Genomic DNA, 57,671 nt, shown 5'->3' with positions numbered 1-57,671 from the left:
TACAATTAAAAGTATCAGTTTTAACATATTTTATGGTATCAGTTATAGGAGATATAAAAATGATGGAAATTACGCCTATTTTGGATTACTCAAAAAACATCTCACTCTATGTTCAATTATATGAATATATCAAAAAAGAAATACAAATTGGGACCTTTGAACCAGAAACAAAATTACCATCAAAAAGAAAATTAGCAAGTCATCTAGGGATTAGCCAAAACACTATTCAAACTGCTTACGAACAATTATGTGCAGAAGGATATGTAGAAAGTAAACCTCGCAAAGGTATATTTGTAAAAAAACTAGAAGATAACTTGTTATGTAGTCTACCACTTATGGGTAACCCTAATGAAAATATAAAATTGAAGAATACCCTTGAATACCTAATTGATTTTCGTTCAGGCTCTGTGGATACGAATAATTTTCCACACCCCCTATGGAAGAAATTGGCAGTACAATCTTTGTATTCAGACCAAAGCGACCTCTTATTAATAGGTAACCCTCAAGGAGAGGAATGTTTACGTAAAGAGATATCTAAATATCTTTTCCAATCAAGAAGTGTTAGATGTGTTCCAGAACAAATTATTATTGGAGCAGGTATTCAATATCTGATGATATTATTGTCTATGCTGTTAGGTAAAGAGTATACATATGCAATTGAAAACCCTGGCTACAATAGCGTAAGAAATGTTCTTGAAGACCAAGGAGTAGATGTCTACCCTATTCCAATAGATGAAGATGGTATTTGTATAGAAGATTTAAGAAAAAGTCCTGCTAGAGTTGTCTATGTTACACCTTCTCACCAATTTCCTTATGGAATGATTATGCCAGTTTCTCGAAGATTAGAGTTATTGAAATGGTGTGAAGAAAAAGATGGCTATATAATCGAAGATGATTATGATAGTGAATTTAGATATAAGGGAAAGCCAATTCCTTCTTTGCAAGGATTAGATAGCAATGAAAATGTTATTTATGTGGGCACATTTTCAAAATCTTTAATTCCTTCAATTAGAGTCAGTTATTTAGTTTTACCCTCAAAATTGGTGGGGAAATATCAAAAACATTTTAAAATATATGAGCACACTGTATCTAGGCTTCATCAGAATACACTATATAGATTTATGAAGGACGGTCACTTGTTAAGACACATAAGTAAGATGAGAAAATTATATCGTAAGAAACAATCAATACTACTTTCCTCAATTGATAAGCACATGAAAGAAAAAGTTGAAATCATTGGTGAAAAATCTGGACTGCATGTTTTGTTGAAAATTAAAAACGGAATGACAGAAGAAGAATTAATTCAATCTGCTGGTAAGATGAAAATAAAGGTCTATCCAACCTCAATTTATTATGCTGAAGGTGTATCCAATGAATTTCCTATGATTTTACTGGGTTTTGGCAGTTTAACCGAAATGCAGATTGAAGAAGGTATTGGGATATTGAAAAAGGCATGGTGTATTTAGTAAGTATATAAAAAAAGACTTTTATCAATGGGTAATGCTACGGCTCAATATATAGCACAAAAATGTAAGATAACTAAAATTGGTGTGATGCCTATTGTTAGGTTATTTTGAAAAAAAGAGCATTAAAAGTCCCCTTATACTACTAATTCATAATAGTATAAGGGGAAAGAACCATTTGCTTGTAAGAATAGTAAAGAAATCACAAATCTTACTATCATAAACATCAGTCTCTTTAATCTTCTTTATGTATATGTACGTCCATTTGAGGATAAGGAATGTTAATTCCTTCTCTGTCAAATTCAATTTTAACTATTTCCATTATATCAAAATGAACTTTCCAATAATCTTCAGTTTTTACCCAAACTCTAAAGAAAAAATTTATTGAACTTGCATCATGCTTTCCTAAAACTATTTGTGGTTCTGGATCCTTGAAAATTAAAGGATGCTCATTGGCAATCTTCTGCAAAGTTTCTTTTACTTTAAAAATATCATCTTCATATCCAACTCCGAAAATAAAATCTACTCTTCTAGTCGGATTCGCAGAATAATTTATAGTACCGCTATTTGATAAATTAGAATTAGGTATTATTACTTTCTTATTGTCTGGAGTATTTAATATAGTATAAAATACTTGAATTTCCTCTACTGTCCCTGAATAGCCAGCTGCTTCAATATAATCTCCAGCCTTAAATGGTTTTAGTACTAAAATAAGAACTCCACCTGCAAAATTTGACAAGCTGCCTTGCAGTGCTAGACCTATAGCTAACCCTGCGGAGCCTATAATAGCTACAAAAGATGTCATCTCAGCCCCTAACATTGATGCTATAGTTATTATCAGCAATATCTGAAAACATACTTTTATTATAGATAATAGAAATGATTTCAAGGACTTGTCTAAATTAATCCTTTCAAATGTGATTTGTATCAATTTTATGACTCTCTTAATAACATTTAATCCTACGACAAGGATTGTTATTGAAATCAAAATTCTGCTAGCAAAAGTAATTATCAATTGATTTAAACTTTGAAGATTTAAATTACTTAGGTTCATCATATCGCTCCATTCTTTCTAATGTAGTATTGTGCTGTTGATTTAAACGAGAAGGGTCTGAGTGATTATTGAATTTATGAATTTTAATATTGACTTTTGCTTTTAAATCATCTAACTCAGCTTCTAAATCTTCTAGTTCCTGAAGCATCCTTGGTTGTAGTGAATGGGCCGGCATTCTAGATTTAAGTTCGATAATTTGCTCCTCTATTTCTCTAATTCGATTTTTCATTTCTACCCTCTCCTCAAAAGATGATATTGTCAAAAATTTCAATATGATTTCTGACATAACCCTTTTATTTTCAAGATTTTTATATAAATAACTTGCTCCCCCAACTTTTTAGGGTAAATTAAGATTTTTTACATCACAATTTCCAGCAAAGAAGAAAGGAGTGAGCTATAGGCATGATTAATATTTCTACATAATCTACCACAATACTATTTTATTCTTTATTGGAATTGTATTCAAGAGTCACTACAATATAAACATAATAAAAAGCACTCACCTCTAGATTCAGTACTCTTTATTATACCTCAATATTATATTCCCCTAAACTCTCCTAACAGTTCTATATCTGTTTTAATCATTAAATGAACATGATTATCCATTAAACAATAGCAAATAACTTTATAATTTAGCACCTCTTCAAATTCAGAATCTGTAGGCATTGAACCGGTCTATAAAACTCTCTCGAAAAATCCGCGTCATACATTGGTATGCTTTCGAAGTAAGGACACGCATAGGTGTAATAATCATAATACGTGTTGTCTTGGTTATAGCTTGAATCAGTATAATAAGGACACGGCATCCTATAAGTATTATACATATTATCCCTTCTTTATAATAGTGCTACAATATTATAATATGATTTATTACCTAGAAATGTGATATTACGTCAATACTACCTTCCTCAAAGTTTTTACTTAGTTTTTCAATTACGTGAATAGCCACCCCATCGTCACCCATGAGCCTGTTTCCTATTGCTATTATTTTTATTGACATATTATTATTTCTACCGGCTTAAACCTATCACTAACAATATGTGTAGCGCATGATATGCATGGGTCATAAGATCTTACAATTCTTCCTATTTCAACAGGCTGCTCTGGATTTTGAATGTCAGTACCTATAAGTGCCTGTTCTATTACTCCCCTTACTCCCTTTGAATCTGTTGGAGAGCAGTTCCAGCCACTTGGCGTAATAATGTTGTAATGATTTATTACCTTATTTTCAATAGAAACCCAATGAGCCAAAGAGCCCCTTGTAGTATCCATAAGCCCACTGCCTATTGAATTGTCTGGAATCTCATATTGTCTTTGTCCTACTGGTTCAAAGCTGGCTCTTTCAAGCAGTCCTTCAATTATATCTATCACCTTTTTAGCCTCTAAAACTCTTGCAATCGTCCTGTCCATCATGGATATCTTGTTTGGATAGTTACCGCTTAGAATCATTCTGGCAAGAGGTCCTACTTCCATGGCATTACCTTCATAGCGAGGTGCTTTAACAAAGCTGTAAGCCTGAGCTTTGTCCATATCATCTTCTGTAAAGCCACCAAATGGATTACTTTGAACTGTTTCGCCCTTGTACCAGGAGTTATATATATTTTCTGTTATCTTCATTTGATCAAAGGGTTTCACATTGCCATTAATCAAAACTGCTGGCTTTACGTAGCTTACTTCCTTATCCTTATAGGTGTCAAATACTCCATAAGTCATCAGATTCCCATATCCCTGACCCATCTTAAAATAGTCCTTATAGTACTCTGCAATAATGTTGACATCTTCCAGCATCCTGTTATTTATAAAAGCTTTTATTTCGGAAACTAAATACTTTAAATTAATGAGATTAGAAGCATCTAAACTTTCTGTTACCCCTCCAACGAAAATTCCATGATTATGTGGAGCCTTCCCTCCAAGCACTGCCAAACCTTGATGAGCTAATCTGCTGAACTTTATTGCCTCCAAATAATCCTCTGATATTTTCTTGTTTAGAGCTTCCGGAAGCCTTAAATCATATCCTCCCGCTGATGACACCGGCTGAATATCTGGAGTAACTACAAAATCCGGCAAAGTATAAAGATAGAAATGTCTTATATGATTTTGAATAAACTCCCACCCATGAATAATATCTCTCAGCATTTTGTCATTTTCATTTGGATGTACTTTGAGCGCATCTTCAAGTGCAAGAGTTGATGTAACTGAGTGGGCTGTGGAACAAATTCCGCATATTCTCTCAGTAAAATAGATAGCATCAAAAGGCGACCTTCCTAGAAGCATCTTTTCAAAGCCTCTAAATAACAGTCCGCTGCTTTTAGCATCAACTACTTTATTATTTTGGAGTTTCACTTCTATCTCCATAAAACCGCTTATACGGGTTAATGGATTTACTTTTATTGTTCTACTCATATATTCACCTTCACCTCAATTCAAAGTTGGCCTTTTAATATCTCACAAAAGGTTCCATACCGTCTGGAAAAGCAAAATTAGCACAGCCTATGCAGGGTGTATTGTCTCCAATAGGCCAGTTAACACGACCATTCCACTTTCTCGTTGGGCAGTCAGTTCTGGTAATTGGTCCCCTGCAGCCTAATTTAAACATGCAAGTCTCTTCCCCAAGCTTTTTTGCAAAGATTCCATTATTAAAGAATGACCTTCTAGGACATCTGTCATGAATTGTAACTCCGTAGAATAAAATTGGCCTATTTCTATTGTCAACTTCCGGTTTTCCCTTAGTAATTATATGGGCTAAAGTTCCTATAACCCAGGCTGGGTTGCAAGGACAGCCTGGAAGATTAATTACTTCTCTTTTTAGTACATTACTTAAACTAACGCATTCTGAAGGATTTGGTCTTGCAGCTGAAATTCCCCCGCTAGATGCGCAAGTTCCTACTGCCAAAACATATTTAGCCTTCTCTCCTGCCATTTTAACTGCATCCAAAGCAGTTATGTCCTGGCCTTTATATTTAGCTACAATATTATAATTTCCGTTCTTTTTTAATGCAACAGCTCCATCAACCAGCAAAATAAATTCAGTTTTCAAGGTCCTTAAAAACTCTTCAAAGGCGCTTTCTCCTTCTTCTGCCATTATGCTGTTGTTATAAGTTAGATTTACCATTTCCCTCAGAAAAAAAATCACATCAGGATCTGTTGCATTTAGAAGAGAAATGATATTGCCAGAACATCCTGTAGCCTCCAGCCATATAGCATTTATCTTCCGATTTTCTCCGGCTCTGATGCTTCGGATAGCTTCATTAACTATACTTAATGCTGACAATTCCTTATGAGCTGATAAAGGACAGCTTGCCTTACTATTCAACTTATTACCTCCATAAAAAATTAATAAGGAACATCTTAAAAAGTTCTATCTAATTTTATGGATTTCACTCCATATTTCTATGTTCTGCATCATATATTTATATGAAAATAAACGCAAACTTATTACTATTTTGCTTTATATTACACAAATTCTTTATTGAAACATGTAGCACACCATAAAACCTATCATAATAATAATGCTGTAATCACATTTTATTAGGAGGATACTAATGTATTATTCTATACCCAATTTTGTTCCCCAAAATTATTTTAGAATTCACGAAATGAAGAAATCATATAAAACCCTAGAAGAAGCATTAGCTCTAATAAAAGAAGCCATTCAGGGGGAAAGAGAGGATGAGCTTTTTTATGATTACTTACTTTCTTTAGCTCCCACTAAAGAAGAAAAAGATATCATTGCTAGCATCAGAGATGATGAAAAATTTACTGCACCAGGTATTCCATCTATAGATATAATTAAAATGGTACAGTTTTTACCTAAAACATTTTTGTTTAAACCATAATTCCTATTTTTATAATAAATCCATTTAATAAGATACTGCAAATATACAAAATAGTAGTAAGCAGAATTTGTTCACTTCGTTACCAAGTTCTACAAGAGGGCCAGACCCTCTTGCAAAAACTGGAAGTGTAACGAACGGTTTTTGCTTTCTATAATTTTATTCTTTTCTCAAAGTTTCTTTAGGTGGCTCAATTTCATTTGCAATTGTATGTTCAGTAAGTTCAGATAATATTTTTATTTTTTTATTTATTAATGGTCTCATGCAATTTGGTACATGTTCCTGATGTGCTCTGTGAATTGCCACACATTCTTTACAATTTCCATGATAACGACATGCTTTTTTACATGAACAATGGTCCTTATCTTTATATTCTTCACGAAATTCCGAAGCAAACTCTTCCTGCAATCGCAATCCTTCTTTTCTGTCACCACGATGAAATGCCTCCATTGCTTCTATTTCCTTTGGATTATTGTCAATAATCATAATAAAATATTCTCCCTTCAAATTACTATTTACACTAATTTTAATTAACCTTAAATTTGAATTTAAAAATTACTTTTTCTTTTTTACTTTTGGATTTGGAAGTTCTTCATACATCTCCGTAATTAATTGATATAAGAAATCTTTATTATCAACATCACCAACCAAAAGCATTGGTTTTGCACCATCATAAGGCAACTCCTCAATTGCTTCTAGCATCAACTCTCTACTCGACTTGGTTATCTTAACCAAAAGGCGATCATCATATATTCCCCCAAAAACCTTTCCTCGAAAATATAAAATATATTCTCCCATCATTTTTCTGAAAGAAATATCGTCCAGTGTATCTAATTGTCCAATAATAAAATCTAAATATTCTTGACTAGAAGCCATATCTTATCCCCCTCTTCAAATTACTATTTATAATTTTCAACCTTAAATTAAAATTTATCGAATTCCAGATTCAATAAAAGATATTAAATCCTCAACATTATCAAAATCATCATAATCTCCACCAAAAAGTTTCTCCACTTTTATCCTTTTTGAATCCACAACGCTCTAAAATCTTTTGAGAAGCCAAACCTTCTAACTCAGTTTCAGCAATTACACTTGTAACACCATTTTGTTTTAATGCCCACTCACACATTGCTTTTACAGCTTCTGTCATATATCCGTTGTGCTCAAACTCTTTACCTAAACCATAGCCAATCTCAACCTCACCATTTTCATTAGGAATATCTTCAATCCATAGTTTTAATTGATTAGGAGTTAACGGAATAAGCTCTAAACGTTCAGTTTGTATTATCATTTTATTACCTTCCCTAAATAAAATCATGTGCAGATTTTATTAAAACTTTAAAATCATATCATACCATTCAGAAGCACCATGTTCGGATTTTGAAACACCTTTATTTTCAAACCCAAACTTTGAATAGTAATGAATGAGCTTCTCTTTACACGTTAAAATAACACCTTTGCGACCAGCTAATCTTGATACTTCTATCAAATGCTTCATTAATTGTGCCGCAATTCCTAGATTGCGATAATTAAAAATCACATCAAGTCCAAAAATAGTCTGGTAATCTCCATTTGGAATGTGTAGAGTAGCATCGCTAAATAGTTCATCATAGATAGTCGTTTCATTGATTATACACCCATTGATAAACCCAATTATTTTTCCATCAATTTCTGCTACAAAAAAACTTTCTGGAAATGTCTTAATTCGTTGTTCGAATGATGCCTTCGTAGCAGCTTCTGCCTCTGGAAAACATCTTGCTTCCACTTCTGTTACCGCATCTAAGTCTTCTATAGCTACTCTTCTAATTTTAATATCCATTACATCAATCTCCTTTTGTACGAAAATCATTAATCTGCAGAACCATCTCTATAAATAACTTCAAACACTAACTTTCTTGGTATTACTATTCGACATTAATTTCCATATCCCTTTATAGAAAGCATCTTTTCTTAATTATAAATACTCATGTATTGTTTCCAATATAAAATTGCAATTCAATAGCCCAGCAACCTAAATAATATCAGCCACATTAATTAAAACTACTAAATTTTAAATAATATCCATTTACAGGTTTGTAACTCATATTTAATTTCAAACTGTTTCTGTACATTACCAATTAGACTTTGACATCTGAATACAAGCATAGGGTTACCTGCTAGTTTTTCAGTTTCTTTTGTAATAACTTTATCTATTTTTACTACCTTTACTGAATCATCTTCAGCTTGAATCCTAAATCTTAAAGGTCTTATCTCACCTTTATTGCTAGTGTAAGAAACTACTTCAATTGGTTTAACTATAATTTTCATTATAACAACACACCTTTCCCTTACAACATGGAACTCATTAGAGGATACTCTTCCTCTCCTACCCCTCCACACATAGAGCTTAAACCTGATTGTAAAAAACATGACCTAAAAATAGCCTTATAACCATACTTTAGTCTAATTTCATCTACTACTTTATTTAATTTACTATCCTTATAATAATTAAAGGAATCTAATAAGGTATACTGATAAAAATCATTGTTACAAAAATCTGTTATATGTACCCCTAGATGCCTTATTGGGTTACCTTTCCATACATTATCAAACAGAATACAGGTCTCGTCATATATTTTTCTTGTAGAATCTGTAGCTGTACTAAGTTTCTTTTGGCGTGAATAAGAGATTAAATCTGAACCTCTTATACTTACCGCAACTACATTGCAGCAGTTATGAGAATCCCTTAATCTCATTCCAACTGTTTCGCATAAAGATAACAGAACCTTATGTGCAGTATCCTTATCCTCAACATCAAAAGCTATAGTTGTTGAATTTCCTATTCCCTTCATTTCAATATAATTGCTCTTTCTAACTTCTAAATTATCTATACCATTAGCATAGTTCCAAATTAGCTGTCCATGACTCTTAAATATATTTCTTAGTATTTCAACATCATAGTTTGCTAAATCTCCTATAGTGTTAATATTTATCTTATGTAGTTTGGGTGCTGTAGCTCTACCTACCATAAATAGATCCTCCACCGGCAGTGGCCACATCTTTTCCTCAATCTCATGCGGAAATAAAGTATGGATTCTATCTGGCTTTTTTAAGTCAGATGCAACTTTTGCAAGTAGCTTATTGTTTGATATACCTATGTTTACAGTGAAACCTAGCACTCGCTTAATTCTTTCTCTTATGGTTTCAGCCAACTCCATATAATCTGGGTATAAATGCTTCATGTTAGAAAAATCTAAAAAGCTCTCATCTATACTAAATCTTTGGATTTGTGGTGTATACTCCTGTAACATTTGATGCATTGCTGAACTACATTGCATATATAACCAATATCTTGGTGGTACTATTATAACCCCTGGACACTTCAATCTAGCATTAAATAGTGTTTCTCCTGTTTGAATACTATACCTTTTTGCAGAGATTGATTTTGCGAGTACAATACCATGTCTACTAGATTCATCTCCACCTACTACAGATGGTATTTCTCTTAAATCTATTGAATCTCCTTGCTGAAGCCTATACGTTGCCTCCCACGATAAGTACGCTGAATTTACATCTATATGAAATATCAATCTACCCATGTAACATCATCCGTTACATAAAATCTACTAAATTCTAATATTTAGAGATTTATTCCTTATTCGACGCAACCTGTTTTGTCATAAGGCTACTCCAGTTTGATGTGTTGCTCCAAAGGCTTAAATTCCTGCGTAACGAGCAGTACATATCAGCATTATCTTGAATGTGATACTATGCTGATTGTTTATATCTTGAAAGATTTATTGACGCATTTTTATCCCTATCAATTTTATAATTACATGATGGACAAATAAATACTCTATCTTTAAGTTTTAAATCTTTCTTGATTTCACCACAACAAGAACAAGTTTTGCTCAAAGGATAAAACCTATCTGCTTTTACAAATTCAATACCATTAAATCTACTTTTGTATTCTAAAATACTAATAAATTTATGAAAACATTGTTCTTGTATAGCCTTTGATAAGTGTTTATTTTTAAGCATACCTTTTACATTTAAATCTTCAACAACTATTCTGCAATAGGAATAGGTAAGTCTTTGATGTTATCTCCAACTTTTCCCCTCCTCCGCACCGTACGTGAGACTTTCGAACTCATACGGCGTTCCATCAACATTTACTTATTTACTTATATTACACAAATTCCAACTAACAACCGAAGTTTATTAAGCTTTTTCAATTCATTTACATCTAATTTTACTGAATCTTTGTACTTTTTAATTGTTTCCTCTACTGTAGCATGAATCAATTCATGAACACTTTTTGTAACAAAAGTCAGGTTGCTATATTCGTCTTTTCCACCTAGTTCTCTAGGTTTCTTATGGTGACATTCCATATTACCTATTTCTAATACTTTCCCAGTTATGCTACACTTACCATTCTGTCCTACATATAAGGATATTCTATTATCGTTATATTCGGCACTTTGTCCCTGTACGGGATTTTTCATGATATATTGTAGTGTTTTGGGATTTATTTGTTTTAGGTTATCATGGATTAGGTTTCTTCCTTTTGTTGTATAATTGCATATTTCTTGAGTAAAGTTCATTGGATTGAACATTTTAACTCCAGCTATAGGAAATAAAGCTACATTTGATATATACCATTTTTTAAATTTATAGTTACCATAAAATTTGGTATATGTTTTAGATGTAAATCCTGTATCGCTTCGTATTTTGTTAAGTCTTGCATTTAGGCTTTTTCTTACTAAGAAATCTATTCTGTTAAAATCTATACTTACATGAGTTGCTACTTTATAATAGTTGTGCATACCCAATATCGTAGCATTGTACTTTGATATAGTGTCTATCTTTCGTTTCTTTTGTATAGATTTTATTTTTTCCTTTATTTCTTTTATTACATTCTTTATAGCCTTGTCACTCATGTGTGATTTGACTACTGCCTTTCGACCTTTGTTATATACTTTTAATTTAAACCCTAAGAAATTTGAATAATTCTTTCTCAGATTTATAACTCTAGATTTTTCTGGACTTATTTCTAACCCTAATCTTTCTTTTAGCCATGATTTAACTGCAATAAAAGCTTTTTGTGCCGTTTTGTGATTTCTACAGAATATTTTGAAATCATCAGCGTATCTTACTATATACATTTCTTTTAGATTAGTGTTTTTCAACGCTTTATATTTGTTCCAGAATGTATATGTTTTTTGCGTTTCCAATGTTTCCCACTGATTACTAACCCACCAATCTAATTCATTAAGAACAATATTTGATAGTAAAGGCGAGATAATTCCCCCTTGTGGAGTTCCTTTGGTTGGTATTCCTATATTCTTAATTTCAGCCTTTAGAAGCTTTGATATTATACTTAATAGGTTTTTATCTTGTATTCCCATAGTCCACATCTGCTTTAGCAATTTACTATGGTTCACATTGTAGGGTAGGCACCAAACGCCTTGCTATCTTCCGATAGTAGGTTTTCCTGTGCCCCCCTCCGAACCGAACGTACACCTTTCAATGTATTCGGCTCTCCAGCTATTTCTAAAACAGAGTTAATATTTCCCCGTATGTATGTTTACGTGGCATTTATGACATACAACCAGCGTTTTACGCTTAATTGTACTCATTAGCATAACCCAGTTAGGAATTGCAGTACCACGTTTTTTGTACTTGCGGGTAATATCTTTTAATTTTCTAATATGATGAACTTCTAATTCACTTGTATCAGCTCCACATAGCTCACATTGATTTGCGTTAATTCTTTTTATTAATTGTCCACCGATAAAGTTTTGACCAAAAATGTCATTTATTTTGGTCATTGGTTTATCAATTTTCTTTAGGCTATCGTTAAAGTATGTTATTGTTTTTTCTCCATTTTTAGTTTTATATTTCATGCCTATTATATGAAGAGTTCCCGTTCCAATTTTTCTTGGAACGCTAATTCCATACTTGTTAAACACCTTTTTTACAGAGGACTTTTCTTTTCGAGCTATGGTTTTAATCATGCTATAATAGTGATAGTATTTAAATGTTGCTATTTTTTTACTGACATCAGTTGCTAAACAATAATAGTTATATAATCCTCGTATTTCTGCATTGTAGGAATTGATAATGTCCAATACTGGTAGATTTACTTTTGCTACGAAAGGATATGATACTCCATGTTTTCTGAAGGTTTCTAGCTTTTTATTAATAGCTTTGCTTGGAACTAACAGTTGTATCGTTCCGTTTGCCGACCTTTTCTTTCGACCAATAGAATCTATAACTTGCTTTGTGTTTTCATGAGTTTTTGATACTTCATAACCTAGAAATTTAACCCTTTGGTGACTCAGATTTGTTATCATTGTCTTTTCTTGGCTTAGTTCTAGTTTCAGTTCATTTTCCATGAAGAAGGCTATTTTATTTTTGATTTCTACAGCTAGTGCTTTACTGCCAATAATACAAACAAGAAAGTCATCTGCATATCTAGTGTAATTTATTCGTATAAAATTACTATCCATAGGGTCTAGGGCATTTATCGTCTGCATTTCCTTTAATATTTGATTGGCTTTTTCATAATCCCCATTCTTATTAGCTTTCCATCTCTTGCAATTAAGTCTATGATATTCTGGATTTACTTTCTTTTGTTTTCCTTTTGAAAACTTTTTACATAGTTCCTCCATATACTTATCAAATTCATGCAAGTAGATATTTGCGAGGATGGGACTGATAATTCCACCTTGAGGAGTTCCAGAAAACGAATTATGCATTTTTTCAAATTCAAGGTATCCTGCTTTTAGAAATCTTCTGATTAACTCAAGTAGTCTGCCATCTTTTATTTTTTTTGATAAGATTCTGATTAGCACATCGTGGTCGATGTTATCAAAGCAGGCAGTTATATCACCTTCAATAATCCAGTTTGTACCTCTGCATTTACTTTTTATTTGATATAGTGCGGTGTGACAGCTCTTGTTTGGTCTAAAGCCATGCGATGAATCGCAGAATATTGGTTCATAGATTGCTTCAAGTAGTTGTCTTATTACTTCCTGTATCAGCTTATCTGTAAATGTTGGTATACCTAGAGGTCTCATTTTACCGTTCTTTTTTGGTATATAGGTTCTTCTGACAGGTTGTGGGTAGTATTGTTCGAATTTCAACAATTCTATCACATCAACAATTGTCTGCTTTTTAAAGCCGTCAATTGTTTTTCCATCAATTCCTTGAGTCATATTACCTTGTTTAGCATAGATTTTTTTATATGCTCTGATATAGAATTCTTCGTTAAAAAGATTTCTGTAAATTCTATCAAATACATATTGTTCATCATTTTCAGATTTCTGTTTTAGTATTGATAACACCGTTTCAGCATTTTGCATTTCGCATACCTCCATTTGTTTATCAATTAAATAACCTGTTGCCCTTCGCATAGTGGCGGTAGCCACATTGTACAAGGCTTTCCCTTGCTCCAACTACTATGACAACTCCGTTACCATGTCGGATTTTCAGTGCCATCTTTCTTGGATTTTATCCTTGAAATTTATCACCATTTGGCATTGCACATAGCAATGAATTATGCATTCCGATTTAGGTAATCTCCGTTTAAATATATTGGCACGATTTGGTGTAATTTAGGTTCCCGTTCATTTCTTTTACGTGTTTCTTACACGCTGGGAAAACATAGGAGAGTACAGATGTCTTCGACAAATACATTTGTATATGTTTTCCATGTACGCATCAATCAGTATTTAGTCATGTTTCTATGCCTCCGTACATCTTGGACTTTTAAAGCAAAGAAATTGGGTTTAAAGCAGTTTAGCTTTTACCGTGTTACACATTGGTCTTGCATATCACGCTTATACACTGATTTCAAACGTATATGCTTTTCCGTCATGCTATGTTCCTCTTTACCTTTCGGTTACGAGTAAGACGGCTAACCAATTGGATATCTCTCTAATCCAATACCGCTTTCGGCGGTGCCAATACATCCTTACGGACGCACGTCGAAGAATCCTTTAATATCAATGTCAACCACATAATGTAGATTGTTCTTTTGCATTAAAGCCATACTTCGTGCTATTGCGTGATGTGTATTTCTGTTCGGTCTAAAACCATAACTATGTTTATGAAATTTAGCTTCACAGATGGGTTCAAGGATTTGTTTTATGCATTGTTGTATTAACCTATCTTCTATCGTAGGAATACCTAGAAGTCTTGTTTTACCTTCTCCTTTTGGTATTTCTACTCTCCTAACTGATTGCGGTTTATAGTCATCCAATCTACTTTTTACATACTCTACCAATTTTCGAGGATTATTTTCGCCAACTTCTATAATTGTAGTATTATTACTGCCTTTTGTCTTGCTACCTTTATTCTTTTTAATATTTCTGTATGCTAAAAGTATATTTTGTTCATTTATGATTAGGCTCAGTAAATCATTGAATTTCTCTTTTCTAGAGCTTTTAGTATATAAGTTATCATATAACTCTTGAATGTTATAATATTCATTGTTTCTTAGTAATCTTTTCTTCTTCAATTTCAGTTCATTGGTTGCCATTAGTCGATTAATCACCTCATTAACTAGGTTTTCATCTCTCTTAGTCTTACAAGAACCTAATAATTATTGTGTTTATAAGTTTTATTGTAAATGTTGACTTGTGTCTATCCCTCCACCATTTATTATTACGGTTTCATAGGTACTGTGACACTACTTTCACTGATATTAAAGTAAGTTATAGCAGTTTGCTTTTCCTTACTACCATTTCTTAGGAATTAAGTCCTCCATGTTATCAGCTTTCCACGTTCCAGCAATCTTATCCTTACATATACTTTTAGGTTGTTCCTTTGAGCCTACTTGCTTGATACTGCCTGTAACAGTATAAGGTTTTTCATAAAACCTAGTTTTACTGACCCTCACAAATCCTACATTTTTAGTAGTTAAAGCATTTCTACTTTATAAACCTCTAGACCCTTCCATTCGGAATTTCGTCAGTTACTGATTTATTTGTAACATTCTAACCATGAGTATTTTATGGACTTCCGACCTATAGGCTACGCCATTCACCTCTGAATAGTTTTCGTGTATTTCTACTTACGGTAGCTCTCAGCCGACTTCACCGAGCTTTTAACAAAGATATACTTAATTATACCTATGCTAATCGGATATTAAAGAAAGCCCTTCAAGGCGTTACCCTTTCATTTGACTTTTCAAATTGCTAGTTCTCTTAATCTATTAGATTAATGGCTTAAATTTTCATTAAGCAACGTGTCGCACAGGCTTGGTCTTCACGATTGCAGTTGTTGTTTGATGGATATGGTTTAAACGTATATTTGAAAGCCTTCTTTGAATAAGTTTTATTCCTCTTTCAAGTTTTTTAATATTATTAGTTTTAGTAAATTTATAACGGTTTTCACCTTCCTTTCCTATTTGAATTTTACCTTTTTCATATTTTCTTGAAACTTGTTTTTGTTTTCTTTTTAATTTCTTTCTTAATCTCTTACTCTCTTTAGTTTTATTAATATTTTTAAAGGGTTTTTCTATATTGCTAACTATCGCTAATTTTTTTAGTCCGAGGTCTACTCCGATTGATATATCTGTATTTTTGACTACAGGCTCTTCTTTTTCTATACCAACAGATATATACCAAAACTTCCCGTCAAAACTTACTCTTGGATTTGTATATTTAACATCCATAGGTAATTGCTCTACTGTTTTAACCCATCCTACTTTTTCAATTAATACTGTATTATCTTTAACTTTTAGTTTATCTGTATCGTTGTAGAATGATGGTTTGCTTTTTTTTCTGCTCTTAAATCTTGGCTTATCGGCTAACCCGTTAAAGAATTTTTTATAAGCATTACAAGGGTCTTTTACAGCCTGCTTTGCCACATTATTAGATACCTCATTGAGCCAATTAAGTTCTGATTTCTTTAGAATAGTTAGCTCTTTTCTTAAATCTCTATCATTAATGAATTTACCACTATTTTTATAATTTTCCTCTTGTCTTGCAAGTGTCCAATTATAAATAAACCTTGCTGTACCAACAGATTGCCATAATTTTTGTTCCTGTTCTATATTAGGTATAATTCTAACTTTCTTCGCCAGTATCACTCTCTAACAACTCCTTAATCATGTTTTTAGCCTTATTAGCTCTCTTGCCTTGCAATCTACAACTAAAAACTGTAACGATTTGAATTAAATCCTCAACTAATTCCTGTTCCTCTGTTTTTTCAGTATTATCTATAGTTTCAATAGTAGTATCATTATGATGTGGTTTTAATTCCCATTCATTATCCCATAGTTTTAAAGTTTAGATACTTTTACCTCCTGATTTTTTTTAAAACTGTTATTCTCCTCTATAAAAGTCTTAATTTCTTTATACCAAGAACATATGTTCCTTCATTCTATTATATACCATCTTTTCACATTTTATAAGAGGTTATTTAAAATATTTTTAAACTAGAGAAGTCTACCCCTTAGATATAACTCTGTGCGATAGACTTTTACCTTGTCCCTTATTTTAGCTAGTATAGAATATTAAGCTTATAGTTACTATGACAATTTAAATGAACTGGATGAAAAAGAAACCTTGATAAAAGAATTTTCTAATTTCTTTTATCAAAATGTAGCTTTATGGTGCACTGCTACTGATCTTTTTATAGTAGGGGTACCGCCAACATTTCCGACAAAACCCACTCTAAGAGATAAAATGGAAAAACATCTTATAATTCACTCACTTTAAGAAATAGTAATCTATATTACATAATGGCATAATTTACGTGCTTTATATATTTGCAAAGAAAACTTTGCAAAAAATATTGACAACAAAACTTGTCATGATATAATAAAATTACCAAGTATACTTGTCAATAATTAAAAGGTGGAATATATATGAATAAGGATGAAATTTTAGAAAAAAGCCGAAAAGAAAATAAAGATGAACGTGAACAATACATTGGGAAAGCAGCAAACGAAAACTCTTATCTGGCAGTAATAATAGTATTTTCAACTTTATCCATAATTCTTTTCGTACAAAACCTTCTTACAGGGAAGGCCTTTGCTGATTACAGAGTATTTTCTTTGGCTTTGTTGATTGGCATGAGTGGGCAAACCGGAACGCTTTATTATTATCATCGTGATGATAAAGTGTTTTTAATAAGTACTATTTTAGAAATAATTGGAGCTATTAGCTGTTTAGCTTCGATAATTGGAACTGGTATGGGGTGGTTTTAATTGGCAAGATCTAAAAAAGAGCAGGTTGAAGAACTTGTATTACGTAATAATTTAAAGGAAGTTAGGACAGAACAAAAATTATCTCAATCCCAATTAGCAGAAATGGTAGGTGTATCCAGAAATACAATTAGTTCTATTGAGACAGGGCAATTCAACCCTACCGCAAAATTAGCACTTATTCTTTGCATTGCATTAGATAAAAAATTTGAAGAATTATTTTATTTTGATTCCTAAATTTCAATTTATTAATGTAATGACTAAATGAACTGAATTTTATCATAAAGTATGTTGTATTATCCTTATCTTGTTCATAAACAAGAGTTTAATGCTCTTGTTTAATTTGTGTACCATAAACGGTCGTTTTAGGAACTAAAAGAGTTAGTTACTTTTTTAGTTCCTATTTTCTTTTTTATCTCCATAACTCTCTACTGAATGATTTGACTTAATCTTTTCAGAATGGATTTTCACCATTTAAATTACATAACCTTGCTCAGCCGCACCGGTTCATCGTGAAAACTTTAACGTAGATTATTTTATTTATCATAGATTTCTATAATAAGTATCAGCTACTTTGTTATAATAGTATTATTAAAAAACTTATATTTTTATAAAGGTTATTTATTAGAGTTAGGAGGAGCATTTAGCATGAAATACAAGATATATATTGTTGAAGACGATATATCCATAAGCAGTTTATTAAAGGATTATATAGAGAAATATGACTTTACCGTTAAACTCACCAAAAATTTTGACAGCATAATGGAAGAATTCAATTTTTTTAAGCCTGATCTAGTATTAATGGATGTTAATTTACCTAAGTTTGACGGGTTTTATTGGTGCAGGAGAATAAGAGAATTATCAATAGTTCCTATCATTTTTATATCTGCGAGAGAAAGTGGAATGGATCAAGTGATGGCACTTGAAAACGGTGCAGATGATTACATAACAAAGCCTTTCTATTCTGAAGTTGTACTCGCTAAAATTAAAAGTCATATTAGGAGAGCCTTTGGCAATTACGCTGTTAATACTGATGAGAGAGTTGTAGAACTAGACGACTTAAAGTTTTATCCAGAAAGATTAGAACTTAAGTTTAAGGAGAAAACTTTAGTTATTACAAAGAAGGAAGGAATACTCTTAGAATGTCTTATGAAAAGCTATCCTAGAGTCGTTAGCCGAGATTATCTCTTAGAAAAAATATGGGATGACACAGCTTTTGTTGAGGAAAATACCCTCAATGTAAATGTAACAAGACTGAGAAAGAGACTTCAAGAGTTTAACATTGGAAATGAAATAGAAGCTATAAGAGGTGTTGGCTATAAATTAAATAAGAACTGGTAGGATGTGTTATAAGATGAAACTATTTTTAAAAGATAGCAAAGGATACATACTTATATATTTTTTTAGTATTGCTTTAACCTTATTTTACTGTACTCTTATGAATTATATTGAATTTCCAGAGATTTTATATATAATCTTGTTTAATTCCTTTATACTTCTATGTTTTTTAGCTTTAAGATACTACAAAACTAAGGAAGTTTATGAATTCTTTGAAAAAGGATTAAATTCTATTGAGGAGTCTGCCTTAGAGTTTGGAGACTCTTTAGCTGGCAAAAATATATCAAAGCTTTTAAAGCAACAGTATAAACTATACGAAATTAAAATTCAGCAATACAATAAAAAGCAAAATGAACATTTAACATTTGTTAATCAATGGGTACATCAGATGAAGACTCCTCTTTCTGTAATACAGCTTCAACTTGAAGAATATGCCGGTGATCCTCTTGCAGAAAGTATTAATGAAGAAATTTCTAAAATGAATAAAAACTTAAACTTAGCATTACACTTTGCACGGGTAAATGCTTTTGAAAAAGATTTTGTCATTGAGAAATTTAATTTACAGCAATTAGTTTTAGACACTGTAAATAATGACAAAAAACTCTTTATAAAAAACAAAATATTGCCAAAAGTAGATATTGATAAAACAATTGAAATTTATACTGATGGAAAGTGGATAAAATTTGTATTGGAACAAATCATAACAAATGGTATTAAATATTCAAAAGGAAGAGGTAAAACTTTAACTATACAAGCCTATATTCAAGAGAATAAAATTGTACTGGAAATTATCGATGAAGGAATTGGCATACCAACTAAAGATATAAAAAGAGTTTTTGATCCTTTCTTTACTGGAGAAAACGGAAGAAAATATGGAGAGTCTACAGGTATGGGCCTGTATATTGTAAAGAAGGTATGCGAAAACTTAGAACATAAAGTAGAAATAGAATCTAATGTTAATGATGGTACTAAACTAAAAATAATATTTTCTAGAATTGAGTAATGTCATACCAAAATGTATTGAAAACTCAACTAAAAAGGATATGTATTATAGATGATATATGTCCTTTTTAACTATGCACTTACCTTACATACATGTAATAAAACTGTAAGGAAATTAAATAGCTATAATTAATTAGGCTTATTATAATTTAATATGTAAGCAGAAAAAGAAAGGAGAGAGAAGAATGGAAATTTTAAAGGTTAACAACTTAAGTAAAGTATACGGCAAAAAAGTACTTTTTAATGCTTTAGACAATATAAGCTTTACTATAGAAGGCGGTGAATTTGTTGGAATAATGGGACCCTCCGGCAGCGGTAAAACTACCCTCTTGAATATGGTTTCAACTATAGATAAACCTACTTCAGGAGATATCTTAATTAAAGATAAGAATCCTTTAGTTTTAAGAGGAGATGAACTTGCACTATTTAGAAGAAGAGAGTTAGGTTTTGTTTTTCAAGACTTTAATTTGCTAGATACTTTGACCATAGGTGAAAATATTATCCTGCCTTTAACCTTGGATGGCATTTCTGTAAAAGAACAGGATAAAAAGCTTCAAAGAGCTGCTGAAATATTGAAAATAGAAAAGCTGTTAAACAAGAGAACCTATGAAGTTTCTGGTGGAGAGGCTCAAAGAACTGCTATTGCAAGAGCCTTAATACATGATCCTTCAATCCTTTTAGCAGATGAACCTACCGGTAATTTAGATTCAAAGGCTTCAAAAACTGTTATGGAATTATTTGTAGAAATAAATAAAGTAGCAAAGGTTACTACTATGATGGTAACCCATGACCCCCTAGCCGCTAGTTACTGTCATAGAATATTGTTCATAAAGGATGGAGCTATATACAATGAAATTTATAACGGAGGCAGCAGGCAGCAGTTTTATCAACAAATAATCGATGTACTTTCAATGCTTGGAGGTACAAACTAATGAAATTTACTCAATTTGCTTATAAAAATGTATCAAGAAATATAAAAGCATATTTTGTATATTTTCTTAGCATTTGTATATCCTCAGCCTTATTTTTCTCTTTTACTATGTTCTTGTTTCATCCAAATAAAGGACAGTTCAAATCATATATTGAAACATCGATTTTAGTAACAGAAATTATTGCATATCTCTTTTTATTTTTCTTTGTATTTTACTCTGTAAGCGTATTTTTAAAAAGTAGATATAAAGAATTTGGAATTTTATATATTATAGGTATCTCTAAAAAACAGCTTCTAAATATGATCTTTGCTGAAAATATTATAATAAATTCAGTTGCTACTTTAAGCGGTATAGTAATTGGTCTAGTTTTTTCGAAAATATATTTAGTAGTCATAAAAAAGCTTTTTAGGCTTACCTCCTTAAGTTTTTATTTTCCAGTAAAAGCAATAGTAATTACTCTATTGTCCTTTATACTATTAGGAGTATTAGTGTCACTTTCCACTTCGGTTATTATAAAAGAAAAGGAAGTATTAAAGCTTCTTAAAGCCACAAAAGCACCTAAAGCAGAGTATAAGGCCTCTATATTTCTAGCACTGCTGGGATTTATACTCTTAATGCTCGGATATAATTTGTCCTTAACTTCTAGCAAAGAAAACATTGATAAAATTATTTTACCCATAGTAGCTATGATTATCTTTGCAACCTACTTATTATTTTCTCAGTTTAGCGTTTTCTCCATGGGATTATTAAAAAGAAACCGATTATTTTACTTGAAAAACACAAACCTCCTTTTAATTTCAAACTTGTTTTATAAGGTAAAAGATAATTCGAGAATGTTTTTTTTAGTAGCCATAACCTCTTCAGTTGCTTTTACTTCTATTGGAATCAGCTATGCCTTTTGGAAAAACACTTTAGGAAATATTGAAAAAAGATATCCTTATGATTTTACCTATACTACTTATAGTAATGCAGCTAAAGTTAAAGAAGAGATTTCCTTCCTTGAGGCTACACTAAAAGAGGATAAGTATGATTATAAAAAAGTTATACTTCAAAAAAGCAGCTATACTTCAAAGGACAATGATGTGCTTACCTTGATTAAGGAAAGCACTTATAATCAATTGGCAAATCAATTAAACCTTAAGCCTATATCAGTAAATATAAATGAGGCTATTAAAATTCAAGACTCAAATGCCAATAAAAGAACTGCTATAGAACTTTATGGAAGCTTATTAACTATATCAAATAAAGTTGTAAACAACATAATACCTGAGTCCTATGACAACATATATGTAGTTCATGATATGATCTTCGATATGATTGAAGCTAAAAATAAAGCTTCAACCATGTATACCTTTCAAGTAAAGGATTGGTCTGACACCTATAAAGTGTATGATAAATATGCAGAAAAATACGGTGATGACAAGTATAGCCTATTATTATCAAAATCTCATATATACGAAACTGAAAAGAGAGCTTATGGAGTTGTAATGTTTTTATCAATTTTTGTAGGGGTTATATTCTTTGTTGCTTCTGGAAGCTTTATATACAATAAATTTTATATGGATGAGGAAATCGATAAAAAGAAATATGCTCAGCTTAATAAAATCGGTGTTACCTATAAGGAAATAAAAAGAGTAGTAACCCTTGAAATTGGAGTATTGTTTTTACTCCCTTATTTAGTGGCAGTAATTCATTCCACTTTTGCCCTGACTACATTAAAAAAGCTTTTTAATGTAAATGTTACTGAAGCATCATTTTTAGTCATGGGAAGCATTTTGTTAATTCAAATCCTATACTTCCTAATTATAAGAGGAAAATATTTATTAGAAATTCGAGAACAATTAATAGATTAATTTTTGTGTCATTCATTTAAACATCTTTTTAGTGCAATTATCATACTTAGTTTGAAGGAGTGTATGATAATACCCTCAATCTAATAAAACAGTTATCTCTCATTAGAGAGATAACTAAAGAATAGGTTTATAGGTTTCCCTAATGAAATAACCTAAATATATTATACGAGGAGTTAAATTATGTCTATAATGTTTACAATTAAATCTTGGTACATTCTTATTCCTGCATTTGGTGTGTATTTACTTTACTTATTGTTAACCTCCAAAAGTAAAAAGAATAAATATAATTGGTTTCAGTATACTACATTGGTTACCTCTGCTGGTTACCTTCTTTGTGTTACTGCCTTAACGCTATTTCCAATAGATGTTAATATAGGTAAATACGCAAATCAAACACCTTGGTATAATTCTATAAACTATATACCGTTAATAACAATTGACTTCTTCACATTTATATTAAATATAATTATGTTTCTTCCTCTTGGAGTATACTTATATCTATTTAATAAAAGAAATACTATTGATTGGATTTTTATTGCAAAAAAAAGTTTTTTATTTAGCTTATCTATTGAAGTTATGCAAGTAATTATTGGAATAGTCTTAGGAAGTGCAAGAAGCGCAGATATAAATGACCTTATTGCTAATACCTTAGGTGGAATTATTGGATATTTATTGATTAGATGAATGCTAAAAAATAAATTTTTGGAAAAATTATTAAGTAGATTTAAAATTAGATTTAATAAATGATCGTTTATATTACCTTATTTTTTCTTTTCTAGACTAAGGTGTACGGCAACATAGTTATTAATCTAAAAAAAATCCTATAAAAATAAAGCCCCCCATTTGTAAAAATGTTATCATTTGAAAGATAATAAAAATACATCGTTGGGGGAACTTACAAATGATAAAAGAAGAAAATTTAAGATTGGATGAAGATATAAAGCTTTTTTCAGATGAACTTAAAAGATGTTTTCCAAAAGAGGAGATTAAAGAAATAGCAAGAGAAACTGGGTTTGTGAAAAGAAAAGGTAAAATTGAAGCATGGGAATTCGTTTGTTTATGCTGTTTTATGGATGTAGAAGTTGCAAATAATACACTTGTTACCCTATGCACAAAACTTAGTGCAAAAATAGGAGTACTTATTTCCAATCAAGCATTAGACCAACGTTTAAATGAAAAATGTGTGGAATTTTTAAAGAAAATTTTTGAGAAACTCTTACGACAAACAATAACAAATAATACTTGTATACCAAGTATATGGGATGAACATTTCAACCGAATAAGGATACTTGATTCTACTGCTTTTCAAGTACCAGAAAGCTATAAAAATACTTATCCAGGATCAGGTGGATGCTCTCAACCTTCAGGAGTAAAAATACAACTAGAGTATGAACTAAAATCAGGAAACCTTATTAATGTAGAAGTAGGAGCTGGATCAAGAAGTGACAATACTTTTGGGAGTAAGATAAGAGATACCATCAAAGCTGGCGACCTTATTTTAAGAGATCTTGGATATTTCAGCTTTGAAAATTTTTTAGACGTAGAAAAACGAGAAGCCTTTTATATATCGAGACTCAAACCTAATATCGCAGTGTATATAGAAAATAATGAAATAGAATATTATAAGAATGGAACTCCTAAGAAATCAAGCCTTTTTAAAAGAATCTATATTTCTGACATCATGAAACAGATGAGTGCTGAAGAACGTTATGAAATTAAGGATGTTTATGTAGGTAAGGAAAAGATGCTAAAAACTAGACTTATTTTATATAAACTAACAAAAGAACAATTGGAAAAAGGTCAGAAAAGTGTAAGAAGAATGCTAAAAAGAAGGGTGTAGAAAAGAGTGATAATACAATTGAATTATTAGGTATATCTATTTATATAACTAATATAAAGGAAGAAGTTCTAAGTGCAGAACAAGTTCATGAGTTTTACTCCTTAAGGTGGCAGGTAGAAATAATTTTTAAAACATGGAAATCTGTATTTCATATACATGGCGTTAAGCTAGTTAAAATAAAACGGTTCCAATGTCAGCTTTATGGAAAACTTATTTTGCTACTTTTGAGTTCTGCTGTAATTTTTAAAATGAGGGCTTTAGTTTTAGAAAATAAAGAGCTTGAAGCAAGTGAAATAAAAGTCTCTGAGATAGTCCATGAATATATTGATAGACTATACTTTGACCTTATAAAATTTCCTAGTGAAATCTTTAATACCTTAAAGTTAGTATTTGAAAACGTAGTTAGGAGTGGCCTCAAATCTCATAGAAAGGACAAAAAAACTGTTTTTGATATTCTTGGGGTTTGTTATAAACGGACATTGGGGAGGGTTAAAGTTGCTGCATAAATCAACTTAATAAAATTGTAAAAAAACCATTCTATAAGTGGTTTTTTTGGTGTACCATGAAATTGTTTGAATACTAATGAACACTTACGATACACCATTGAAACTCATGAAAAGAAAGAATCATTGGTAAAATATAGTATTAAAACAGAACTGAATACTATTTAATAGGTATTAGCTTGATGGCTATGTGGCGGTACCCCATATATTGAAAAATGCATTTTTATAAGATGGGGGTATTTTAATGAATTATGATGAATATGATCTTGTACAAATAGGCTATATTGCTTTAATTAATGCAGTAGATAAATATGATATAACTAAGCATTCCTTTTCAAGTTACACATATACTACGATTAAAAATGTCATGAAGTATACAGCAAGATCTAACAATAAACATAAACTTACTTTAAGTATTAATGCTTCTATAGATGGTCAAGGTTCCTTAGACTTTACAGAACTTCTTGAAAGTAATGACAACGTAGAAATTGATTATTTAAAGCATGAAAAAATAGTTGAACTTCAAAAAATAATATCAAATCTTGAACCAGATGAATTTGAGCTAATATTCTTGGTTTACTATAACAATTTCTCTTTAAAAGATTATGCTAGTAAAAAGAATCTCCCATATTCTCAAATTGTAAGAAAAAAGAATGCTATCTTAGATAAAATTAGAGTTCAGCTTCTAGTAAAATAACATAATGCTGTTACTTTAAAAAAGTTTTTAATAACAAGCTTTTGTCTTCTATGTAAAAGTTTAGGGCTAAATGTTATTTTCAATAATAAAATAAAAGTTTAAACTTGTTTTCATAATAAAGTTTAAACTTTTTATTTTTAGTTACTAAAGAACTTTAGTATATAGTCTAATTTCACTGCCTTCTGCTATTGTTAACGCACCTATTTTAGGAACTAATCTTGTGAAATGCTCAGTCGCATTATGTTTATCAATAGCATCTTGATCTTTCCATTCTTCTATAAATGTTAAAACGTTAGAATCATTAATGTCTTCGCATAAGTCATAGGATATATTACCTTCTTCTGCTCGACTTTTGTCTACTAGTTCTTTTATTAGTAATAATAATTCTTCTTTTTTACCTTCTTTTACAGTATTTTTTGCTACAATTTTAATCATAATAAGTCCACTCCTCACCAAAATTAATCAATATTAACATAATTAGGATTGTCTTTTAGGGCTTCTACTAATTGATATGATGGTTCATCTTTAAATACCTTTTGCCAAGACTTTATTAAGTTTTCAGTGGTTACAAAAATTGGCTCTACTCCGATAAATGAAGGTACTTTCTTACCAATTAGTGCATTTACTCCTGCGAGTGCCATTGCCTGACCTTGTTCATATGGACATTGAGCACTAATACTTTTTATCATACCACCTTTGGCCATATTCAAAGCTAATGGATATTCTAAATCAGCTGTTGAAATAGCTACATCAGTACGGTCCATATTAGTTAATGCTGACATAACTTTTATAGCAGGACCTTCCCATGATACATATACTCCCTCAATTTCAGGGTGATGTGTCATAAGTTCTATTGTTTTTTCATATGCTTCATCTTCTGTATCAAATGATGCGAAACCTGCTATTTTCAAATTAGGATATTCTTCACGAAGAATTTGTTCAGCAGCATTATCACGCTGATTAGTAGCGTAGAAAGTTTTGTTATGCTTTATAATTCCTATATTAGTTTTATTATGTTTCGTCATATACTCTCCAAGGCCTCTTCCTGCAAATCTTCCATGAGATCTTTCATTTACAGAAACACAAGTCACATAGTCGTCTACAGAAAATTCGTTTGGAACATTAGTAATCAAAACTAATTTAGTCTTACTATTAGCTATTTTTTTAAATATTTCAGCAGTTTTTACGCTGTCAGTTGGAATTGCAATGATTATATCTGGCTCTAATGTTAATAAGCCTTCTAACTGCTTACATTGCATAACTGGATCAAAATGTGCATCAGTAATTGCAAGCAAAGAAACACCTAATGAGTTAAAGACATCTTTTATAGCTTGCTCATGCAATTGCATCCAAGACTTTCCTGTATAATGAAATGATATTGCAGCTGTGTAATTTCCTGCTTTAATTTGTTTACGATTTGCATTAGTAAGTTGAAGCTCATCAATAGATGAAGCCTTTTCGCCAAAAGGACCTCTTCCTATTCCGGAAGTTGAACCTCTTACAATTAGCTCTGTTGGAATAATAATTTTTTTATATCGTAACTCTGAATCACTATATTGCATTGCATTATCATTATCGTTTTCTCTAATTCTTTCTATAATAATATTTGCTGCATTTTCTGCTATTTTTAAAGTATTTTGAGCTATTGTTGTAATTGGTGGATTATGAAGTGGTGCCCACTCAAAATCATTGAATCCAACTACAGATAAGTCATCGGGACAACTTATATTGTTTTTTTCTATGAATTTAAAAACAGAAAGAGTTGTTGAATAATTTGCTGAAAATATTGCTGTTGGTGGGTTTTTACCTAATAGTATTAATATTAAACTTTTCAGTATATCTTCTTCTGAAACCATATCCGAAATAACATTTGTTGAATTAAAATCAATACTATTATCCTCTAGTGCTTTTTTATATCCGTTTATTCTTTCTATATTAGACTCTAAATCTTTACTAGTACAAATTAATGCAATATTTTCATGACCGCTTTTTAGTAAGTGGTTTGTAGCTTTATATGCTCCACCCATATTATCAGATAGTACTAAATCAGCATTAATTCCTTCAATTGTTCTTCCAACTAATACAATAGGTACCTTAACTAAACTTAAAGTCTTTTTAATAGCTTCATCGTCTATATCTGTCAAAACTATTAACCCTAGATCATTAGGAGAATTTATTAGTAAATTAGAATATATATCTAACTTCTTTTTATCGCTGTCATAGTTGGCTGATACCAATGAAATTCCGTGATTTTTCATTACTTCATCCAGATGCTTTTTCACTTTTAATTGAAAAGGGTTGCATATATCCGAAGAAAGCAAAACAACATACTTGTTAATATTCATATTAATATTTTCATTAGAATTTATTTTACTTTTTTTAATCACAAAATTAGGTGGAGTATCAAGAGTCTTTATTACATCCTCTACTCTTTTAACTAGTTCTGGACTTACATATCTTGTTTTGTTTACAACGTGAGAAACCGTTGCAGCTGAGACTCCTGCTATTTTTGCAATATCCTTAATAGTCGCCATTATATTTCACCAATCCCATATGTTAATTAATTATTAATAAATTATAATTATCAAAATTTTCCATTTAATATTATTTTGATTATATTCTTTGGATTTTTTAGTGTCAAGCAAAACACCACTCCATTGCTTATTTAACTTAATTTTATAATCAAATAAATTTTTACCTTTATAATATTTATTTATTCTAATATATAAATTTCAGATATCTACATATAAGCTACCCCTTATCAGACTGATAAGGGGCCTTTCTAGTCTTACTTAAATAACAAATTGTCTTAAATATTTATAGCTTAGCTCTAAAGACTTCTCAATATCTTCTTTACCACCTTCAAAAGCCTTATCTTCTATTTCAACACAAGTACAGCCCTTATATCCTATGTCTGTTAGTGCTGAGACATATCTTCCCCAATCTACATCGCCAAGTCCAGGTAATTTAGGAGACATAAATTCTAATGGATAAGCCATTATGCCAACATCATCTAACTTATCTTTATATATTTTTATATCTTTGTAATGAACGTGGAAAATTTTATTTTTAAATTCATATAAAGGTTTTATATAGTCAATATGTTGCCAAACAAAGTGAGATGGATCGTAATTTAATCCTAAATACTCACTATCTATAAGTTCAAACATTTTTCTCCAGATCTTAGGAGTAGTAGCTAAGTTTTGTCCTCCTGGCCATTCATCTTTTGTAAATAACATTGGACAATTTTCTATTGCAATTCTAACATCTTGTTCTTCAGCTAGTTTAACAATTGGTGTCCATACTTCTTTAAAAATATCTAAATTTTCTTCTATAGTTTTATCTTGAACTCTACCTATAAATGTTGTAATTGTATTTACTCCAAGCCTTGGTGCAGCAACAATCATCTTTTTAAGATGTTCAACATATACAGAACGTTTTTCTAAATCTGGATCTAAGGTATTAGGATAATATGCCAATGCTGAAATTTCAATACTTTTCTCCCAGCATAAATCCTTTATATAACTAATTTTTTCATCATCAAGTTCATCTATATCAATATGGGTTACTCCAGCATATCTTCTTGTTGCTTTTTGTTTAGGCCAACATGCAACCTCAATACATTCATATCCTAAATTTGATGCCACATCTATAGCTTCTTCAAAAGAAGCGTAATCTAAAATAGCACTTACAAATCCTAATTTCATAAATTCAACTCCTCATTAATTTGAATTTTTATATTATTACGTAAATTTTACTATGTTTTTATAGTATCATATTAATAATATAATGTAAAGGTTTTTGAAGGTGAATTTTAAATAAAATATAAAGAAAAACTCAAGAATTACTAAGTAAATTCTTGAGTTTTTGTAAAAATTTTAATCAATTTTTTCCCATTGTGAAGTAGTACTAGATTTTAATACAGCCTCACAAACTTTTTCTACTTTATAACCTTCTTCGAAGCAAGTAGATGGTTGTTTTTTCTCAACTATAGCTTTAATAAATTCGTATATTTCAATAGTTTTAAGCTCACCATAACCTATATTCATTCCTGGTATATTCCAAGTAACTTCTCCATAGAAATGAGCAGGACCAGTATAAATCGTCTTAAATCCTCTTCTATCATCAGGATCTTTAGCAAAACAAACTTGTAATTCATTTAATCTTTCATAGTTAAATGCTATTGAACCTTCTGTTCCATGAACTTCAAAAGTAATAAAGTTGTTTCTGCCCCATGCATTTCTTGTTGCTTCAATACTACCTACAGCTCCATTTTTAAATTTCACTAAGAATAAGTTTTCATCATCAACATCAACAGCTACCTTTTTAGCGTCATCACCAAGTTTTACAGTTCCAAGTAAATCTACTCCGCCTTCTTGTACTGGTCTTTCCTTAATATATGTTTCAACAGTAGATACAACCTCTTTAATATCTCCAGCAAGATATTGAGAAATATCGATAACGTGAGATGCGATATCTCCAAGTGTACCAGCTCCAGCTATTTTCTTTTGGAATCTCCATGATAATGGTGAAGACGGATCTGCACTCCAGCTTTGTAGATATGTTGCACGTACATTTAATATTTTACCAATAGATCCTTCATCAATGAATTTTTTAGCTAGTACAATTGCAGGAACTCTTCTGTATTGATATGCACACATGCTTATTATACCATCTTTTTCAACTTCTTTAGCTGCATCAGCCATTGCCTTAGAATCTTCTGGAGTACCTGCAATTGGTTTTTCGCAAAGTACATGTTTTCCAGCTTTCAATGCTGCTATTGATATTTCAGCATGTGAATCATTTGGTGTACAAACACTTACAATATCTATTTCAGGATCATTTATAATATCATGCCAATCTGTACAAAACTCCTCAAAACCAAATCTATCCTTTGCATCCTCTGCGATTTCTGGATTTATATCACATACAGTTTTTAAAACTGGAACCGCTGGCGCTGGCCAAAAGAATTTTGGCATATTAGAATACGCCACTACATGCGCCTTTCCCATAAATCCTGCTCCAATTAAACCTACTTTTAATTTTTTCATATTTTATTCCTCCTAATTCTAAATTAATTAATTTTTAAACATTTGATTTTTTATATTATTTGTAGAATATCCTATTTCTTTTTCCCTTGAGTAATATTGCTCAATGCAACTGCAGCAACAATAATTAATCCTCTTACAATTGTTTGTTGAGCGCTAGTAAGACCTCCAAGTATTAAACCATTATTAATTAACCCCATAAGAACCGAACCAACTAAAGCTCCAATAACAGATCCTGTTCCTCCACTCATGGCAGTACCACCTAGAACTACCGCTGCGATTACTGACATTTCATCTCCATCTCCAAAAGAGAATCTTCCAGCTTGCATACGCCCAGCATATAAAATTCCAGCAAATGCGGCAACAACACCAGATATGATGAATATAGCAAGTTTTATTTTTTGTGTTTTAACTCCACTATATGTTGCTGATAATTCATTTCCGCCTGTAGCTAATACGTGTCTTCCAAAAGGTGTTTTGTTAAATACAACTATACCTATTGCGTAAAAGATTATTGTCCAAATAATTAGTACAGAAATTCCAAAAACTTCACCAATACCAAATATACTTGTAAAAGTATCATTTTTTATTGGTACAGCTGCAGTGTTAGTAACCCACATAGCAGTACCTCTTATAGCTGACATCATACCCATAGTAGCAAGGAAAGATGGTAATTTAAGTTTTGTTACTAAAAAACCATTAAATGCACCTATTAAAAGACCAAATCCTAGTCCGCAAATCAATGCAAGCACAATAGAATCTGTGGATTGAAGCACTAAAGATACAATCATAGCACTCATTGCTGCAACAGCACCAACAGTTAAATCTATTTGTCCAGATGCTATAATAAAGGTTCCAGCTACAGCCATTATAGATATCATTGCTGTTTGTCTTAATACATTCATTAAGTTGTTACTGCTCAGGAAACCTTTGTCACTTAATGTTATAGAAAATAATATGAATACAACAAAGAAAACTATATAAACCATATATTTATTCCATTGTAAATTCGCTAAAGTAGATTTTAAGTTATTTCTTTTGAATTGCAATTTGTAATTCCTCCTCTGTCGCTATTTCTTTTCTATCAAGTTCTCCTGTTATCTGTCCGTCAAATATTGTTATAATTCTGTCACATACTGCAAGGAGTTCTGTTAATTCTGAAGAAACAAAAATAACTCCATTGCCTTCATCTGCAAACTCTCTTATAATGTGGATAATCTCAGATTTAGCTGCAATATCAACCCCTGCAGTTGGTTCATCTAACATAAGTACTTTTGGCGATGTATTTAACCATTTAGCAAGTACTATTTTTTGTTGATTTCCACCAGATAAAAGACCTATTGTTTTATTTATATCACTAGTTACTACATTTAATCTTTCTATATTCGCTTTAACAAGTTCATTTGCCAAAACTTCATCAACAATCACTTTGTTTGATTTCGCCAATCTTTTTATAACTGGAAGTATGGCATTTTCTTTCACCGAATGTTGCAAAACTAAACCTTGTTTTCTCCTGTCCTCCGGAATTAAAGCAAACTTATTTTTTATTGCATCAATTGGACTGTTATGTTCAAGTTTTCTGCCTTCAAGTTCAATTGTTCCACCTATTTTTTTACGTAGTCCAAATATTGTTTCTAAAATTTCAGTTCTGCCGCTTCCCATTAATCCAGCAATTCCTAATATTTCTCCTCTTTTTAATGAAAATGAAATATTATTTATTTTATTATTCACACTAACATTTTCTAATTTTAGTAAATCTTCACCGTCCGCGTCATATGTCCTTTCAACCCATTCAAATTTTTTCTGAGAATTTTCACCACCAACCATATAGGAAATAATCGCGTCCAAATTAACATTTTTGATTTTATCCGATACAACAAGTTTTCCATCTCTTAATATAGTAAAAGAATCAGAAATTTCTAATATCTCATTCATTCTATGAGATATGTAAACCATGGAAACACCTTTTGCTTTTAATTCTCTTATTATTTTGAATAAATGTTCTTTTTCAGAATCTGAAAGGGATGCAGTAGGTTCATCAAGAACTAATATCTTAGCATTTTTAGATATAGCTTTTGCTATTTCTACCATCTGGCTCATTCCAACACTAAGTTGATTAACTTGTATATCAGGATCAATATCAAGTCCTAATCCCTCTAAAATTTTAACTGCATCTTGAGTCATCTTCTTTGTATTTCTCAAATAACCATTAGTTATTTCTTGGCCCAAAAATATATTTTCAGCTACAGTCATTGTTTGAACTAGCGAAAGCTCTTGGAATATCATAGCAATTCCATTATCTTTTGCATCTTTACTGCTTAATATTTTTTTTAATTGACCTTGAATATATATTTCTCCACCATCAGCAACATAAACACCTGTCATTATTTTCATTAGTGTTGATTTTCCTGCTCCATTACTTCCAATAAGTGCATGAACTTCCCCTTCGTTTAAAGTGAAATCAACATTATTCAAAACAGTTGAAGATCCAAATACTTTTTTAATATTCTTCATTTCTAAAATAGCTTGGTTCATCTCATCACTCATTTCTTTAATAATTAGCCTACGGATTTATTATCAAAACCGTAGGCTGACTCAATTTTAATAAAATGTGAATTACTTATTCTTATTAACTGCTTCTACAAGCCAATCTGGAGCATCTACATGATAAACGTCCTTATAAGCTTCAAGTATATTATTTTTATCCACATGTTTAGCTGGAACAGCAACATAAGGTGGAGCTTCTTTTCCTAAAAGAGAATAAGCTGCGAGTGTTGCTTCTGCAACACCTTGGTCGTATGGTAATTGAGCTCCAAGTCCAAGTACAGTTCCTTGAGCAATTTCTTTTGCAATATTATTTCCAAGGTCTATAGTACTAACTTTAACTTCATTACGCCCAGCTGCTTTTACAGATGATAACACACCTTCAGCTACTACATCCCAATGCGCAAAAACAGCATCTAATTTAGGATTTTGTGTAAGCATAGCATCAGCAACAGTACTCGCTTGATTAACATTTGTAAATCCCATTTTTGATATAATTTTAATATCTGGATATTTTTCCTTCATTGTTTTCTCAAACGCTTCTAATCTTTGATTTGTAACAAAGTAATCAACATCATAGAAAACGGTACCTATACTCCCTTTTCCTTTAAGTGCTTGTCCAATAATATCAGCTGCAACAACTCCATTTCCATAATTGTCGGCAGAAACACAACTTACATACTCTTTACCTGCTTTAAAATCTTTAGGAATATTATCCATGAAAACTAACTTTACTCCAGCATTAGATACTCTTTTAAATGCATCTGCTGTAGCAGTTGCATCTGTTGGAAGTCCGATTAAAACATTAGGTTTTAATGCTGTTAAAGTTTCAAGGTCTGTAACTTGGCGTTCAGCAGAAAAATTAGCATCTGTTGTTCCAACAATTTCTATCCCAAGCTTAGCAAAAGTATCTTGTAAACCTTTTAGTTGGGATGCTGACCAGTCATTACCACCATAATGAAAACTTATAGCCGCTTTATATTTACCCGCCTTAACTTTTTCTATTTCTTCATCAGTTAATTTTAATTCATTAGCATTTACAGCTGTTTCTCCATTTGGTCCTGTTGATTTTATCGTGCCATCATCAGCACTAGTGCTTCCAGCACTAACAGTTGATTCAGCTGGAGCCAGCTCTGTAGTAGATTCTGTACTTTTAGTACTACATCCTACCAGAGCAAGAGTCATAACCGCTAATGAAATTATTAAAGCAATTCCCTTTTTCATATTCTTATCCCCTTTATATATAAAATTTAAATATTGTTATCTACTTATAAAATTTCTTTAAGGAAGTTATATGATGTCTCACACGCTTCAACAGGAGATCCACTATATCCGTCAATTTCTACTAACCAATCTCCGCTGTAGTTCTTTTCTTTCAATAATTCAACAATTTTTCTTATATCGATATCACCTTTTCCGAGTGGAACAAATGCTCCATCTTTTAAATCCTTTAAATGTACATATTTTATACGATCAAAATACTTAGTTAACAATTCAATAGGATCACTGCCACCAGCAACAAGATGTGCAATATCAGGGCAGAATGGAATATCAGTTAAAGAAAATATCTTATTAATTTGCTCTGGACTTTGTCCCATAGAACCAAGATGCGGATGATATGATGCAATTAATCCATGTTTTTTAACGATTTCATTAGCTTTATCAAGCCCTGCAGCAAGTAAATCATAATCAGAATCTAAAATACCAGTAGCTCTTATAGCTCCTCCACCTAAAACAATATGCTTAGCTCCAAACTTTGCTGCTAAAGCTGCAATTTTATCAATTCTAAAAAGTTCATCTTCTAATGCATCTTTATAAATGAAATTTGCACCTACATAAACACCTAATAAATCTATATCGTATTTATTTAATAGTTGTTTAAATTTTTCTGGATCACCTTCATAATTAGAAAGATTACCATCGAATAGTTCAATTGCACTATAACCTTTAGATTTAATAATTTTAATAGCTTCTTCGTCATCGCACATAGTAACATAGCGTATATCTTTTACACTTGTTACACCTCCTCCAGCTCCTACTAGAGCGCCAAACGCATTAGTCATATAACCAAGTTTAATCATAAATAATACTCCTTTACATATAATATTTTTTATTTAAGTTAGATTAATTTAATTAAACAGTTTTCAATTCAGTAAAATTTACGTAATTTTTGTTTACACACTAAGATTAACATCATTTTTTTCTTGTGTCAATAATCGTTTACAATTTTTTGCGAAAAAATTTTTTTATGTTTTTTCTATATAAATGTACTATAAATCACTTTTATATAGCATTTTTTACATTTATTACTATAAACACCCTAGTAAACGTTATTATTTCTGTTGACTTTTAATAGTTCTTATATGATAATAAAAATAATTCAGTAAATATTACGTAATTTCAAAAAATTATTAAATAATATCATTTTACGGAGGGATAAATATGAAAAAATTAAACATTGGATTAATTGGCGCAGGATTTATGGCTAAAGCTCACTCAATGGCATATGCAACAATGCCTATGTTTTTCCATCCAGCTCCTGCTGAAGCTGTGAGAAGAACAATCTGCGATGTTACAATTGAAAGCGCAAAAGAAGCTGCTGAAAGATATGGATTTGAAAAATATACAACTGATTGGAGAGATATAGTTAATGATCCTGAAATCGATGTAATTGATATAGCTACACCAAATGATTCTCATGCTGAAATTGCAATAGCTGCAGCAAAGGCTGGAAAGCAAATAATTTCGGAAAAACCATTAGCTAGAACTACAAGTGAAGCTAAAGAAATGTACGATGCTGTCATTTCATCTGGAGTAATTCATATGGTTGCTTTTAATTATAGAAGAACTCCAGCAGTAGCTTTAGCTAAAAAGTATATAAGCGAAGGATCAATAGGAAAAGTATTAAATTTCAGAGGAACATATCTACAAGATTGGTCAGCTGATCCTAATTCACCGCTATCATGGAGATTCAAAAAAGATATTGCTGGATCAGGTGCTTTAGGCGATATAGCAACACATTCAATAGATATGGCTAGATATCTAGTTGGAGAAATTGCTGAAGTTTCTGCATTAAGCCAAACATATATACCTGAAAGACCAATTCAATCAAGTGGTTCAGATAAACTAGGAACAGTAAAATCTAATGATAATGTTCCTAAAGGTAAGGTTGATGTTGATGATGAAAACTTATTCTTAGTAAAATTTGAAAATGGAGCCGTAGGCAGCATTGAAGCTACTAGAAATGCATGGGGGCGAAATAACTTTTTAACATTTGAAATACACGGAACATTAGGTTCAATTTATTTTGATTATGAAAAAAGAGACGAACTTCAAGTATGTTTCGCTAAAGATGGGGATGACAGAAGGGGCTTTAAAACAGTGTTTACAGGACCAAACCATCCTTATGGAGAATCATTATGGCCTATTCCCGCACTTGGAATAGGTTATGGAGAAACAAAAATAATTGAAACTTACGATTTCTTCAAAGCTATTGTTGACAAAACTGAAGTTTCACCTAATTTTGAAGACGGTTATAAAATTGCTCTAATATGTGACGCAATAGCTGAATCTTCAAAAACCGGATTATGGACTAAAACTAACTGCAATAATGTAAAATAACATTCTATGCTATAACTATAATCCAATCATAGTATAATCATAATCATTAATCATAATTATTCATCGAAGTTATAAGTTGTAAAATTTTTTTCATTATTAAATTTATTTAAAACTTCGATGAATTTTTCTTTTAAGGTCCATGATTTATACATTAGTTAAAGTTATAATTCAAAAGTTTATAAAAAATATAACTAAAATTCCTATTTAGATTAATGCTTGTTGACATTTAGAAACTTCATTGCAATATATATTATTTCTATTGTTTTTAAACCAATTTCTGTTCATGCAAAAGGAGCTATAACAATGGATAAAAAAATGCTGAATTTAAAAAAAAATGCTAAATCCCTTAATAATTTGAAAATAATACGTTTTAAAAATTTATTTTCAAAATTATCATTTAAAAATATAACTATAATCAGAAGTTTTATTGCTATATGGATAGTTTCTATTTTAACTACTCTTATTATCGGAGTAGAGTCATTTATTGCTATAAATTTAGCTCATAAAGAACTTCAGTTAATGTATACAAGCTGTCTTGAGAGAGAAATCAAAATAAATTCTATTAATCTGCATCTAAATGCGTTAAAGATTGACATACCAAATCAAATAGATTATCCAAGTGATAAAAATATCGAACTTATAAATAAATCACTTGATGGAATTTCCTCCGATTTAGATTATTATAAGACACTGCAATTCTCAAAAGAGGATGATAATTTCAACATACACATAAGTGAAATTTTTGACACTCTTAAAGCTAACTATAATGAAGTAACAAAACTTAACACTAAGAACGCTTCAGATAAAATGATTGCTAAAAGTAATTTTGATGCAACCTACACTAAATTCTCAAATGTACTCTCTATGTCAGCTAAAAAAAATAAAGTTAATGCTGAAAATCTATATGCTGAAAATAAAAAAAGCTATGTAAACAGCATAATTATCTTTGTAGTTCTTTTTATAACTTCAATTTTATTAGTATCTACAATTGCGATTATTATAATCAAATCTGTAAGAAAATCTATAGGTGATTTATCTAATATTTTAAAAACTTTAGCTGTTGGTGATTTCTCAGTGAATATAAAAAGCGATGAAAAGACTGAGCTAGGCCTTATGAAGAAAGAGCTCGGGATTACTGTAAATTCAATTTCTAGTATTTTAAAAACTATTAAAGAAAGTAGTACATTAACTTTTGAAAATTCTATGTCTCTTTCATCTATCTCTAAAGAAATGAACAGTACAATGCAGGGAGTTTCTAATTCCATACAAGATATATCCAGCGGTGCTACTGTTCAATCAAATGAATTAATGCTAATAAACGATACTTTTTTAAGATTTGGTGGGGAAATAGATAATATTGTTTCATCTATAAAACATGTTGACGGAAACACCAAATCAATAGATACTATGGCGCAAAATAGCAATTCACAATTGTCAACTCTAATATCAACTATAAATATACTCAGTAATTCATTTGATAATGTAAGTACAAAAATCGAAGGACTAGGAATTAAAATCTCAGAAATTAATGAAATAACTGATATCATAAAAGGTATTGCAAATCAAACTAATCTCCTATCTTTAAATGCATCTATTGAAGCTGCAAGAGCAGGTGAATCAGGTAAGGGATTCGCAGTAGTAGCTAATGAGATTAGAAATTTAGCTGAAAAATCTAATAAAGCTTCTGATGATATTAATATACTACTTAAAGATGTTTCTAATGATACAAATGATGTAGTATCTGTCACAAATGACGTAAATTTAGAATTAAAACAACAAATAAATATCATACAAGGTTCAATTAGCGATTTCAAAGAAATAATGACAGCTATTAATAATATTCTTCCGCAGATTGAAGAAATAAACGCTACTATTGAAAATATAAATGATGAAAAAAATCAAATTGTTGAAACAATAAATTCTATTTCAAGCATATCAGAAGAAAACTCAGCTTCATCTAAAGAATTAGTTGCTTCAACTGAAGAAATAACTATATCATCTCAAAGTTTAGCTGAAACTGCAGAGCTATTTGAAGATAATTCTAATAAACTTATTAAACAAATTAGTAATTTCAAGTTAAAAGATGAATAAAAAAGTAAGCTAATGCGTAACGCTTTCAAGCATTTATTAATTAAAATATCAAAACTAAGGGGGACAAAAAATGAAAAAAAATTATTATATTGGCATAGATTTAGGAGGAACTAAAATCAGTGGAGCACTTTCTGATGAAAATGGTGAAATAATAAGTAAAATTACTATACCTACTAAAGCACACGAGGGCGAAATTCCAGTTCTTTCAAGAATAATTGATGCAATTGATTCTGTTTTAAATGATGCTAACAAGACTACTAGTGATATAAAAGCAATTGGAATTGGATCACCAGGACCTTTAAATGCTAAGTTGGGGCTTATTGTAGAAACACCAAATCTTCCTTTTAAAAACTTTAACTTAGTAAAACCTATTGAAGAGAAATTTGGTGTACCTACATATTTAGATAATGATGCAAATGTTGCTGCTATAGGTGAATTTCTCTTTGGTGCTGGAAAAGGCAGTGAAAATATGATTTTTGTTACTGTATCTACCGGTGTAGGTGGCGGAGCAATAATTAACGGAAAAATCTACAGAGGAAACACTAACAACGCTCTTGAAATAGGCCATACTACCGTTGATCGCGATGGTCCAAGATGTAATTGTGGAAATTACGGCTGCGTTGAAGCTCTTTCTTCAGGAACTGCAATTGCAAGAATAGCAACTGAAGCAATAGAAAAAGGTGAAAAAACAACACTTAAAAACTACGAAAAATTTTCTGCATATGAAGTTTTCATAGAAGCTGAAAATGGTGACAAAGTTGCAAATAAAATTATAAATAATTCTCTTAATTATCTTGGAATCTGCATTGCAAACACAATATCTTATTTTGATCCTGAAATGGTTATTTTAGGTGGTGGAGTATCAATTGGACATGGAATTGTAATAGATACTGTACAAGCAATTGTAAAGGAGAGATGTTTTGCAACTCTCTCAGAAAATACAAAAATAGTTCTAGCAGGACTCGGAAATGATGCTGGAGTTATTGGTGCAGTTGCTCTTGCAATAACAGAAAGCAAATAACATGGAAATACTTCACATATTTAATTTATCTATTGAGCAATGGCTTTGGATAATGGTAGCAGCATTCTTTATAGGATTTTCAAAAACCGGAATTAGTGCCTTTTCAATGCCTGCTATACCAATTATAGCTACTGTATTTGGAGGTAAGGAGTCAACAGGTGTGATATTGCCTATACTCCTGGTAGGAGATGTTTTTGCATTATATTATTATAATAGGCATGCAAAGTTGAATAACATAAAAAAACTTTTGCCTTCGGCATTGATTGGAATAATACTCGGAGTTATAGTCGGTAATTGTATTAGCGATAAACAATTTAAGGCTGTTATAGCTATCTCAGTTTTAATATGTCTAATTACTTTGATTTATACTGAAAAAAAGGGAGACAATCTAAAAGTTCCTAAAAATACCTTTTTCTATTCTCTTACAGGCATTACTTGTGGCTTTACGTCCATGATTGGAAATGCAGCAGGACCAATATTTAGTGTATATCTACTCGCTACAGGATTTAAAAAAAATGATTTTATGGGGACAACTGCTTGGTTTTTCTTCCTTATAAACTTATTTAAATTGCCACTGCAAGTCTTGTTTTGGCATAATATTCCCATTAAAACAATTTTTCTTACATTTAGCATGGTACCTGCCATAGCTATAGGAGCAGTACTGGGAGTTTTAATAATTAAAAAGCTTAATGAAAAACTATTTCGTAGTATTATTTTAGCTGTGACAGCAATAGCTGCAATAAGATTATTTATATAAGTAACTTTTCAAAATAAACAGGACCATCAATTAATACTGATGGTCTTATTCTATAGAATAATGAAAATTTTTAAAAAGCGTATATATCAGTAAGGTGATTAATATTACATAAAGACATTAACTTAAGAATAATATATTCTTGTCTATTTCATCCTTTGACTTAAAAGGTCTTGGATGTATTTAAAATTATTTATAGAGCATTAGTATTACTAGTGTACTCTTGATATTTAAATGGAATTATAATTTGTCCGTTAACTATTTTATAATCTGTATTTTCAGTAGGCTTTAAATTATTAGCTAAGTTCATTCCAACTCTATAAAGTAGTTCTGCTACAGTTTTTGGATCTTGAACAACAGTGCCAGTCATAAAGCCTTTATCAACTAACTCTTTAGCTTCAGGTAATGCATCAATTCCAACAACTGCTATACTCTTTGTTTTATTGCCTTTGTTATATCCATACTTTTGAAGCGCCTCAATAGCCCCTATTGCCATAGCATCATTATTAGAAATTATTGCTTCAATACTCCCATCATATTTTAATAATAAGTTATCAACAGAACTTCTAGCTAATTCTTTTAGCCAATTAGCATTAACAAGAGCAAGTTCCTGTGTTTTTATACCTGCATTATTAAGAGCTGAAATAACATACTTTGTTCTATTAATTGCTACTGGATTGTCAGCTTCACCCCTTAACAAAACATACTGCAAGATATTATCATTGTTTTTGTCTAGTGTTTTCTTATTAGTATTCCATAAATCAATAAGAATTTTGGCCTGGACAGCAGCAGCTTCATTAGCATTTTCTAATGTAAAAACAACTTTATCATAGTATTTGGGTGCTTTATATACTGCTTTCGGATCAACACTTAATAGAATTAGTGGAATATTTTTAGGTTTAACACTTAAAATAACATTTTCTACAAATGGTTCACTTATATCTGCCAAATTTGCTATTATTAGATCAGTATTACTTTGAGAAAGGGAATCTATTGTTTCATTTTGTAGGGCTATATTATTTTTTCCATCATAGAAAGTAAATCTAATTTTATCTTTATTTTCTCTTTCAATTGCTTCTAAATTTTGTTTTATTTGTAACATAAAGAGGTCATCAAAACTATATAATAATACAGCTGCACGAATTATATTTCTATTATTAGTGTTAAAGCTTGAACTAGCTAATATATTAGTTGTATTTGTTAATGTTAAAGTTATTAGTAAGATAATAATCAATACAATTATTTTTTAAATATTTTCATTATAATCCTCCGATATGGATAGCTGTTCTAAATTATATATTCAATGTTATGTTGTTTATAAATTTAAAATTTATTCTGTATTGCAAAATAAAAGATGCAGTCATTTTTTAATTATTTACAGAGTGTAAATAGAAATATAAGTTCTCTAGCTGTTTACTGTTCATAAACCCTCCATATTTCACAGTGAAGTATTAGTCACTCTATTTTATTCTTCGTAATTCATAAATTCTTTCTATGCTTTTTTATAAGCAATTCCTTTTTTTCTTCATCATATCTAAGAACAATTGTTCTATCATCTTCTGTAAGACCCATATCATTAATAATCTTCTTAGGAATGTTAAACTTCCCTCTAGTTGAATTTTCATCTGCATTCCCATAACACTTTGTTATAGCTACATTTAATATCTTTTCAATCATTATATATATATATATCCTTTCAGGTTATATTTCATTTAATGGATTAGATCTTATTGCACTTCTCACCTGTTCATTGTCTACGTGAGTGTAAATTGTGGTAGTTGATATATTTTTATGTCCTAAAATAGTCTGAATGATTCTAATATCAACATTACTATGTTTGTAAAGTAGCGTGGCTGCCGTATGTCTTAATTTATGTGTTGTATATTTGCTTGTATCAAGGTTAGTAGCAGAAATATTCTTTTGTACTATGTATTGAAGCTATCTTTCTAGCCCTTGCAAAAGAACTATTATTTCTTTCTTTTTTTACATAGCTTAAAAAGCCATATAAGTCCTGCAGCTCTATTAAATTCATAAATCTTTCATCAATCTTTAAATCCTGGTACTTATCTTTAGATTTTAAATAATCCATAAGCAGCATTATATGAACTATATAACTATATACCGTACTAGATGCCTTTTCCTGAATAACGCTCAAATAATCCTCGTAACTCTTGATTATCTCTGGTAAATTCCTATTCATTTGCTTTACTCTCTTTCTTAAACTGGAATATCTTTATTCTAACATTTTGTACTCATTATATACAATTTCAAAAGATTTGAAAAAATATTTTCAATTGCATACATATTTATATCCAAATCGTAAAGGAGGTACACTTTCATGGAATACACATTAAGGGGTAGTATCAGCATCCGTGTCACCAGAGGCAAAGTAAATTTAACCCTGCATGTATTTCCATTCTCAATTCTTCTGAATTGAGATACTCACACAAAAATATAGTTTTTATAGCTTTTCCTAGCTCTGCAAGAGCAAGATATGTAGGATGTTTCAAATTATTTCTGGTAAACCTTTTAAGTATTGATTCCGTTTCTGCTGTACCTAACCTTAAAGCTGTAGCATAATTTATAAATTTTCTTTTAATGTAAAGTAAGTCCTGATAGCTTTCTCCATGATTTCCGGCTGAAATACGCTTTAAACCTGTATTAGTGCCTAGTCCATATAATGCTAAAATAAGGCGTTTCTGAATCTCCTCTCTGTCTAATCGCTCATGTGCTGCTACGGTTTTAAAATTGTCAGTGAAATTTATTCTTAGATCTGCTTCTTTAAGAACATCAAGTAGATTTGTCATGGGCCAGAGTCTCATAATTTCAGCTTTTATCTTTGATAAGTTCATAGGCTCATCTTGTGCTTCACTTGGTGATAAAGTAATCCATCCATTGCTTTTAGTTTATAGACGGACTTTAGGATTTTTAGGCATACTATTATCAAGTTTTGTTAAACCATTGTACATAGCTTGATTTATGTTATTTATAAACTCTTCAGAATCCAATGGCTGCTTTAAAGCTTTATAGTTTTCCTCTCTTCGTTCCTCAAAGTCAGTTGGTAAATCTTCATCCGGATTTCTATACCTGTCAGCTCCTACAACCCAAATTTCTTTACAACGAAGTTTATCCCTCAATGCTTGTAGAGTAACAATTTCATAATTCATTCTATTTATACGTTCCTGGCCGAGATCATCCTTTTCTATTACTGATTCCCTCATAACAGGTCTTACAACACCATCAATAGGTATAAATTCCGTATCAGAAAAATAATGAGTACCAATATTATAATATTTTCTAATAATCTCTAATGCTTTTATTATAGGCTTATGCACCTCATTATTAGAACGAAACTGGAGTATATCAAGTATTTTTTATGCTTTCTTCACATAGTACATTTCCAGAATTTAGATCAACTAATTGTATAACAACAGTTGTGCTTCCAAGATCGGCTGCATAGGCAAAATTCTTATCTGTAGTATTCCCACGTTCTATTATAATGATTTCCCAGTAGTAACCATTCCAAACCATTGTGACAGTTAGTTTCCAGTCAAAATTTCTTAACAGCTTATAATAAGATTTTAATGTAGAAATAGAAATATATACATTGCCATATTTAGGTTTTAATGCCTGCAGGATTCTATCCTTATCAGCCACTGTATCACCAATCCCGGGTGGTTTCAATTCAAGGTATTCTTTTTTACATATTGGTTTCATTGTTATCCTTCTCCTTAGATTTTGTTCCTCTTATGTTTTTCTGAATACTCTTTAAGTGCTTCCTTACCTTATATATTCATTAAGAAATATACTCTCTGCTTATTTAACTTAACATTATTATAAAATATAACTAAAAAAATCTCTGACTTAAGAAGGGATTTTACTATTTCATATCTTAGATTTTAAAACCAAACTTCAAAATTGCAGCAGATCCCGCCACCGCCTATAGCGGTTTCGTTCGATAAGAAAATTTGGTTGTTTGGTCAAACCAATACTTATCATATGTTCCTATATTATAAATGTGAAAAAGTTTTTCCTTTGAATCTTACCAGAGTGTATTATTCCTCCTGTTCTCAATGAAAAATATATTTTTATATTTCAGCAATCACTCTGCAACGAAGCCCTGAAAATCCACTCATATTTACTGGAAAAGTATATACTGTAAATGACTTATCAGATGCTTTCTCTAACAATAGGTCTAAGTTATCTAGATTTTCAATTATAAATACCCCTCTATCAGCGCAGTACTGATCAATACGCAGATGATTTTCTGGTTTTTGTGCCCCATTCATATCTATGCCTATAAAATTCACTCCTTTATCTATAATCTAACACCTCAACTTCATTAAAAAGCAGTATTCCAATCTTCCACTGCTTTAACATCTTCTTACCTCTTTCATATTTTAAATTTTAATTATTGTATCATATTAACCTGAAATAAATTACCAATTTCTATTATTTATTAGAAATTATATCATACAATATTAATTTAAGTTATTATATAACTAGGTAATAATTCTAAATTTTGTAACATTATCAATATATTTTATCATGGAGGTAATTTGCATGAAAAATTTAAACAAATTTATTCTTATAGTAGCATCATGTACACTTTGCTTATTATCTATATTTTGTTCTACCGTTTTTGCTTCTGGGTCATTGCCTTTTGTACAACAAGACTGGTACTTAAATTGGGCTCCATTACCAGTGAAAGAAGATGTCCCTATTAACAAAGTTTGGTCTATTACATTTACACAGCCAATTAATAAGTTATCGTTGGATAACTCTTCAATTTACATAAAAGATGATAAACTTAACATTGTCGATATCAGTTTGCAACTAAGCGAAGATGGCAAAGTTATAAAAATACTACCAACTTCCAATTATTCTCCCGGTCATCCATACTACTTATATGTTACTAATAGAGTTATGGCAACTTCAGGACATTCTTTGTCCAAACCAACTTGTATGACTTTTACTGTTAAGGCAGACGCTACAAAAGTTGATGATACTTACAACAAACAAAGTATCAAGCTGAGTAAAGGTGATATTTTAGAGTTAACTTTACCCGAAAATGATGATGGCGGTTACTCATGGAAATTTAAGTCGTCCTTGAATAACAATGTACTAAAAATAATCGATGATACTTATATACAAACTAGCTCTTCTCCTAATATTGTGGGTGGTGTTGGAAAAAAACGCTGGTTATTTCAAGCTGTGGGCACTGGTACTACATCAATAAATTTGGAGGAAGCTAGACCATGGGATACTAATTCTATTTTGAGCACTTTTAATCTAAAAGTTATTGTTAAATAAAAGCTTCTGTGGGTGCATGTATCAATATTTAAATTTCCCAGATATTTGTACCCAGTTTTAAAACTCCTATTACGTCGGATAATTTTCAGAAAGAGTATCTATCGTAAATTTACAATAGATACAAATAGTTTTTGAATTGCCTAGTTATCGTATTATCTTTATATATGGATAATTTGATTTAAATTTAGCTTAATTCCTTATTTTCTTCATAGATTGTAGCTATTTCTGCCTGTAATAAGTTTTTAAATATATAGAATAAACAATTTGTAACAATGCTGTTTCCTGCTTGTTTATAGAGTTGCGAGTTTGAAACTCCAGCATCTACAGCTTTTTTAAAATCCTCGTCTTTAAACCCCATCAACCTCCAACACTCTTTAGGTGTAAGTTTTCTTATTCTGTAGCCAACGTTGTATAAGTAGCTAAAACCGCCAGCATTTCCAACAGGTTGAGCCATAAGGCACATTGCAGTTTTTTCAGATGAATAAACCCTATTACCTTGTCTGTACTGCTTTCCAAAATTAATTTCGCCTATCCCTCCAACTAATTCAGGCATTGGTGATTCAGTTATTTTTAAACCTTGTCTTTGACTTCTCAAGGTAGGCGCATATTCATTATAAATTCTAATACCGTCAAAGCCTTGGGTATCATCTATAAGTACTTTTGGCTGCCTATTTCCACCTTGCATAGTATTTAAAGTCGGTGACAATCCTTCTTCTGAATAAACTCGTCTTACCTGTTCATTGCCTTTTATATCCAGCATACCTACTTGCAGTATTCCAGTTCTAGCAGCATGATTATCTAATCCTTTGTGATAATTTGCATCTAAGCAACTTGCTATTCCATCTTCTTTTACTTTTAATTCTCCACGATTAATTTGCATTGCTACACCATTAGTATTGCAAGTATCAACACACATGGCATAATCACTGGGATAGTTCTTTTGGTTTCTATCTAGGTATTTCAAAGGTACTGAATACACTTCTTTATCTTTTAGCTTTTGTATAAGTTTATCTGTTTTCTCCTGGCTTATATAATATTTTTCATCAACTTCATCCTCTAAAAAATCCTTTAGTCTTAATCCATTATCAAAGCCTTTAGGAAAACTGAATGTTCCTGTATCTATGTCTTTTCTTATGCTTACTATGAATACCCTTTCCCTGTTTTGAGGTATGCCATAGTCTTTAGCATTTAATACTTTCCAGTAGTTGTTATAGCCTAAACTTTCTATATCTTCAAGCATACTTTCAAAATCTGCTTTAAATTTCTTTCCAACAAGGTTTTTAACATTCTCTATTACGCTATACTTAGGCTTGGTTTCTTTTAAAATTCTAAACCCCTCATAGTATAAGCCTGACCTTGTTTCACCCTCTTTTAATCCTCTCTGTTTACCAGCTACACTTATGTCCTGACATGGGAAACCCCAAACAAGTAGGTCTGCATAAGGTAAATTCCTACCCCAAACCTTAGTAATATCACCTAAGTTTTTATCCTCCGAAACCCCATGTACTGCACAATAACTCTTTACCGCATATTTATCTACCTCACAAAAATCTACAAGTTCATAAGGTATCTCTAGGTTTTTTAATGCGCTCTCTGGAGCCCCAATTCCACTAAATAATGTTCTAACTTTTAACATTGCAATCCCTCCATCAATAGTTCGCATAATTTACATTTCAACAAAAGCAACCAGATGCTCTAACGCATACTTTTTATAAAAGCCTTTAACCATTTTTCAGCTCTATTTTGAGCTTCTTCTAATGAATTACATTCTTTAAATACTGCCACAACCACAGCACGCTTTAAATCTTCTCTAACTCCATTTTCTTTATATGTTCTTATTGATAAATATAATTTCCATGTATTACATACAACTTTTCTACCTTCACCTTGAACATATCTTTCCGGCTGAGAAAGTTTTAATCTAATATCTCCTTGGTCCGCAACCGTACCTGGTTCGAATCTCTCATCTTTTTGATACCAATATATCAATTACTTTCCCTCCCTAACTTACGTCGTATTTTAAACAGATCGCGACTAACCTTCTATTTTTATATCACTAAGTTCATTATTTTGACCTAGTAATATCAAATCTTCTATTTTACTTGTAATATTTGAGTTGCTTAACATTTCAACAACTAACTTACCGTTATTGTATACTTCAACTTTACTATCTTTTTGTTTTATAACTATCATAATCTTCTCCCTTTCTTAGAATTATGATTGCGTCACTTTGCCTTTGCTTTTCTTTCACTTATTTTCTGATATATATCAGTTACAATTACTGCAGTTCTTGTTAAATCAGCATCCTTTTGTATTAGCTTATTCTTGTTTAATGTTAATAGCTGCTGCCTAGATACTAGGATTAAATTATTAATATCCAAATTACCTAGGTTGCTATCTCCAAAGATAACCGCATGCCCTTTGGGAATTGGTCCATTATGCTCTTCCCACACCACTTGATGTTTCAATCTCCATTTATTCGGTTCTTTAATTTTTACTTCTACATATCCATCTACATTTACTCTTTCACTTCCTATAGGTCTATGATTTATTGGCTTTTGCCCTTTCTTAAACCACGTTTTTTCGCACCCTTTAGGACATACTCCTTTCATCCCTTTGTTAACAGGAATATTTCCTTTATTAAACTGTCCTGTAAATCCTGTATTTAACTTATATCTACCTATAGCACCCTTTATTTGATTCATTGTTAAATCTAAATTAAACTTTTCCTTCATAAGCTCTTGAATTTCTTTATAATGATGCCCTGGAGTTATTTCTTCTAAGTACTCTTTTTCCTCATTACTCCATATGTGAAGAGCTTTATTTTTACTTCCTTGTGGTCTACCGTTCATATTTTAACCCTCTAACATTTTAGGAATTTCTGTTTTGTCTTTTCCAAGTGTTTCTGCCTGTACTTTTTTAGCTTCAAGTATCAGAGATCCATTTGATATTATTTTTGAAGCAACATCACTTATTGCTTTTGCCCTTGTGATTTCTTCTTGAAGTTCCTCACCTTTTATATCTTCATCATTAAGTCTTTCTAGTGTGGCAAATAGGTGATTATTTAAATCACCAAGTGTATTTCTCATCAAAAATCCCCCCTCTTCAAACTACGAATCAATAATTTGTAACAGCAACATCCCTTGTATAAATATCCAGAAAATTAATCACACTAACATACCGAGAATTTTCTCGACGTATTGCTATGAAATTCTCAGTCTTTTGGATTACCTTTGCTTCTCTAAATCCATTCTCTTCAGTAGCATATTGAATTGTTTGCTCTATATTTATTTTATTAAGCAGATTATTTCTCATCTGGTTAAATTCTTCGGTCTTTCTGTCTCCTTCTACCTGTCTCGCCATATCTACTCTTAAGCCACTTAACCAAAATCCCCTGTCAATCTCAACTTGTTGCTCGCTATTTATAAAGTTTTTGCAAGCATTTTTGCATTTTCCTCTTCTGCTACATTTCTTGCAAGTTTCAAAGTCTTGAAAATCCATATAATCCCCTCTTTAAATAAATTTTCTTAGTCTATAATCATTTTCCTTGCATTTTTCAAAAACTACTACACTTGAAGGTTCTAATATTCTACCTGCTAAAGCTCCATCTAAGTCCATTAGCATATCCGGGTCACATTCCGAACTGTAAATTGTTGGAAGATGATTGATGTATCTATAATTTATAATTGGATAAATATGCTTCATATCTGTTTCCTTCAACTCTCCAATAAGTACACCCTTTTTTACCTTGTCTTTGAATAGATCATCTACTATCAGTAATTCAGCAGTGGTATATTTACTTTGGATTTTTAAATAGTTTTCTTCATCCATAGCATTAGCCTTTAACTCTTGCATTACTTCAATATAAGGCATATAAACCACACTTATAAAATCTTCTCCATTTACTAGTGCCGCACCTATTCCTATGATCAAATGAGATTTACCTGCTCCATGTTGTCCTAAAAAAGCCAAGCTGTTTTCATCAGTTGATCTTATAGAGTTAAAATTTCTTATATATTGTACTGCTTTAGCTTTAGCTAACTTGGTTATTTCTGTTCTGGTTTCATATTCATTTATCTTTTTTACTTTACTTGGAGTAATGCCGAATCTTCTCCATCTTCGCTCTACAAGTTCTCTTTGGAAGCATTTACACCTTTCAAAGCCATTTTCCCCAGGTACCCAACTTGTATCTTGACATAAATCACATTTAAAAGTCGATGTTTTGGAGTTCATCTTCTGTGAGGTTTGCTGGCTTTGTGTTTTTAGTCCAGTCATATTCTTGTTTATTCTCTGAAGAATTGTTTCCAGTTCGCTCATTATTTCCACCTTCTTTTTGGTTTAAAATAGCTAGATTATAATATTTTCCACCAATATCGTATTGAGTACATATTAAGGCTGTACTATCTTTGATTTTCTGTCCGAACAATTCTTGTATTGTTCTTACTTTAACTGGATACTGGTTATTTTTAGTGACCTCAACTACTAATTTATGCCTCTCTAGCAACGTTTTACAGTCCTCTAGACTGTACTTGTTTTCATTCATAGCTTTATGTATTGCTTTTTTCATTGCCGGTGTGAGGCTTTTATGTTTTACTAAATCTAAAGATAAATAGTAGTTGAATATTTCAAGATATATATTATCTTTAGATATATTAATAGATTTATTATCAGACTTATTACTAGATATATTATTAGATTTTGAGTCACCAACCGATTCAGTAACCGAACCATAATCCGATTCACCAACCGATTCAGTAACTGTTTTTGAGTTGCTCTCTATCCCTTTATTTACAATGTCTACAACTGATTCACTAACCGATTCATCAACCGAACCGTTATCTGATTCAATATGCGATTCACCAACCGATTCATTAAAAATCAGATAATACTTGCTGGGTTCTTTTTTACTACGACTTTTATATATCTCTTTGATGTAGTATTCTTTAATTAATTTTGTGAGTATTCTCGCAACAGTACTTTGAGGTATCTCAGTTTGGTCAGCTATTTTTCTTGATGAAGCATATACCTCATTTTTGCTTAGTCCTTTATAATTTTCTTGGGTTTGATTTGAATGTCTATACAGCCATGCATATACTATTAATTCTTTCGGCTCTAGGTCGGCAGGCACTATCAAAAACTTCACCTCCTCACCTCTCTTTTGTCATATCTGATGCTTTATTTTGAATTATTTATATTAGTTCTAATGATCCTATCCTCTATGGCTGCCACTATAAAATCTTTTATAGTTTTGCCTTCTTTTTCTGCTGCTTCTTTTATTTTTTTATGCTCTGCATCCTCAAAATACAAAGGAAAAGTTTTCATCATCTCACCTCACTTTTTATAACTTGTTAAGTTACTTACTATAACCATTGTATCATATATTTAATTACAATAACTAAATAACGAACAATAAATCATATTAATTGTTTACTGTATTTGGTACGTGCATCCTCATATATTTTTCCTTAGTTGCCTCTCCGCCTCTGATATTCCTTTCCTCAGTATTCTTAAGTATTACCTTTTCAACTTCTTCGTGGAGTTGAGGATTTACCTTAAGCAATCTTTCAACAATATCTTTATGTATTGTGCTTTTGCTTACTCCAAAAACCTTTGCTGTAGTTCTTATAGTAGCTTCAGTTGCTATAGTGTAATTAGCTACTTCAACTACCCTTGCTCTTATATAATCTTTCATCTTTGCTTATCCTCCTCATTCTCATTGTTATTTCTAGTAAGTCTTAAACAGCTATTTGTATACTGGCAGCTACAAATACTTTCTCTTGGTGTATTATCTTCTTGATATTTTAAGATCCAATCCATTTTTCCATAACAGTGTGGCTTGTTCAATGTATCTTCCTCCGCAATTCATATTCCGATCTATAAGCATCTAAACAAGTGTTTTTTAGCCATTGTGCGTAAATTTCAGCATCTTCAGTGTCGTATCCAATGTGCTCAGTAATAGCAAGCACTAACTCATCATGTTCCTTCGTAACTATCTCTACGTCTTTAGTAAACATCATTTTTCCATCTTTAGTAGTTCTTACAGTATACTGAGTCTTCATATCAATACCTCCTACTTATTTTCACCATTATTTAACTTCCCCTCTCATATATGCTATTTTAGCTTTATTCAACCTTTCCATAGCTTGAAAATATATATCCTGGCATAGTTGTTCCTCTGAAATTAAACTTGTCTCTATGAGCTTATTTGCGCATAATTCCAATATGTGTAGCATTTGACCTGCTATTCTCTTTTTTGAGTAAACCCCTAAAACTAATTCTTGGTTTTTTTCGTTAGAGCATATTGTCCAGCTGCATACAGAATCATCCCTATATGTAGGTTTTAAATAAAGCTCGTCTACTACCACATTAAACACTTGTCCTTCTAGACTTTTGATAATCATATAAATCCCCCTTTTTTTACTAGAGGAAAGAGACTAATCCTTTCCTCTTTAGTGATGTTATTCTTCTGGCATTCCGAATACTTTTAATTCGCAGTTATTCATTTTACCATCACAGTCTATAAAACCATGTATGTCATTTAATACTTGCATTGCCCTTTCCTTTGTTTTATAAGTCCCCATACAAATGCCTTTACTAATCATTGTTTCTGGTGGAGTACTAGTAAAAATTCTAGTGTCAACTACTTCAACCATTTCTGCTTTTACAAGTCTAGTTCTGTTTTGGCTTCTAATCCACATAATAAATTCTCGCTTTCTTTAGAATGATCTATGTCGTCAGTTCCGCAACTTGGGCACACTGCAAATTTAATCTCATTTGCAGACACTGAGAAAACCTCATTGCATTCTTTACATTGAAAAATTTTAATCATTAACAAATTCCTCCTTTAAAATATTGATAAGTCTAAACTTAATCCTTTATTAGCAACATACACTGGCCTTCCAGTCAACGCCTCTGTATCTTCTTTAAATTGTTGAGAGTTACTATTACTATCACTTAGATGTATTAAGGTTATCTCTTTAACGTGGCTTAAGTCATTTGCTTTTAGAAATTCTTTAACATTTTCTAAACTAAAATGGGATTTTATAAGCCTATTTCTTAGTCCTATTGGAATATAGCCTTGTTTTAAATTATCTTTTAAAATCTCTGCAGAATAATTGCACTCTATAAAAATATGATTTAATTCTTTGAACTTGTATTTACAATAATAGCTGTCTGTAATAAAAAGTAACTTTCCTATTTCTTGATGTTGTATTAAATATCCCAATGGTTCTGCTGCATCATGCTCAACAGCGAAAGGTAATACTGTGAACCCACCTACTGTAAACTGTTTCTCTGATTTAATGATATGTCCTCTATGATTCATTGCCATTGACCTTACAAGTGTTCCATGGCTTGCATATACATCAATGCCCTTTTGTGTTAAATCTTTAATAGCCTTTGCATGATCTAAATGTTCATGCGTAACTAAACAGCCTACTACATTAGATATATCAAAGTTCAACCCTTTTAAAATATTCTTGTAAGGTACTCCAGCTTCCAGGATTAAGGTTTCTTTTTTCCCTTGAAGGAGGTAACAGTTACCAGAACTGCTACTCCCTAATACATTCACTTCCATTTTTAAAACCCTGGAGTTTCTAAAATATTTACTTGTCCTGAAGTTTCTTCTTTATTCTCATTGTCAGCTTTTACAAATTCTTGTTTTTGTGGTTCTACATCAATAATTGTAGTATTGGCATTTTCTTTAATTTCCTCATGAACCTCATAATCAACATTGTTAACTGTTTTTTCTTCATCAAATGCTTTGTCAGACTTATTAAACGCATCTATTAGTATATCGCTATCATCACTGGTATTAGCAAACATTTTACAAGCTCTATTAATTACAGTTTTCTTTGCCATTTCATCCGTAAAGTTTTTATGAGCACCACTTCCACCCTTAGCATATCCTTGGTTCCAAGCTGCTTTTATTTGATTCATATTCATTATTTCTATATGTATTGGGTCATCATCACCGAGTATTACTGCAAAAGCACCTTTGATTTTATTCATATCTATATTTTCGAACTTAGGGTTAAATTTTGTGATTTTCAGCGTTGCAGTATCTATATCAAATTCAGTTTCAAACTCGTCTCCTTCATAGATGCAATATGCTTTTACATCCTTTACTCCATTTAATCTTTTAGTAACTGCTACGGTACCCATGTAACTACGCATAAGCTGTAATTTATCACCATATGATACAAAGTAACACTGTTTTTTTGCTGGGCTTAAACCTTGTATTACCATGTCTAGAAGGGTATTTGCTATACTTGCCTTTGAACATGTTTGTAAAACTGGTTTTTTATCCTTGTTCACAGTCTCTGTAAGTATTAGATACGCACTCTTTAGTGCATTTTCAGCACTGTAGTTTTGTGGAATTCTAAGATCACCTTTAGTTCTTAGGTCCCTTACTCTATTTAATACATCCTCTGTAATATTTTTTTCCTGTGTAGTTGTTGCTACTGCGTTATTTTTATTTTCCATAATTTAAATTCCTCACTTTCATTATTCAAAATCTATTATTTCTTTTTTAATAGGCTCAACTTTGTAAACTGTTGCGTTTGTATCTTGCCCTTCTTGCATTTCTGTTGCAGGTGCATCATAGCAAAACGCAAAGTATTGATTTTTATATTTAAAAACTTCTTCTTTTGCTATACTCCATCTACTTTGGCCTAGTATCGTTTCTTTTACAGATTCAGCGCCCTCAGGAAAACTGTTTAAATCCTCGATGCAGGTAGTATAATTGCCGATTTCAGACTTCATTTTTTTAATTAATTCATCAAGTTCTTTTTCTTCTTCTTCTGAAACAATTGATAGATGTTGATTTAATTCACTTTCACCATAATTTATTTTTAAGGATTTATCACGGCTTACTATTAAATTAATAATTTGTGAATTACATGGGATGATATCATTAACAGATTCTCTATTATCTATTATTACTGGAGCTGAAACTTTATAATAATCTGATAGGGTATTAATAATATCTATTCCTGCATTTATTTTTGCTGCTGTATTTGAATTACTAAATGGAACTCCATCAATTAAAGCTTCACAAGTCTCAACTAAGCCACCATTCACTTGAGTATCAAATAATTTGAACTTAACATATTTAAATTTATCATTTATGTTGCTTTCCAATAGTTCAACCTTTGTTTTAATAAAGTCTTCACACAAGAACTCCTGACCTTCTATTTTTGCTATCTGTTCTGCCAATGATTTTTCCTTATCCATTAATTCTTGTATTCTATCTTTTATATCCTCATTATTTTTCTTTGCTAAAAGTTGTTCTTTAATCTCGTCAATTTTAGCAACAATTTCTTTCTTTTTATCCTTCAGTGTTGATGCTAAGTTATTCTTTGTCATTTCTTCTGATTCTTGTTTTATCAATTCACTGATGCGGTCAATCTCTTCTTTTATGTCCTGGTATTCTTTGTTGCTGCTTAATGTATCTACTGGCTTAAAATCAGCTATTGCAATTTCAATACCTTTTACCTCTGTTGTAAATTCTTTTATATCAGCGTTTACAACTTCTATTTTGCTATCTATAGCTTTTATATCTTCTTTAAGCTTCTCAATTGTTGATTTACCATGTTTACCTTTTGCACCTATACTTGAAAGTTCTTTAGCTTTATTTTGGTTGAAGTTTTCTGTCATTTCAGCTTTTTTACTTTCAATATCATGTTCTTCAAATGCTCTATTGCAAGTAGGACATACAAATTTAGTTTCATCAAATTCCAAGATTTTCTCATTGACTTCATGCCATTTTGCCCTTAATTCGTCATTAGCTTTTGTTACATCTGCTATTGTGTTTTCATAAACAGCTTTCTTTTCAATTAAATTATCTAATGTATTTTTGGTTGTCCTTAATTCAAAATTAGCCTTTTGAAGTTTCTCTTTTAATTCAAAGAGTGGTTTATCTTTATTACTGTTGGCTTCATTTTCTATAGCTTTCAACTTACTTGTTAAACCATATAATTGTTTTTGATTCTCTAAGGTATCCTTAGCAACTTTTCTGCTATCTAGTAGTCTATCTTCAATGTCCTTTAGATCTTTTTCATTTTTACTTAATTCCTGGTTAAGCCCTATCCAATCATATTCTTTTATAGAATTATTGAGCTCATCAATTCTATAAGGTATTGATTTTATATCATCATTAAGTTTTTTCTTACGTGCTGCAATAGTTTTTTTAAGAACATCAATGTCCTTTTCTGCTAATAAGCTTTCTAAATCTTTTAAGCTATAATTGTAATTGATTATTCTATCAGTTGTTATATCACCTATGATATGTAATAGAATATCCCTTCTATCTTGCCATTTCATATTTGTACTAAAATACGAAGGGTTTGTTATAAGTTTAAATATGTTTTCATTAACTATTGAATTTATCTTATCTTGATACTCAGACTTTTTAACCGGAACTTCATCTATGTAATAAAGTGTTTCGTGTCCAGTTAAGAGTTTTTCTGATTCTCCTCGTCTCTTGGTCCATTTTTCCTTGTAAGTTTTAGTTAAAGTAGTGTTCTTGCCATCTATATTTATAACTCCTGTTACTGTATGCTCTAACCCATGGATTATCTGATTATTACTGTCATAGGTTTTAATTTGAAAATTTGATTCCTTATCGCCTACAACTCTGTCTTGACTATCTTTATCAAATAGTAGCCAAGAAACCGCATCCGATATTGTAGTTTTACCTGTCCCATTTTCTCCGCTAATATTTGTTATGTCTGAAAAATCTAAATCTAATTCTTTTATTCCTTTGAAATTCTTAAGAAATAATTTTAAAATTTCAATTTTTTTCATTCTGTACCCCCTCATTTCTTGTTAAAATGCTTGACATATTCATGTTCACGGTGTATATTTTCTTTAAAGAATAATTTTTATTTAGCTTGCTTGTAATCGTTACTTACTAGGCGAGCTTTCTTTTTTATCGAACTTAATATCGTTATTTTTTATTCTTTGTAATGTAATATCGAACATAGCTTTAGTAAAATTTTCTATCATTTTGGATTGATCACCAACTATTATTACTTCCATATATATACCTCCGTATAGATTATTTTACTGCTAAGACATGAAGCAGTTTTGAACTCAGAAATGATCTAACTGAATTGCGCTATTACCGAATTGATTTCTTGTAAGTTTGAAAGATTTGTGCTTTGGGAAAAATATCATCTAACTTCGAAAGAAGCTCTAAACTTGGTGTCCCTCTTCCTGCTTCTATATCACATAACCATTGACGTGATATATTGAGCTTTTCAGCTAATTGTGTAGAGGTCCATCCTATTTTATCTTTTTCTATTTTAATTAGAGTCCCAAGCGTGAGGTTGGTCACATTGTCACCTCCTGTTCGTTATTCATGTTTGATTGCTTGTCTATTCATTTGGTATGTTTATATTGTAACTTGATACCGAACAAATGACAAGTTCGGTATAACCTTAAATTTAAGGAATATTGTTCAAATTATTGAATATAATTAGAATATATCGGCAATACTACCATATACGTTATTTATTTACAAAGTACGTTTACAGTTTACGAAACGTATGTTATAATAATAATTG

At 31.1% G+C, this 57,671-nt stretch carries 64 protein-coding genes and 8 pseudogenes; 18 read left to right on the top strand and 54 right to left on the bottom strand.

Translation table 11 applies throughout. The features are described from left to right. The first annotated feature begins 59 nt into the window (after positions 1-59). On the top strand, positions 60-1,466 hold the full coding sequence (pdxR, locus tag CLMAG_RS29475) for a MocR-like pyridoxine biosynthesis transcription factor PdxR (RefSeq protein ID WP_066631024.1): 1,407 nt from the start codon (positions 60-62) through the stop codon (positions 1,464-1,466). A gap of 232 nt (positions 1,467-1,698) precedes the next feature. On the opposite strand, the gene CLMAG_RS29470 is transcribed toward pdxR, so the two are convergent. The 5 genes from CLMAG_RS29470 to CLMAG_RS29455 all read right to left on the bottom strand — a co-directional run bounded on the left by CLMAG_RS29470 (position 1,699) and on the right by CLMAG_RS29455 (position 5,830). Next, positions 1,699-2,520, bottom strand: coding sequence for a mechanosensitive ion channel family protein (locus tag CLMAG_RS29470; protein ID WP_242873179.1), 822 nt, complete (start codon positions 2,518-2,520; stop codon positions 1,699-1,701). Next, a complete protein-coding gene (locus tag CLMAG_RS33340) occupies positions 2,504-2,746 on the bottom strand; it encodes a hypothetical protein (RefSeq protein WP_066631020.1) in 243 nt (80 codons plus the stop codon). The genes CLMAG_RS29470 and CLMAG_RS33340 overlap by 17 nt, the downstream gene beginning before the upstream one ends. 645 nt (positions 2,747-3,391) lie before the next feature. Next, positions 3,392-3,517, bottom strand: coding sequence for a hypothetical protein (locus tag CLMAG_RS34590; protein WP_278331921.1), 126 nt, complete (start codon positions 3,515-3,517; stop codon positions 3,392-3,394). Beyond that, entirely contained in the window at positions 3,508-4,920 is a 1,413-nt protein-coding gene (locus CLMAG_RS29460) for a nickel-dependent hydrogenase large subunit (RefSeq protein ID WP_066631018.1), read from the bottom strand. The genes CLMAG_RS34590 and CLMAG_RS29460 overlap by 10 nt, the downstream gene beginning before the upstream one ends. Before the next feature lie 34 nt (positions 4,921-4,954). Further along, complete coding sequence (locus tag CLMAG_RS29455) at positions 4,955-5,830, bottom strand: hydrogenase small subunit (RefSeq protein WP_066631016.1); 876 nt, start codon at positions 5,828-5,830, stop codon at positions 4,955-4,957. 283 nt (positions 5,831-6,113) lie between these two features. Between CLMAG_RS29455 and CLMAG_RS35140 the strand changes: the two are divergent. After that, positions 6,114-6,272, top strand: a pseudogene (locus CLMAG_RS35140) (ferritin-like domain-containing protein); the annotation flags it as partial. Between the two features lie 237 nt (positions 6,273-6,509). On the opposite strand, the gene CLMAG_RS29445 reads toward CLMAG_RS35140, so the two are convergent. The 13 genes and pseudogenes from CLMAG_RS29445 to CLMAG_RS31315 all read right to left on the bottom strand — a co-directional run. Next, positions 6,510-6,836 (bottom strand): LPS biosynthesis protein, encoded by a 327-nt coding sequence (locus tag CLMAG_RS29445; RefSeq protein ID WP_066631013.1) that lies wholly within the window; start codon positions 6,834-6,836, stop codon positions 6,510-6,512. A gap of 69 nt (positions 6,837-6,905) precedes the next feature. Further along, positions 6,906-7,226, bottom strand: coding sequence for a TfoX/Sxy family protein (locus tag CLMAG_RS29440; RefSeq protein WP_066631012.1), 321 nt, complete (start codon positions 7,224-7,226; stop codon positions 6,906-6,908). Positions 7,227-7,335: 109 nt separating this feature from the next. Continuing rightward, entirely contained in the window at positions 7,336-7,641 is a 306-nt protein-coding gene (locus CLMAG_RS29435; protein ID WP_066631011.1) for a GNAT family N-acetyltransferase, read from the bottom strand. Positions 7,642-7,680: 39 nt separating this feature from the next. Continuing rightward, on the bottom strand, positions 7,681-8,169 hold the full coding sequence (locus CLMAG_RS29430; RefSeq protein ID WP_066631009.1) for a GNAT family N-acetyltransferase: 489 nt from the start codon (positions 8,167-8,169) through the stop codon (positions 7,681-7,683). A 224-nt stretch (positions 8,170-8,393) separates the two neighbouring features. Then, positions 8,394-8,657: a hypothetical protein gene (locus tag CLMAG_RS29425; protein WP_066631007.1), complete on the bottom strand. Its 264-nt coding sequence runs from the start codon at positions 8,655-8,657 to the stop codon at positions 8,394-8,396. Positions 8,658-8,677: 20 nt separating this feature from the next. Beyond that, the gene (locus tag CLMAG_RS29420; protein WP_066631005.1) at positions 8,678-9,928 is read right to left on the bottom strand and encodes a DNA polymerase Y family protein; all 1,251 of its coding nucleotides are present in this window, start codon (positions 9,926-9,928) and stop codon (positions 8,678-8,680) included. 169 nt (positions 9,929-10,097) lie between these two features. Further along, positions 10,098-10,403: pseudogene (locus CLMAG_RS29415) on the bottom strand (RNA-guided endonuclease InsQ/TnpB family protein); the annotation flags it as partial. Positions 10,404-10,513: 110 nt separating this feature from the next. After that, positions 10,514-11,773: a reverse transcriptase domain-containing protein gene (locus CLMAG_RS29410; protein ID WP_073393199.1), complete on the bottom strand. Its 1,260-nt coding sequence runs from the start codon at positions 11,771-11,773 to the stop codon at positions 10,514-10,516. Positions 11,774-11,893: 120 nt separating this feature from the next. Beyond that, a complete protein-coding gene (gene ltrA / locus CLMAG_RS29405; protein WP_066631001.1) occupies positions 11,894-13,696 on the bottom strand; it encodes a group II intron reverse transcriptase/maturase in 1,803 nt (600 codons plus the stop codon). Between the two features lie 623 nt (positions 13,697-14,319). Beyond that, positions 14,320-14,874, bottom strand: a pseudogene (locus tag CLMAG_RS29400) (reverse transcriptase domain-containing protein); the annotation flags it as partial. A gap of 198 nt (positions 14,875-15,072) precedes the next feature. Continuing rightward, on the bottom strand, positions 15,073-15,234 hold the full coding sequence (locus CLMAG_RS32845; protein WP_161487064.1) for a hypothetical protein: 162 nt from the start codon (positions 15,232-15,234) through the stop codon (positions 15,073-15,075). 345 nt (positions 15,235-15,579) lie between these two features. Continuing rightward, positions 15,580-16,428, bottom strand: a pseudogene (locus CLMAG_RS29395) (RNA-guided endonuclease InsQ/TnpB family protein); the annotation flags it as partial. Further along, positions 16,406-16,576, bottom strand: a pseudogene (locus CLMAG_RS31315) (IS607 family transposase); the annotation flags it as partial. The pseudogenes CLMAG_RS29395 and CLMAG_RS31315, both read right to left, overlap by 23 nt. A 632-nt stretch (positions 16,577-17,208) precedes the next feature. Here CLMAG_RS31315 and CLMAG_RS29390 point away from each other — a divergent pair. The 11 genes and pseudogenes from CLMAG_RS29390 (at position 17,209) to CLMAG_RS29350 (ending at position 25,712) form a co-directional block, all read left to right on the top strand. Then, entirely contained in the window at positions 17,209-17,550 is a 342-nt protein-coding gene (locus tag CLMAG_RS29390; RefSeq protein WP_066630998.1) for a DUF6442 family protein, read from the top strand. Then, positions 17,551-17,784 carry a helix-turn-helix transcriptional regulator gene (locus CLMAG_RS29385; RefSeq protein ID WP_066630996.1) on the top strand — a complete coding sequence of 78 codons (234 nt, stop codon included), beginning with the start codon at positions 17,551-17,553 and terminating at the stop codon, positions 17,782-17,784. 411 nt (positions 17,785-18,195) lie between these two features. Continuing rightward, positions 18,196-18,888 (top strand): response regulator transcription factor, encoded by a 693-nt coding sequence (locus tag CLMAG_RS29380; protein ID WP_066630994.1) that lies wholly within the window; start codon positions 18,196-18,198, stop codon positions 18,886-18,888. A gap of 13 nt (positions 18,889-18,901) precedes the next feature. Then, positions 18,902-19,888: a sensor histidine kinase gene (locus CLMAG_RS29375; RefSeq protein WP_066630992.1), complete on the top strand. Its 987-nt coding sequence runs from the start codon at positions 18,902-18,904 to the stop codon at positions 19,886-19,888. A 184-nt stretch (positions 19,889-20,072) separates the two neighbouring features. Further along, positions 20,073-20,819, top strand: coding sequence for an ABC transporter ATP-binding protein (locus CLMAG_RS29370; RefSeq protein WP_066630990.1), 747 nt, complete (start codon positions 20,073-20,075; stop codon positions 20,817-20,819). Continuing rightward, entirely contained in the window at positions 20,819-22,672 is a 1,854-nt protein-coding gene (locus CLMAG_RS29365) for an FtsX-like permease family protein (RefSeq protein ID WP_066630989.1), read from the top strand. Before CLMAG_RS29370 ends, CLMAG_RS29365 begins: the two co-directional genes overlap by 1 nt. Before the next feature lie 180 nt (positions 22,673-22,852). Beyond that, positions 22,853-23,356: a VanZ family protein gene (locus tag CLMAG_RS29360; RefSeq protein ID WP_066630987.1), complete on the top strand. Its 504-nt coding sequence runs from the start codon at positions 22,853-22,855 to the stop codon at positions 23,354-23,356. Positions 23,357-23,573: 217 nt separating this feature from the next. Then, the gene (locus CLMAG_RS34055) at positions 23,574-24,512 is read left to right on the top strand and encodes an IS4 family transposase (RefSeq protein WP_242873178.1); all 939 of its coding nucleotides are present in this window, start codon (positions 23,574-23,576) and stop codon (positions 24,510-24,512) included. Further along, a pseudogene (locus CLMAG_RS34050) lies at positions 24,461-24,679 on the top strand (transposase); the annotation flags it as partial. The gene CLMAG_RS34055 and the pseudogene CLMAG_RS34050, both read left to right, overlap by 52 nt. Positions 24,680-24,760: 81 nt before the next feature. Then, positions 24,761-25,018, top strand: coding sequence for a hypothetical protein (locus tag CLMAG_RS34045; RefSeq protein ID WP_242873177.1), 258 nt, complete (start codon positions 24,761-24,763; stop codon positions 25,016-25,018). 241 nt (positions 25,019-25,259) lie between these two features. After that, the gene (locus CLMAG_RS29350; RefSeq protein WP_066630984.1) at positions 25,260-25,712 is read left to right on the top strand and encodes a sigma-70 family RNA polymerase sigma factor; all 453 of its coding nucleotides are present in this window, start codon (positions 25,260-25,262) and stop codon (positions 25,710-25,712) included. Positions 25,713-25,856: 144 nt separating this feature from the next. Here CLMAG_RS29350 and CLMAG_RS29345 read toward each other — a convergent pair whose 3' ends face one another. The 8 genes from CLMAG_RS29345 to CLMAG_RS29310 all read right to left on the bottom strand — a co-directional run bounded on the left by CLMAG_RS29345 (position 25,857) and on the right by CLMAG_RS29310 (position 35,385). Then, positions 25,857-26,147 (bottom strand): putative quinol monooxygenase, encoded by a 291-nt coding sequence (locus tag CLMAG_RS29345; RefSeq protein ID WP_066630982.1) that lies wholly within the window; start codon positions 26,145-26,147, stop codon positions 25,857-25,859. A 23-nt stretch (positions 26,148-26,170) separates the two neighbouring features. After that, positions 26,171-28,246: a LacI family DNA-binding transcriptional regulator gene (locus CLMAG_RS29340; RefSeq protein WP_066630980.1), complete on the bottom strand. Its 2,076-nt coding sequence runs from the start codon at positions 28,244-28,246 to the stop codon at positions 26,171-26,173. 258 nt (positions 28,247-28,504) lie between these two features. Next, positions 28,505-29,419, bottom strand: coding sequence for a sugar phosphate isomerase/epimerase family protein (locus CLMAG_RS29335; RefSeq protein WP_066630978.1), 915 nt, complete (start codon positions 29,417-29,419; stop codon positions 28,505-28,507). Between the two features lie 171 nt (positions 29,420-29,590). Beyond that, a complete protein-coding gene (locus tag CLMAG_RS29330) occupies positions 29,591-30,763 on the bottom strand; it encodes a Gfo/Idh/MocA family protein (RefSeq protein WP_066630976.1) in 1,173 nt (390 codons plus the stop codon). Between the two features lie 71 nt (positions 30,764-30,834). Beyond that, positions 30,835-31,809 (bottom strand): ABC transporter permease, encoded by a 975-nt coding sequence (locus CLMAG_RS29325; protein ID WP_242873176.1) that lies wholly within the window; start codon positions 31,807-31,809, stop codon positions 30,835-30,837. Then, entirely contained in the window at positions 31,790-33,274 is a 1,485-nt protein-coding gene (locus CLMAG_RS29320; RefSeq protein WP_242873175.1) for a sugar ABC transporter ATP-binding protein, read from the bottom strand. Before CLMAG_RS29320 ends, CLMAG_RS29325 begins: the two co-directional genes overlap by 20 nt. A gap of 102 nt (positions 33,275-33,376) precedes the next feature. Next, positions 33,377-34,528 carry a substrate-binding domain-containing protein gene (locus tag CLMAG_RS29315; protein ID WP_066630969.1) on the bottom strand — a complete coding sequence of 384 codons (1,152 nt, stop codon included), beginning with the start codon at positions 34,526-34,528 and terminating at the stop codon, positions 33,377-33,379. Positions 34,529-34,572: 44 nt separating this feature from the next. After that, entirely contained in the window at positions 34,573-35,385 is an 813-nt protein-coding gene (locus tag CLMAG_RS29310) for a sugar phosphate isomerase/epimerase family protein (protein WP_242873174.1), read from the bottom strand. A gap of 361 nt (positions 35,386-35,746) precedes the next feature. On the opposite strand from CLMAG_RS29310, the gene CLMAG_RS29305 reads away from it, so the two are divergent. The 4 genes from CLMAG_RS29305 to CLMAG_RS29290 all read left to right on the top strand — a co-directional run bounded on the left by CLMAG_RS29305 (position 35,747) and on the right by CLMAG_RS29290 (position 40,794). After that, complete coding sequence (locus tag CLMAG_RS29305) at positions 35,747-36,925, top strand: levoglucosan dehydrogenase (protein WP_066630968.1); 1,179 nt, start codon at positions 35,747-35,749, stop codon at positions 36,923-36,925. Between the two features lie 303 nt (positions 36,926-37,228). After that, positions 37,229-39,016, top strand: coding sequence for a methyl-accepting chemotaxis protein (locus CLMAG_RS29300; protein ID WP_066630966.1), 1,788 nt, complete (start codon positions 37,229-37,231; stop codon positions 39,014-39,016). A gap of 70 nt (positions 39,017-39,086) precedes the next feature. Further along, entirely contained in the window at positions 39,087-40,037 is a 951-nt protein-coding gene (locus CLMAG_RS29295; protein WP_066630965.1) for an ROK family protein, read from the top strand. 1 nt (position 40,038) lies between these two features. Further along, entirely contained in the window at positions 40,039-40,794 is a 756-nt protein-coding gene (locus CLMAG_RS29290) for a sulfite exporter TauE/SafE family protein (protein WP_066630964.1), read from the top strand. 190 nt (positions 40,795-40,984) lie between these two features. On the opposite strand, the gene CLMAG_RS29285 is transcribed toward CLMAG_RS29290, so the two are convergent. The 8 genes and pseudogenes from CLMAG_RS29285 to CLMAG_RS29255 all read right to left on the bottom strand — a co-directional run bounded on the left by CLMAG_RS29285 (position 40,985) and on the right by CLMAG_RS29255 (position 45,101). Further along, positions 40,985-42,031: a galactose ABC transporter substrate-binding protein gene (locus tag CLMAG_RS29285; RefSeq protein ID WP_242873181.1), complete on the bottom strand. Its 1,047-nt coding sequence runs from the start codon at positions 42,029-42,031 to the stop codon at positions 40,985-40,987. A 239-nt stretch (positions 42,032-42,270) separates the two neighbouring features. Then, a complete protein-coding gene (locus CLMAG_RS29280) occupies positions 42,271-42,468 on the bottom strand; it encodes a hypothetical protein (protein ID WP_066630961.1) in 198 nt (65 codons plus the stop codon). A gap of 24 nt (positions 42,469-42,492) precedes the next feature. Continuing rightward, a pseudogene (locus tag CLMAG_RS34040) lies at positions 42,493-42,684 on the bottom strand (tyrosine-type recombinase/integrase); the annotation flags it as partial. A 7-nt stretch (positions 42,685-42,691) separates the two neighbouring features. Continuing rightward, entirely contained in the window at positions 42,692-42,991 is a 300-nt protein-coding gene (locus CLMAG_RS34035) for a hypothetical protein (RefSeq protein WP_066630960.1), read from the bottom strand. A gap of 178 nt (positions 42,992-43,169) precedes the next feature. Next, positions 43,170-43,598, bottom strand: a pseudogene (locus tag CLMAG_RS34030) (Tn3 family transposase); the annotation flags it as partial. Between the two features lie 99 nt (positions 43,599-43,697). Continuing rightward, positions 43,698-44,126 carry a hypothetical protein gene (locus tag CLMAG_RS34025; protein WP_066630957.1) on the bottom strand — a complete coding sequence of 143 codons (429 nt, stop codon included), beginning with the start codon at positions 44,124-44,126 and terminating at the stop codon, positions 43,698-43,700. Between the two features lie 28 nt (positions 44,127-44,154). Next, positions 44,155-44,514: a hypothetical protein gene (locus CLMAG_RS29260; protein ID WP_278331922.1), complete on the bottom strand. Its 360-nt coding sequence runs from the start codon at positions 44,512-44,514 to the stop codon at positions 44,155-44,157. Between the two features lie 365 nt (positions 44,515-44,879). Beyond that, positions 44,880-45,101: a hypothetical protein gene (locus CLMAG_RS29255; RefSeq protein ID WP_242873173.1), complete on the bottom strand. Its 222-nt coding sequence runs from the start codon at positions 45,099-45,101 to the stop codon at positions 44,880-44,882. A gap of 253 nt (positions 45,102-45,354) precedes the next feature. Here CLMAG_RS29255 and CLMAG_RS29250 point away from each other — a divergent pair, with 253 nt between their 5' ends. Beyond that, positions 45,355-46,104 carry a protease inhibitor I42 family protein gene (locus CLMAG_RS29250; RefSeq protein ID WP_066630955.1) on the top strand — a complete coding sequence of 250 codons (750 nt, stop codon included), beginning with the start codon at positions 45,355-45,357 and terminating at the stop codon, positions 46,102-46,104. A gap of 184 nt (positions 46,105-46,288) precedes the next feature. Here the strand turns inward: CLMAG_RS29250 and dcm are convergent, their stop codons facing one another. The 20 genes from dcm to CLMAG_RS29175 form a co-directional block, all read right to left on the bottom strand. Beyond that, positions 46,289-47,740 (bottom strand): DNA (cytosine-5-)-methyltransferase, encoded by a 1,452-nt coding sequence (gene dcm / locus CLMAG_RS29245; RefSeq protein WP_066630954.1) that lies wholly within the window; start codon positions 47,738-47,740, stop codon positions 46,289-46,291. A gap of 59 nt (positions 47,741-47,799) precedes the next feature. Beyond that, the gene (locus tag CLMAG_RS29240; protein WP_066630953.1) at positions 47,800-48,093 is read right to left on the bottom strand and encodes a hypothetical protein; all 294 of its coding nucleotides are present in this window, start codon (positions 48,091-48,093) and stop codon (positions 47,800-47,802) included. Between the two features lie 45 nt (positions 48,094-48,138). Next, positions 48,139-48,297: a hypothetical protein gene (locus tag CLMAG_RS32840; RefSeq protein ID WP_161487063.1), complete on the bottom strand. Its 159-nt coding sequence runs from the start codon at positions 48,295-48,297 to the stop codon at positions 48,139-48,141. 32 nt (positions 48,298-48,329) lie between these two features. After that, positions 48,330-48,956: an HNH endonuclease signature motif containing protein gene (locus tag CLMAG_RS29235; protein ID WP_066630952.1), complete on the bottom strand. Its 627-nt coding sequence runs from the start codon at positions 48,954-48,956 to the stop codon at positions 48,330-48,332. Positions 48,957-48,959: 3 nt separating this feature from the next. Then, complete coding sequence (locus CLMAG_RS29230) at positions 48,960-49,193, bottom strand: hypothetical protein (RefSeq protein WP_066630951.1); 234 nt, start codon at positions 49,191-49,193, stop codon at positions 48,960-48,962. A 28-nt stretch (positions 49,194-49,221) separates the two neighbouring features. After that, positions 49,222-49,605, bottom strand: coding sequence for a hypothetical protein (locus tag CLMAG_RS29225; RefSeq protein ID WP_066630950.1), 384 nt, complete (start codon positions 49,603-49,605; stop codon positions 49,222-49,224). Between the two features lie 12 nt (positions 49,606-49,617). Further along, positions 49,618-50,337 (bottom strand): ATP-binding protein, encoded by a 720-nt coding sequence (locus CLMAG_RS29220; protein WP_066630948.1) that lies wholly within the window; start codon positions 50,335-50,337, stop codon positions 49,618-49,620. After that, positions 50,312-51,238, bottom strand: a complete 927-nt coding sequence (locus tag CLMAG_RS29215; RefSeq protein WP_066630946.1) for a helix-turn-helix domain-containing protein — start codon at positions 51,236-51,238, stop codon at positions 50,312-50,314. Before CLMAG_RS29215 ends, CLMAG_RS29220 begins: the two co-directional genes overlap by 26 nt. Before the next feature lie 41 nt (positions 51,239-51,279). Continuing rightward, positions 51,280-51,426 (bottom strand): hypothetical protein, encoded by a 147-nt coding sequence (locus CLMAG_RS32835; protein WP_175562222.1) that lies wholly within the window; start codon positions 51,424-51,426, stop codon positions 51,280-51,282. A 97-nt stretch (positions 51,427-51,523) separates the two neighbouring features. Further along, entirely contained in the window at positions 51,524-51,796 is a 273-nt protein-coding gene (gene spoIIID, locus CLMAG_RS29210) for a sporulation transcriptional regulator SpoIIID (protein ID WP_066630945.1), read from the bottom strand. Further along, positions 51,793-51,921, bottom strand: a complete 129-nt coding sequence (locus CLMAG_RS34585; RefSeq protein ID WP_278331920.1) for a hypothetical protein — start codon at positions 51,919-51,921, stop codon at positions 51,793-51,795. Before CLMAG_RS34585 ends, spoIIID begins: the two co-directional genes overlap by 4 nt. Before the next feature lie 23 nt (positions 51,922-51,944). Beyond that, positions 51,945-52,163: a hypothetical protein gene (locus tag CLMAG_RS29205; protein ID WP_066630944.1), complete on the bottom strand. Its 219-nt coding sequence runs from the start codon at positions 52,161-52,163 to the stop codon at positions 51,945-51,947. A 27-nt stretch (positions 52,164-52,190) separates the two neighbouring features. Further along, positions 52,191-52,505: a hypothetical protein gene (locus CLMAG_RS29200; protein WP_066630943.1), complete on the bottom strand. Its 315-nt coding sequence runs from the start codon at positions 52,503-52,505 to the stop codon at positions 52,191-52,193. 57 nt (positions 52,506-52,562) lie between these two features. After that, positions 52,563-52,802 (bottom strand): hypothetical protein, encoded by a 240-nt coding sequence (locus CLMAG_RS29195; protein ID WP_066630942.1) that lies wholly within the window; start codon positions 52,800-52,802, stop codon positions 52,563-52,565. Further along, complete coding sequence (locus CLMAG_RS32825) at positions 52,766-52,933, bottom strand: hypothetical protein (RefSeq protein ID WP_161487060.1); 168 nt, start codon at positions 52,931-52,933, stop codon at positions 52,766-52,768. The genes CLMAG_RS29195 and CLMAG_RS32825 overlap by 37 nt, the downstream gene beginning before the upstream one ends. Positions 52,934-52,948: 15 nt before the next feature. Beyond that, positions 52,949-53,680 carry an MBL fold metallo-hydrolase gene (locus CLMAG_RS29190; protein ID WP_066630940.1) on the bottom strand — a complete coding sequence of 244 codons (732 nt, stop codon included), beginning with the start codon at positions 53,678-53,680 and terminating at the stop codon, positions 52,949-52,951. A 2-nt stretch (positions 53,681-53,682) separates the two neighbouring features. Next, positions 53,683-54,588, bottom strand: coding sequence for a recombinase RecT (locus CLMAG_RS29185; protein ID WP_066630937.1), 906 nt, complete (start codon positions 54,586-54,588; stop codon positions 53,683-53,685). A gap of 21 nt (positions 54,589-54,609) precedes the next feature. Beyond that, positions 54,610-56,910, bottom strand: a complete 2,301-nt coding sequence (locus CLMAG_RS29180) for an AAA family ATPase (RefSeq protein ID WP_066630935.1) — start codon at positions 56,908-56,910, stop codon at positions 54,610-54,612. 99 nt (positions 56,911-57,009) lie between these two features. Continuing rightward, positions 57,010-57,144, bottom strand: coding sequence for a hypothetical protein (locus tag CLMAG_RS34580; protein ID WP_278331919.1), 135 nt, complete (start codon positions 57,142-57,144; stop codon positions 57,010-57,012). Between the two features lie 82 nt (positions 57,145-57,226). After that, entirely contained in the window at positions 57,227-57,442 is a 216-nt protein-coding gene (locus CLMAG_RS29175; RefSeq protein ID WP_066630934.1) for a helix-turn-helix transcriptional regulator, read from the bottom strand. Positions 57,443-57,671 lie beyond the last annotated feature (229 nt).

It is taken from the genome of Clostridium magnum DSM 2767 (assembly GCF_001623875.1).
GTDB lineage: Bacteria > Bacillota > Clostridia > Clostridiales > Clostridiaceae > Clostridium_AM > Clostridium_AM magnum.
Note: the sequence above shows the minus strand (reverse complement) of the source record. Positions and strands in the feature narration are given on the sequence as shown.

Bases quoted from the DNA above. Each gene is read 5' to 3' on its own strand.
- CLMAG_RS29435 (WP_066631011.1), bottom strand. From the start codon at position 7,641: ATGATAATACAAACTGAACGTTTAGAGCTTATTCCGTTAACTCCTAAT.
- CLMAG_RS29345 (WP_066630982.1), bottom strand. From the start codon at position 26,147: ATGATTAAAATTGTAGCAAAAAATACTGTAAAAGAAGGTAAAAAAGAA.
- CLMAG_RS29420 (WP_066631005.1), bottom strand. From the start codon at position 9,928: ATGGGTAGATTGATATTTCATATAGATGTAAATTCAGCGTACTTATCG.
- CLMAG_RS29250 (WP_066630955.1), top strand. From the start codon at position 45,355: ATGAAAAATTTAAACAAATTTATTCTTATAGTAGCATCATGTACACTT.
- CLMAG_RS29300 (WP_066630966.1), top strand. From the start codon at position 37,229: ATGGATAAAAAAATGCTGAATTTAAAAAAAAATGCTAAATCCCTTAAT.
- CLMAG_RS29440 (WP_066631012.1), bottom strand. From the start codon at position 7,226: ATGGCTTCTAGTCAAGAATATTTAGATTTTATTATTGGACAATTAGAT.
- CLMAG_RS33340 (WP_066631020.1), bottom strand. From the start codon at position 2,746: ATGAAAAATCGAATTAGAGAAATAGAGGAGCAAATTATCGAACTTAAA.
- CLMAG_RS29425 (WP_066631007.1), bottom strand. From the start codon at position 8,657: ATGAAAATTATAGTTAAACCAATTGAAGTAGTTTCTTACACTAGCAAT.
- ltrA (WP_066631001.1), bottom strand. From the start codon at position 13,696: ATGCAAAATGCTGAAACGGTGTTATCAATACTAAAACAGAAATCTGAA.
- CLMAG_RS34045 (WP_242873177.1), top strand. From the start codon at position 24,761: ATGAGGGCTTTAGTTTTAGAAAATAAAGAGCTTGAAGCAAGTGAAATA.
- spoIIID (WP_066630945.1), bottom strand. From the start codon at position 51,796: ATGAAAGATTATATAAGAGCAAGGGTAGTTGAAGTAGCTAATTACACT.
- CLMAG_RS29225 (WP_066630950.1), bottom strand. From the start codon at position 49,605: ATGGATTTTCAAGACTTTGAAACTTGCAAGAAATGTAGCAGAAGAGGA.
- CLMAG_RS29205 (WP_066630944.1), bottom strand. From the start codon at position 52,163: ATGAAGACTCAGTATACTGTAAGAACTACTAAAGATGGAAAAATGATG.
- CLMAG_RS29295 (WP_066630965.1), top strand. From the start codon at position 39,087: ATGAAAAAAAATTATTATATTGGCATAGATTTAGGAGGAACTAAAATC.
- CLMAG_RS29335 (WP_066630978.1), bottom strand. From the start codon at position 29,419: ATGAAATTAGGATTTGTAAGTGCTATTTTAGATTACGCTTCTTTTGAA.
- CLMAG_RS29380 (WP_066630994.1), top strand. From the start codon at position 18,196: ATGAAATACAAGATATATATTGTTGAAGACGATATATCCATAAGCAGT.
- CLMAG_RS29320 (WP_242873175.1), bottom strand. From the start codon at position 33,274: ATGAAGAATATTAAAAAAGTATTTGGATCTTCAACTGTTTTGAATAAT.
- CLMAG_RS29310 (WP_242873174.1), bottom strand. From the start codon at position 35,385: ATGATTAAACTTGGTTATATGACTAATGCGTTTGGCGCTCTAGTAGGA.
- CLMAG_RS29280 (WP_066630961.1), bottom strand. From the start codon at position 42,468: ATGATTGAAAAGATATTAAATGTAGCTATAACAAAGTGTTATGGGAAT.
- CLMAG_RS29190 (WP_066630940.1), bottom strand. From the start codon at position 53,680: ATGGAAGTGAATGTATTAGGGAGTAGCAGTTCTGGTAACTGTTACCTC.
- pdxR (WP_066631024.1), top strand. From the start codon at position 60: ATGATGGAAATTACGCCTATTTTGGATTACTCAAAAAACATCTCACTC.
- CLMAG_RS29460 (WP_066631018.1), bottom strand. From the start codon at position 4,920: ATGAGTAGAACAATAAAAGTAAATCCATTAACCCGTATAAGCGGTTTT.
- CLMAG_RS29375 (WP_066630992.1), top strand. From the start codon at position 18,902: ATGAAACTATTTTTAAAAGATAGCAAAGGATACATACTTATATATTTT.
- CLMAG_RS29430 (WP_066631009.1), bottom strand. From the start codon at position 8,169: ATGGATATTAAAATTAGAAGAGTAGCTATAGAAGACTTAGATGCGGTA.
- CLMAG_RS29185 (WP_066630937.1), bottom strand. From the start codon at position 54,588: ATGGAAAATAAAAATAACGCAGTAGCAACAACTACACAGGAAAAAAAT.
- CLMAG_RS29340 (WP_066630980.1), bottom strand. From the start codon at position 28,246: ATGGCGACTATTAAGGATATTGCAAAAATAGCAGGAGTCTCAGCTGCA.
- CLMAG_RS29195 (WP_066630942.1), bottom strand. From the start codon at position 52,802: ATGTGGATTAGAAGCCAAAACAGAACTAGACTTGTAAAAGCAGAAATG.
- CLMAG_RS29180 (WP_066630935.1), bottom strand. From the start codon at position 56,910: ATGAAAAAAATTGAAATTTTAAAATTATTTCTTAAGAATTTCAAAGGA.
- CLMAG_RS32825 (WP_161487060.1), bottom strand. From the start codon at position 52,933: ATGATTAAAATTTTTCAATGTAAAGAATGCAATGAGGTTTTCTCAGTG.
- CLMAG_RS29305 (WP_066630968.1), top strand. From the start codon at position 35,747: ATGAAAAAATTAAACATTGGATTAATTGGCGCAGGATTTATGGCTAAA.
- CLMAG_RS29470 (WP_242873179.1), bottom strand. From the start codon at position 2,520: ATGATGAACCTAAGTAATTTAAATCTTCAAAGTTTAAATCAATTGATA.
- CLMAG_RS29200 (WP_066630943.1), bottom strand. From the start codon at position 52,505: ATGATTATCAAAAGTCTAGAAGGACAAGTGTTTAATGTGGTAGTAGAC.
- CLMAG_RS29350 (WP_066630984.1), top strand. From the start codon at position 25,260: ATGAATTATGATGAATATGATCTTGTACAAATAGGCTATATTGCTTTA.
- CLMAG_RS29445 (WP_066631013.1), bottom strand. From the start codon at position 6,836: ATGATTATTGACAATAATCCAAAGGAAATAGAAGCAATGGAGGCATTT.
- CLMAG_RS29235 (WP_066630952.1), bottom strand. From the start codon at position 48,956: ATGAACGGTAGACCACAAGGAAGTAAAAATAAAGCTCTTCACATATGG.
- dcm (WP_066630954.1), bottom strand. From the start codon at position 47,740: ATGTTAAAAGTTAGAACATTATTTAGTGGAATTGGGGCTCCAGAGAGC.
- CLMAG_RS29220 (WP_066630948.1), bottom strand. From the start codon at position 50,337: ATGAACTCCAAAACATCGACTTTTAAATGTGATTTATGTCAAGATACA.
- CLMAG_RS29370 (WP_066630990.1), top strand. From the start codon at position 20,073: ATGGAAATTTTAAAGGTTAACAACTTAAGTAAAGTATACGGCAAAAAA.
- CLMAG_RS34585 (WP_278331920.1), bottom strand. From the start codon at position 51,921: ATGGATTGGATCTTAAAATATCAAGAAGATAATACACCAAGAGAAAGT.
- CLMAG_RS29360 (WP_066630987.1), top strand. From the start codon at position 22,853: ATGTCTATAATGTTTACAATTAAATCTTGGTACATTCTTATTCCTGCA.
- CLMAG_RS34055 (WP_242873178.1), top strand. From the start codon at position 23,574: ATGATAAAAGAAGAAAATTTAAGATTGGATGAAGATATAAAGCTTTTT.
- CLMAG_RS32840 (WP_161487063.1), bottom strand. From the start codon at position 48,297: ATGATAGTTATAAAACAAAAAGATAGTAAAGTTGAAGTATACAATAAC.
- CLMAG_RS34035 (WP_066630960.1), bottom strand. From the start codon at position 42,991: ATGAATAGGAATTTACCAGAGATAATCAAGAGTTACGAGGATTATTTG.
- CLMAG_RS32835 (WP_175562222.1), bottom strand. From the start codon at position 51,426: ATGAAAACTTTTCCTTTGTATTTTGAGGATGCAGAGCATAAAAAAATA.
- CLMAG_RS29365 (WP_066630989.1), top strand. From the start codon at position 20,819: ATGAAATTTACTCAATTTGCTTATAAAAATGTATCAAGAAATATAAAA.
- CLMAG_RS34590 (WP_278331921.1), bottom strand. From the start codon at position 3,517: ATGTCAATAAAAATAATAGCAATAGGAAACAGGCTCATGGGTGACGAT.
- CLMAG_RS29230 (WP_066630951.1), bottom strand. From the start codon at position 49,193: ATGAGAAATACACTTGGTGATTTAAATAATCACCTATTTGCCACACTA.
- CLMAG_RS29330 (WP_066630976.1), bottom strand. From the start codon at position 30,763: ATGAAAAAATTAAAAGTAGGTTTAATTGGAGCAGGATTTATGGGAAAG.
- CLMAG_RS34580 (WP_278331919.1), bottom strand. From the start codon at position 57,144: ATGGAAGTAATAATAGTTGGTGATCAATCCAAAATGATAGAAAATTTT.
- CLMAG_RS29290 (WP_066630964.1), top strand. From the start codon at position 40,039: ATGGAAATACTTCACATATTTAATTTATCTATTGAGCAATGGCTTTGG.
- CLMAG_RS29390 (WP_066630998.1), top strand. From the start codon at position 17,209: ATGAATAAGGATGAAATTTTAGAAAAAAGCCGAAAAGAAAATAAAGAT.
- CLMAG_RS29315 (WP_066630969.1), bottom strand. From the start codon at position 34,528: ATGAAAAAGGGAATTGCTTTAATAATTTCATTAGCGGTTATGACTCTT.